At 41.8% G+C, this 57,671-nt stretch carries 41 protein-coding genes (1 of these 41 running past the window's edge); 15 read left to right on the top strand and 26 right to left on the bottom strand.

Going from position 1 to position 57,671, the window contains the following annotated elements; genetic code table 11:
- Together MMU05_RS14425 and MMU05_RS14420 are read left to right on the top strand one after the other, a co-directional pair.
- A protein-coding gene (locus tag MMU05_RS14425) for an LLM class flavin-dependent oxidoreductase (RefSeq protein WP_241142476.1) crosses the window boundary here: on the top strand, positions 1–846 show its 3' portion. The gene continues 180 nt to the left of window position 1, outside the view; 846 of the gene's 1,026 nt are visible here — the last part of the coding sequence; the start codon falls outside the window, past its left edge; its stop codon occupies positions 844–846.
- Between the two features lie 170 nt (positions 847–1,016).
- Complete coding sequence (locus tag MMU05_RS14420; RefSeq protein ID WP_241142386.1) at positions 1,017–1,547, top strand: hypothetical protein; 531 nt, start codon at positions 1,017–1,019, stop codon at positions 1,545–1,547.
- A gap of 53 nt (positions 1,548–1,600) precedes the next feature.
- Here the strand turns inward: MMU05_RS14420 and MMU05_RS14415 are convergent, their stop codons facing one another.
- From MMU05_RS14415 to MMU05_RS14400, 4 genes are all read right to left on the bottom strand, one after another.
- Positions 1,601–2,278: a hypothetical protein gene (locus MMU05_RS14415; RefSeq protein ID WP_241142385.1), complete on the bottom strand. Its 678-nt coding sequence runs from the start codon at positions 2,276–2,278 to the stop codon at positions 1,601–1,603.
- A gap of 3 nt (positions 2,279–2,281) precedes the next feature.
- A complete protein-coding gene (locus MMU05_RS14410) occupies positions 2,282–2,947 on the bottom strand; it encodes an NAD(P)-dependent oxidoreductase (RefSeq protein WP_241142384.1) in 666 nt (221 codons plus the stop codon).
- A gap of 124 nt (positions 2,948–3,071) precedes the next feature.
- Positions 3,072–4,403 (bottom strand): TolC family protein, encoded by a 1,332-nt coding sequence (locus MMU05_RS14405; RefSeq protein WP_241142383.1) that lies wholly within the window; start codon positions 4,401–4,403, stop codon positions 3,072–3,074.
- A 1-nt stretch (position 4,404) separates the two neighbouring features.
- Positions 4,405–5,079 carry an ABC transporter ATP-binding protein gene (locus tag MMU05_RS14400; protein WP_241142382.1) on the bottom strand — a complete coding sequence of 225 codons (675 nt, stop codon included), beginning with the start codon at positions 5,077–5,079 and terminating at the stop codon, positions 4,405–4,407.
- Positions 5,080–6,178: 1,099 nt separating this feature from the next.
- Here MMU05_RS14400 and MMU05_RS14395 point away from each other — a divergent pair.
- On the top strand, positions 6,179–6,856 hold the full coding sequence (locus tag MMU05_RS14395) for a hypothetical protein (RefSeq protein WP_241142381.1): 678 nt from the start codon (positions 6,179–6,181) through the stop codon (positions 6,854–6,856).
- An 83-nt stretch (positions 6,857–6,939) separates the two neighbouring features.
- On the opposite strand, the gene MMU05_RS14390 is transcribed toward MMU05_RS14395, so the two are convergent.
- The 3 genes from MMU05_RS14390 to MMU05_RS14380 all read right to left on the bottom strand — a co-directional run bounded on the left by MMU05_RS14390 (position 6,940) and on the right by MMU05_RS14380 (position 10,286).
- Positions 6,940–7,416, bottom strand: coding sequence for a DUF6036 family nucleotidyltransferase (locus tag MMU05_RS14390; RefSeq protein WP_241142380.1), 477 nt, complete (start codon positions 7,414–7,416; stop codon positions 6,940–6,942).
- Positions 7,397–7,612 carry a hypothetical protein gene (locus MMU05_RS14385; RefSeq protein ID WP_241142379.1) on the bottom strand — a complete coding sequence of 72 codons (216 nt, stop codon included), beginning with the start codon at positions 7,610–7,612 and terminating at the stop codon, positions 7,397–7,399. Before MMU05_RS14385 ends, MMU05_RS14390 begins: the two co-directional genes overlap by 20 nt.
- A gap of 277 nt (positions 7,613–7,889) precedes the next feature.
- Complete coding sequence (locus tag MMU05_RS14380) at positions 7,890–10,286, bottom strand: FtsX-like permease family protein (protein ID WP_241142378.1); 2,397 nt, start codon at positions 10,284–10,286, stop codon at positions 7,890–7,892.
- 680 nt (positions 10,287–10,966) lie between these two features.
- Between MMU05_RS14380 and MMU05_RS14375 the strand changes: the two genes are divergently transcribed.
- Entirely contained in the window at positions 10,967–11,680 is a 714-nt protein-coding gene (locus MMU05_RS14375; protein WP_241142377.1) for a class I SAM-dependent methyltransferase, read from the top strand.
- 567 nt (positions 11,681–12,247) lie between these two features.
- On the opposite strand, the gene MMU05_RS14370 is transcribed toward MMU05_RS14375, so the two are convergent.
- The 9 genes from MMU05_RS14370 to MMU05_RS14330 form a co-directional block, all read right to left on the bottom strand.
- Complete coding sequence (locus MMU05_RS14370; protein ID WP_241142376.1) at positions 12,248–14,605, bottom strand: ABC transporter permease; 2,358 nt, start codon at positions 14,603–14,605, stop codon at positions 12,248–12,250.
- Positions 14,606–14,872: 267 nt separating this feature from the next.
- Positions 14,873–17,284: an ABC transporter permease gene (locus tag MMU05_RS14365; RefSeq protein WP_241142375.1), complete on the bottom strand. Its 2,412-nt coding sequence runs from the start codon at positions 17,282–17,284 to the stop codon at positions 14,873–14,875.
- Positions 17,285–17,854: 570 nt separating this feature from the next.
- Positions 17,855–20,263 (bottom strand): ABC transporter permease, encoded by a 2,409-nt coding sequence (locus MMU05_RS14360; protein WP_241142374.1) that lies wholly within the window; start codon positions 20,261–20,263, stop codon positions 17,855–17,857.
- Between the two features lie 411 nt (positions 20,264–20,674).
- Complete coding sequence (locus MMU05_RS14355; RefSeq protein WP_241142373.1) at positions 20,675–23,131, bottom strand: ABC transporter permease; 2,457 nt, start codon at positions 23,129–23,131, stop codon at positions 20,675–20,677.
- 124 nt (positions 23,132–23,255) lie between these two features.
- Positions 23,256–23,450, bottom strand: a complete 195-nt coding sequence (locus MMU05_RS14350) for a hypothetical protein (protein WP_241142372.1) — start codon at positions 23,448–23,450, stop codon at positions 23,256–23,258.
- A 286-nt stretch (positions 23,451–23,736) separates the two neighbouring features.
- Positions 23,737–24,486: a DUF2490 domain-containing protein gene (locus MMU05_RS14345; protein WP_241142371.1), complete on the bottom strand. Its 750-nt coding sequence runs from the start codon at positions 24,484–24,486 to the stop codon at positions 23,737–23,739.
- A gap of 60 nt (positions 24,487–24,546) precedes the next feature.
- A complete protein-coding gene (locus tag MMU05_RS14340) occupies positions 24,547–25,311 on the bottom strand; it encodes a hypothetical protein (RefSeq protein WP_241142370.1) in 765 nt (254 codons plus the stop codon).
- A 278-nt stretch (positions 25,312–25,589) separates the two neighbouring features.
- Positions 25,590–28,016: an ABC transporter permease gene (locus tag MMU05_RS14335; protein ID WP_241142369.1), complete on the bottom strand. Its 2,427-nt coding sequence runs from the start codon at positions 28,014–28,016 to the stop codon at positions 25,590–25,592.
- Positions 28,017–28,397: 381 nt separating this feature from the next.
- Positions 28,398–29,090: a head GIN domain-containing protein gene (locus tag MMU05_RS14330; RefSeq protein WP_241142368.1), complete on the bottom strand. Its 693-nt coding sequence runs from the start codon at positions 29,088–29,090 to the stop codon at positions 28,398–28,400.
- 732 nt (positions 29,091–29,822) lie between these two features.
- Between MMU05_RS14330 and smc the strand changes: the two genes are divergently transcribed.
- The 4 genes from smc to MMU05_RS14310 all read left to right on the top strand — a co-directional run bounded on the left by smc (position 29,823) and on the right by MMU05_RS14310 (position 37,233).
- Entirely contained in the window at positions 29,823–33,362 is a 3,540-nt protein-coding gene (smc, locus tag MMU05_RS14325) for a chromosome segregation protein SMC (protein ID WP_241142367.1), read from the top strand.
- A 227-nt stretch (positions 33,363–33,589) separates the two neighbouring features.
- Entirely contained in the window at positions 33,590–33,817 is a 228-nt protein-coding gene (locus tag MMU05_RS14320) for a hypothetical protein (RefSeq protein WP_241142366.1), read from the top strand.
- A 277-nt stretch (positions 33,818–34,094) separates the two neighbouring features.
- Positions 34,095–35,510, top strand: a complete 1,416-nt coding sequence (locus MMU05_RS14315) for a TlpA family protein disulfide reductase (RefSeq protein WP_241142365.1) — start codon at positions 34,095–34,097, stop codon at positions 35,508–35,510.
- Positions 35,511–35,823: 313 nt separating this feature from the next.
- Positions 35,824–37,233: a TlpA family protein disulfide reductase gene (locus MMU05_RS14310; protein WP_241142364.1), complete on the top strand. Its 1,410-nt coding sequence runs from the start codon at positions 35,824–35,826 to the stop codon at positions 37,231–37,233.
- 363 nt (positions 37,234–37,596) lie between these two features.
- Here the strand turns inward: MMU05_RS14310 and MMU05_RS14305 are convergent, their stop codons facing one another.
- The 4 genes from MMU05_RS14305 to MMU05_RS14290 form a co-directional block, all read right to left on the bottom strand.
- Positions 37,597–39,147, bottom strand: coding sequence for a DUF1501 domain-containing protein (locus MMU05_RS14305; protein WP_241142363.1), 1,551 nt, complete (start codon positions 39,145–39,147; stop codon positions 37,597–37,599).
- Between the two features lie 5 nt (positions 39,148–39,152).
- On the bottom strand, positions 39,153–40,880 hold the full coding sequence (locus MMU05_RS14300) for a DUF1800 domain-containing protein (protein ID WP_241142362.1): 1,728 nt from the start codon (positions 40,878–40,880) through the stop codon (positions 39,153–39,155).
- 356 nt (positions 40,881–41,236) lie between these two features.
- Complete coding sequence (gene ygiD, locus MMU05_RS14295; protein ID WP_241142361.1) at positions 41,237–42,070, bottom strand: 4,5-DOPA-extradiol-dioxygenase; 834 nt, start codon at positions 42,068–42,070, stop codon at positions 41,237–41,239.
- Positions 42,071–42,214: 144 nt separating this feature from the next.
- On the bottom strand, positions 42,215–43,495 hold the full coding sequence (locus MMU05_RS14290; protein WP_241142360.1) for an alkaline phosphatase family protein: 1,281 nt from the start codon (positions 43,493–43,495) through the stop codon (positions 42,215–42,217).
- A 67-nt stretch (positions 43,496–43,562) separates the two neighbouring features.
- On the opposite strand from MMU05_RS14290, the gene MMU05_RS14285 reads away from it, so the two are divergent.
- From MMU05_RS14285 to MMU05_RS14265, 5 genes are all read left to right on the top strand, one after another.
- Positions 43,563–44,024, top strand: a complete 462-nt coding sequence (locus tag MMU05_RS14285) for a YdeI/OmpD-associated family protein (RefSeq protein WP_241142359.1) — start codon at positions 43,563–43,565, stop codon at positions 44,022–44,024.
- 4 nt (positions 44,025–44,028) lie between these two features.
- Positions 44,029–44,652 (top strand): hypothetical protein, encoded by a 624-nt coding sequence (locus tag MMU05_RS14280; protein WP_241142358.1) that lies wholly within the window; start codon positions 44,029–44,031, stop codon positions 44,650–44,652.
- A gap of 211 nt (positions 44,653–44,863) precedes the next feature.
- Positions 44,864–45,691: a fumarylacetoacetate hydrolase family protein gene (locus tag MMU05_RS14275; RefSeq protein ID WP_241142357.1), complete on the top strand. Its 828-nt coding sequence runs from the start codon at positions 44,864–44,866 to the stop codon at positions 45,689–45,691.
- A 109-nt stretch (positions 45,692–45,800) separates the two neighbouring features.
- Positions 45,801–46,865, top strand: a complete 1,065-nt coding sequence (locus MMU05_RS14270; RefSeq protein ID WP_241142356.1) for a sensor histidine kinase — start codon at positions 45,801–45,803, stop codon at positions 46,863–46,865.
- Positions 46,858–47,577 carry a LytR/AlgR family response regulator transcription factor gene (locus tag MMU05_RS14265; protein ID WP_241142355.1) on the top strand — a complete coding sequence of 240 codons (720 nt, stop codon included), beginning with the start codon at positions 46,858–46,860 and terminating at the stop codon, positions 47,575–47,577. Before MMU05_RS14270 ends, MMU05_RS14265 begins: the two co-directional genes overlap by 8 nt.
- Before the next feature lie 51 nt (positions 47,578–47,628).
- Here MMU05_RS14265 and MMU05_RS14260 read toward each other — a convergent pair whose 3' ends face one another.
- Positions 47,629–48,078, bottom strand: a complete 450-nt coding sequence (locus MMU05_RS14260; RefSeq protein ID WP_241142354.1) for a D-Ala-D-Ala carboxypeptidase family metallohydrolase — start codon at positions 48,076–48,078, stop codon at positions 47,629–47,631.
- Between the two features lie 393 nt (positions 48,079–48,471).
- Here MMU05_RS14260 and MMU05_RS14255 point away from each other — a divergent pair, with 393 nt between their 5' ends.
- Positions 48,472–50,112 carry an acetolactate synthase large subunit gene (locus MMU05_RS14255; protein WP_241142353.1) on the top strand — a complete coding sequence of 547 codons (1,641 nt, stop codon included), beginning with the start codon at positions 48,472–48,474 and terminating at the stop codon, positions 50,110–50,112.
- On the top strand, positions 50,109–51,506 hold the full coding sequence (locus tag MMU05_RS14250; RefSeq protein ID WP_241142352.1) for an aldehyde dehydrogenase family protein: 1,398 nt from the start codon (positions 50,109–50,111) through the stop codon (positions 51,504–51,506). Before MMU05_RS14255 ends, MMU05_RS14250 begins: the two co-directional genes overlap by 4 nt.
- A gap of 65 nt (positions 51,507–51,571) precedes the next feature.
- Here the strand turns inward: MMU05_RS14250 and MMU05_RS14245 are convergent, their stop codons facing one another.
- From MMU05_RS14245 to MMU05_RS14225, 5 genes are all read right to left on the bottom strand, one after another.
- The gene (locus tag MMU05_RS14245; RefSeq protein WP_241142351.1) at positions 51,572–52,918 is read right to left on the bottom strand and encodes a hypothetical protein; all 1,347 of its coding nucleotides are present in this window, start codon (positions 52,916–52,918) and stop codon (positions 51,572–51,574) included.
- A gap of 6 nt (positions 52,919–52,924) precedes the next feature.
- Positions 52,925–53,818 carry a PorT family protein gene (locus MMU05_RS14240; protein WP_241142350.1) on the bottom strand — a complete coding sequence of 298 codons (894 nt, stop codon included), beginning with the start codon at positions 53,816–53,818 and terminating at the stop codon, positions 52,925–52,927.
- 6 nt (positions 53,819–53,824) lie between these two features.
- Complete coding sequence (locus MMU05_RS14235; RefSeq protein ID WP_241142349.1) at positions 53,825–54,292, bottom strand: hypothetical protein; 468 nt, start codon at positions 54,290–54,292, stop codon at positions 53,825–53,827.
- 388 nt (positions 54,293–54,680) lie between these two features.
- Complete coding sequence (locus MMU05_RS23230) at positions 54,681–56,078, bottom strand: hypothetical protein (protein WP_241142348.1); 1,398 nt, start codon at positions 56,076–56,078, stop codon at positions 54,681–54,683.
- A gap of 962 nt (positions 56,079–57,040) precedes the next feature.
- Positions 57,041–57,427, bottom strand: a complete 387-nt coding sequence (locus MMU05_RS14225) for a hypothetical protein (RefSeq protein ID WP_241142347.1) — start codon at positions 57,425–57,427, stop codon at positions 57,041–57,043.
- Positions 57,428–57,671 lie beyond the last annotated feature (244 nt).

Below are 57,671 nucleotides of genomic sequence, written 5' to 3'. Positions count from 1 at the left end.
GCCATGATTCTGGCTGCGGCGGCTTCGCAAACAAAAAACATCAAACTTACCAGTGCAGTCACGGTACTCAGTGCGGCAGATCCAGTCCGGGTATTTCAAAATTTTGCTACCCTTGACCTGATTTCAAAAGGCAGGGCGGAAATGGTCGTGGGAAGAGGATCATTCACAGAAGCATTTCCACTATTTGGCTTGAGTCTTCATGATTACGATGCTCTTTTTTCTGAAAAATTAGAACTCCTTCTCCAAATCCGAGACAATGAGTTCGTGACTTGGTCGGGAAAATTCCGGCCTGCTTTGCACCATCAAGCTATTTACCCAAGACCATTACAGGATCCTTTTCCTATTTGGTTGGGTGTGGGCGGCACACCGGAGTCTTTTGTCAGAGCAGGTACATTGGGTCTTCCGTTGATGGTGGCGGTGATTGGCGGAGAAACCCACAGGTTCAGTCCCTTGATAGATCTCTACCGGGAAGCCGGAAGAAGGGCAGGCCACAGCCCCGACAAGCTCAAAGTCGGTCTCCATTCTTTGGGATATGTTTCGGATACCACGGAAAAAGCAATCGCAGAATATTATCCCGGATATGCGGAAACTTTCACCAGAATCGGAAAAGAACGGGGTTGGCCGCCGGTGACTTTTAGCAGGTTTGAAGCCCAAAGGGGAGAAAGAGGCGCTTACCTCGTAGGAAACCCCGAAGAAGTGGCCGAAAAAATCCTTCGCCACAGTGAATCATTGGGTGGCTTGTCCAGGCTTTCTTTCCAAATGGACAATGCCAACCTTACCCATGCACAATTGATCAAAGCAATCGAGATTATCGGAACTAAGGTGAAACCTTTGGTGAATCAGTAAACTGACTTTTTAAAGGATGGAAGACATCATCAAGCAATTTTTTTGTAGATGCTATTCCTTCCCTGAACAGTGAATTCCGTAATTTAAAGTCATCTCCGTATAAAATACTCTATCATTTAAATGCAAGATTTACTTCTTCTGCACATAAGAAGGAACAAACTTGCATGACAATGAATAATGATACAAATAATGTAGGACCAAGAGCCATCCCCTCAGGATCGCTTTTTGGGACCTTTAAGGACCACCAAGATTCAAAAGAAACCATTTCATTGGTTTTGGAGCGTGGTTACGAACTTGATGAGATCGAAATCTATCCGCCGGACATGGGTAATCTAGTCCCGAAACCAACCAAAAACCACCATCCCTCAGGGAATGAGTTTATGAAAGAAACACTGAAAGGGCTTAAATTCGGAGCCATCGGCGGATTGCTGTTTTCTATTGTAGTTGTAGGTTTGGTGTTGCTGGTATCCGAAAAAAATGAAAACAGCAGTATACTTTTTTCATATTCCTCAGGAATCATAGTCGGGACAATTTGGGGAAGCATGTTGGGGTTTTTCATCGGACCCCATCTGCCAAAATCGATTTGGAGGGTTTTTTCCAACTCTGCTTCAGAAAACCAAGTGTCAGTCAATTTCGAAGCCCATAATATGGGGGATGCCTTATACTTTTCCGAAAAAGGGAGACTAAAAATAACGCAATAGGTCCACGGTTCATAGCCGCTACCAATGCACTTCAATCCAAGTTCCTCGGCCTTCTAAAGCACCCAGAACTCAATCCAAATACCCAATGCCACATGCCAGACCAAATACAGACCCATGCGACACAATACCGAATACAGCCAACCCATTTTCCTGAAAAAATAGATTTGGAGGAAATTGAAGGCAAAACCGAAGGCAAAGGCATACACCACAAACCACATCGGATCCGACGGTAATTGGGAAATCGGTTCCCAAATGGAAAGCAGGAAAATGATGAAGTAAGTGAGGTATTTCTTTAGATTTCCTTGGAGAAATTTTTCAAACACCAACAGCAAAACTGTCAGGGGAATGAGTTTGTAAAACAATTCCATGTAAAGCCCGCCGGCGAAATAAAGAAAAATGGAATAGGGAAAGGGTTGGGTATAGGGTGGCAAAGTTTGGTGCGGTTCATTGGTGAGAATGAATTCTATTGCCACTACGTCTAACACAGCAAATCCCATTCCCACCAAAAAAGGTAAAAACCATTTGTTCCTTGCTTCTCCATCTCCAAAAATCTCCGGAAGGCCTGCCTGAATTTGAAAATTTGCCAATACCCAACCGATTGCAAGCCAAAGGAAATCCATCCAACCGATCACACGGATAAACCTCTCCCCGTCTTCCATCTCAAGTCCATAGAATCGGGTCAGCAACAATACCGCTGCAAAAACAGCAAACAGGATATTTGTCTTTTTCATCGATCAGGAATATAGAACAGGAACCTTTTGAATAAAATTTTTATGTCCCAAAATATCAACCAAAAAACCGGCTGTGGCCTTGCGGGAGATGGTTAGGGAGGGTTTGCGGCTATGATCCAAAATCGCCTTGGCCACTTTTGGTTTTTGGCTGTTGGTCAGTCCGACCGGCCGGACAATAGTCCAATCCAAACCCGAATTACGCACCAAAGCCTCCTGTCTTTCATGCTCGAGGTAAGCGGCAGAAAGGTTGCTGTTGTCAATCAGCCATGCAAACCATCCCGGAATAAACGGCCTGCTGTCCCCCACTCCCCATGCGGAGGTAAAAACGAGTCTTTTGATGTTCCGATCATGACAAACTTTAATGAGGGTTTTCATCGTCATGGACAAAAAATCCTCAGGTGTCTGTAAAGGTGACCAAGGGAAATCCGATTTGCGTGAAATATTCAGGCAACTGATCACCGCCTGACAGTTTTCAATCGCAAAATTCAAATCCCTCGGTATTCTGGTATCTCCTTCAAATACCTGAAGTCCCGGATCCTCCAACTGAATTTTCTTACCGTCCCTGACCAAGGCATTCACATGATACCCTTTTTCCAAAGCCTGCTGCAACACTTCATGGCCTGTACGCCCAGTAGCACCTAATAATAAAATCCTCTTGATAGGTTCCATGAATTTAAAAACAGAAAAAAGCTCCAGTTAAACAGATACTTTTTTCTTATAAAAAGTTGCATGGATTTATGAATAAATTTGATGATCAACTTCCATAAAACTTTGACAAAGGATTCTGCTTTTTTTAATCCACCGCCAATACCCCCAACTGATAATTCAAAATCACCTCCTGGAAGAATAGCGTGTACAAAGCTTGGACATAATCCGATTGCCCGGCGACAAGCTGTTGGTTAGCAGTGGCAAGGTCGACAAAGTTGCTTACCCCAAGCCTGAAACGCTCAGAAATGGCTTTCTGCGCTTCTTCCGCCGCAGTAAGCTGTAACTTGGTGGCTTCTTCCCTTTTGATACTGGCTTTGTAATTTTCGTAAGCCAATTTGATTTCCTGAGAAATCCTTCTCTCCAAAGCCGTTTTTTCAAGCTGTTGGTTGTAGTACTCTACCTTGCTGCGTGTAACGGTGAGTTTATTATTGAAATTATTGAAAATCGGAATATTCAGCGACAAGCCGATGGTCTGCTGTGGATAGACCTGCCAAAGCTGTTCAGAAATACTCCTATCATCCAATGAAGTAAAGAAAGTACTGTAATTGAAAAAAGCATTGACTTGCGGATACATGAATGACCTAGAAACAGCGAGGAGTTTTTTATTGCCTGATTCAAGCAGCTGTTGCTGCTTGAAGTCTTTTCTGTTTTCCAAAGCAATGGTATATAGTTCCTCCACAGACATGTTCAGATACTCACTTTGTCCGGGGCTGAGGCTCACGGCCTCAAGTTGAGGGATGACATTTGGCCCGAGTTGGAGGGTCTCTGCCAAAGTCCAGGCATCGGTTTCCCATTGTATTTTGGCGTTCAGGGCCACGGTTTCCAACCTTGCCACTTCTGATTGCTGGTTATATTGGTCAGACAATGTCCTCAATCCAGCCTCGACAAAGCCTTCTATCTGCTCGAGCTGCTTCTTTTGGTTTTCAAGGTTTTCCAAGGCGATTCTATATAACTCCTGATCCAACAATACCTGCAGGTATTGCCTGCCGATGTTAAACATAACTTCCTGTGCAGACCTTTCGAGGCTGTTTTCACCAGCCTCCTCGAAGAATCTCGTTGCTTGGGTATTGTTGATTCTCCTGCCGCCATTGTAAATCGGCATGGAGGTATTGAGGTTAGAGGTAATGATGTTGTTGGACACATTGGTCACGATCAATTGGTCCTCGACTTGTTGGTATTGTTGGCCGGTTTGTCTGAATCCACTGTTGCCAATATTGAGGTTGGGAAGATGGGCGAGCTGTGCGGCCTGTTTTTCCCTTTTCAACACGTCCTGTTCGTTTGTACGCTGTTTGTAAGCGAGGTTTTGCTGCAAACCGATGTTGACCGCTTCCCGGAAATTGAGTTTCAGGGTATCCTGCGCTTTCAATTCAGAAATGAAAGCCATCAAAATCAAAGCGGTAATGAGTATCTTATTCATATTATATGGCAATGTCTTTGTCAATTTTTCCGTCCAACATTTCAATCAGGCGTGTTCCGTAATCTGCATTTTCGCGCGCATGAGTGGCTTGGATGATGGTAGTTCCTTCTTTGTTCAGTTCCTTGAAAACTTCCATGATCTCTTTTGCCTGTGCAGAATGGAGGTTTCCTGTCGGTTCATCGGCCAACAGTACCCTTGGTCTCCCTGCTATCGCCCTTGCTATTCCGACCAACTGCTGCTGTCCACCAGATAGTTGCTCGGGGAACAGGTCCTTCTTGGCTACCATATTGAACCTGTCCAAAAGATCAGCGATGATGCTCTTCCGCTCTCCGCCTGACACATTCCTGTAAAGCAAAGGGGTTTCGATATTTTCATAAACCGTCAGTTCGTCGATCAGGTGGTAGGCCTGAAATATGTATCCAAACTCAGACTTGTGCAAAGCAGACCTTTCCTTGGATTTCATGTTATTGATAGACTTCCCATCAAAGGAATATTTCCCTTCATAATCCTCATCCAACAATCCGATGATGTTGAGCAAAGTTGATTTGCCCACACCTGAGGGTCCCATGAGGGTGAGAAATTCCCCCTGCTCGATGGTCAGGTCAATTCCTTTCAATATAAAAACCCGCTGAAATCGCGATTCGATGAATTTGTCAATTTGGTTAAGCTGAATCATTGGTAAGACGTGAGATATGAGATTTGAGACTTGAGATTTGAGACTTAAGACATGATTCCCCAAAACTACCGGGGTGAGACTTAGATTTTGTGGTTTTTGACCGATGACCGATGAATTAAGCATCGCACATCTGACATCGGTCAATTTAACCATCCCAATCCTATGCCATAAAAAAAGCCCAATATTGTTCGAATAAGGGCGTTTTTTGAAAGAATTCGGTTTGAAGTATCGAACATTTTTGTTCGCTGACGGACGATAAGGAGTCTTCCACGTCAACCTACGATATTTGGGAGAGAATATTAAACCACAAAAGAGACAAAGAAAACAAAGGATTAAACGCTCTGCGCCCTTTGCGAAACCTCACCGTCCATTGCGGTAAAAGAAAAAATATCTTACACAAAGCTTCAAAGAAAAAGGCGTGTTTGACAAATCTTTTTGGTGATACAAACATTGGCGGAGAAGTCTTCTGCGTCAATCTGCGATATCTGCGGGAGAAAATTAAACCACAAAAGAAACAAAGAAAATAAAGGGTCTCACCCTTTGCGCCCTTTGCAAAATCTTACCGTCCATTGCGGTATAAAAATACTGTATCCAGCTTCCGGATAAGCAGGATAACCGAGAAGCAGGATAACTGACGACCTTGAAAGTTCTGCGTCCTTCTATGATATCTGCGGGAGATAATTAAACGATTTTTCTCTGTGCCCTCTGCGGGCTCAGTGGTAAAGTAAATAATCCTCATTGCGCCCTTTGCTAAACCTTACCGTCCATTGCGGTATAAAATAGTGTATCCAGCTTCCAGATAAGCAGGATAACTGACGGCCTTGAAAGTTCTGCGTCCTTCTATGATATCTGCGGGAGAAAATTTAACGATTTTTCTCTGTGCCCTCTGCGGGCTCAGTGGTAAATTAAATAATCCTCATTGCGCCCATGGCGAAACCTTTCCGTCCTTTGCGGTAAAAAAATAGTATATCCAGCTTCCGGAGAAGCAGGATAACCGAGAAGCAGGATAACTGAGTCCATTGCGGTTAAAAAAACGATTTATGAGATATTCCCTTACATCTCCGACAATACCACCTAACTTATACCAAAGTCAAAAAATATGAAATTTCAGATTAAAATTACTTCCTTCAAAACATTGGATCAGGTCAAGGATTATTGGTCCACAGCGGATTATATCCAACTTTTAGACCTTTTCGGTTTTCCCGATGCCGAGAGTGCAGAAGAAGATTCATTGCGGGAATTGTTAATGATGGCCATTATTGATTATGAACCCAATGAAGCTGCGGCTATTGTCTTGAGCTACAAACTGAGCGAAGACTTGTCCAAAGGTCAAATCGAACAGATATCCAACGACATGCTCTTAGACAAGATCGCAGAGGAATATCCCGAAATCAGCCTGCACGCTACACTTTTCCATGTCAACCAACTCCTAAACAAAGCCTTCAACGGGAAGTTCCCAAATATCAAAGCCAGTCAGTTTGAATGTACCCTGACCCCGCTTGATAAAACCGGGAAGGTGGAAATGACCAAAGAAGGCATGCTCAAGTTATTGGACAAGGGCCTTTCAGACAGCAACCTAATCAAAAGACTCTTTGGAGATAAAATGACAGGAAATGCTCCTTTCCCCGAAGCGGAGTCCATTCTGTGGGATATGCAGACAACAGACGGAACAAACTTCAAAATCCTGACTTCCGAATATTGGTTGAGTCAAGATGATCTGATAGCGGATGAATTTGAAGGGGAATATGAGGAAAGGGAGGAAGAAGAGGAGGATTAATTCCTCTTTTTAATTTGGGATAATCTTGTAAAGTTTAAACAGCGATTGATGTTGACTTGAAAAGAAAAATTTAAAAACCTGGTTTAAAATTTATCCAAATCTAAATTTTCCAAATCATCCAAATCTTTATATCTCCCGGTAGCTTTCTTTGTTTTAACAAGGTCTGAGAAACCCAAAAGCCTTACAATAATCCCTTGAATCTCAACATCCTTAACATTAGGGATTGCTTCGGAAAATTCTACCCCTTGGATTTTGGTCACTATATCAATGGCCATAGGAGGCCTTCCAAAAGTAAAAACATTGTAATTTCCAACCTTCAAAAACCTGTTCAGGTCAATGGCCTCTGTAGGAAATCCAAAGTATGAAAATGCCTTTATCAGTTTCCCATAGTTAGTTTCGGTCGGATTAACCCAAATATCCAAATCTCCTGTAGTTCTATTATAGCCATGTAAAATTACCGCGTATCCACCAATCAAAATATATTCAACTTGAAATTTGCTGAGGCTTTCAATAAAATCTTTGAAGTCATCATTAAATACATTAAGGCTTATTTCCTTCATTTTTAATCAATGTTTTTACTTCAAAATGACTCTTATCCATCTTGGGCCAATCATTGCCCACAAATCCATAAGCCGCCTGCATCAGTTTGAAAAACAGATCCTTCTTTTCATCCTCAGGCATATTTCCATAATGTTTCTGATGGTCTGCAGCTTCTTCAAAACTCTGAATAACGAAGGCTTTTTTATCCATTTTCATAGAGACCCAATTAAAATCATCTGCAATATAATCAATTAAAGACGAGCAAATATTCGGTGAGCTTTAAAAAAGGAGGAGTGAGAGGTGAAAGGCAAGTAGTAAGAGGTTGATTTTTTTGCGCCTTTGAGTCTTTGCGAGATTCATTTTTAAGATTTCTCTCTACGTTCAAAATGACAAGGGAGCTTTTTTTTCGTCTTCTTTCTTCCGTCCTTTCATTCAACATTCTAACTTCCCGACTTCCTTCCTTCCCGACTTCCAAGCTTCCTTCTCTCGGTTCTTATTCGTCCTTAAGCGTCTTCGCCGGATTTTGGAGATTGACTTTGAGGGTGCGGTAGCCGATGGTCAAAAAGGAAATCAGCGCCACCACCAAAATTGCGGCAACATAGACCAAAGGAGAAATCTGTGTTTTGTAGGCAAATCCCTCCAGCCACTGCTTGGAAAACCATAATCCAAAACCTACTGCCAAGACTGAGGATATTCCCAACAACGTGAAGAAGTCCGCAGAAAGCACTTTCAGGACATCTCCTGAAGTCGCGCCTAAGACTTTGCGGATGCTGATTTCCCTTGTTCTTCTCAAGGCCACATAGGAAACCAAACCAAACAATCCCATACAGGCAATAAAAATGGCTATCCCTGCAAAAAGGCTGAAGATGGTCCCGGTCTTTTCTTCTGAGCTGTACATGCGCGCATATTCCTGATCGACAAATTTGTAATTGAAAGGCCTGTCAGGAGCCAAGTTTTTCCATATTCCTTCCATTTTGGCCAAATGCTCAGCAGGATTTCCCTTCGGAAGTTTTGCCAAAATCACATTGGCTTCATTTGGATTGACCATGATGGCCAAAGGCCCCACCTGATGGTGAAGGGAATTGAAGTAGAAATCTCCGACCACGGACTTGACGAAGGCGGGAGAACCGAAATTCAGTTTTTTGCCCACTGCTTCCTCATTGGTCCAACCGAGGGATTTGACTGCAGATTCGTTGAGCATGACAGCATGTTCTATGTTTTCTTCATAGGCGACAGACCTTGTGATTTCATTTTGAGAAAAATCCTCCCCTATTACAATCTTCAGTCCCAAAGTTTTGACCAAATCCGGATCAGCATTATAGCCTGTAATCATCAGTTCTTTCCCGTTGTCAAACCCAGGAAAGATCTTGTATCCTGCCTTGATGTAGATCGGCATGTCGGCGGCCAAAGTCACGGATTGTGCCGCGCCGGATCTCAGGAGTTCGCTTTTGAGGGTTCCTACAGTTTCCCGCATATTGTAGTGATAGGTCAATGCTACTACTTGCTCCCTGTCATAACCAAGGTTGACTTCACGCATGTAGTCCAATTGCTGCTGCACGATCAGAGTCGCCACCAACAAACCTATAGATACAAAAAACTGGAATACGACAAGGCCTTTGCGAAGCCAAGTCCCTCCCCCGATTTTGATGTTTTTGCCAAGGGCACGCAGCGGTTCCATCCCAGACAGGATCAAGGCAGGATAAATCCCCGACAAAAATCCGATCAGCAACAGGAGTCCAAAAACCGCTACAATTCCGACAGGAGAAACCAAAAGATCCAATTGAAGGGGAACGCCGGAGAAGTTTTCAAATGGTTGGGCAAGAAAATACAAAACCAATAGACTAAACATCAGGCCGGAAAAGGTCAGAATAAAGGACTCAGATATAAACTGTCCAAAAAGCTGCATCCTTCCAGCGCCCATGACCTTTCTCAATCCCACTTCCTTGTTTCTCTCGGTGGCTTCTGCAGTTGCAAGGTTGACATAATTGATGATTCCGATGAAAATCAACAAAACGGCCACGAGGCCGAAAATATAGAGCTGCCGGATATCGGAAGTTGGTTTGACAGTTTGGAGTTGGTTGTCCCCAAGGTGGATGGAAGTGACAGGTTGGAACAAAAAGGAGGTCTTGAAGCCATAATTGTTCATGTCCTCACCCATGTATTTTTCGACCATCTGATCCAGTTTACCGGTCAAGGCCGGTAAGTCGGCATCAGGAGTCAGTTTCGCATACGAATAATAATTAGACGGTGACCATTCGGGATTTTTCCCATGTCGGTGTGTGGCAAAAGAGGCAATAAAGTCAAAATCCAAATGGCTGTTGGAAGGGAAATCCTGCATGACTCCTGTGACAAGGTATTCCTTCCCATCAATTTTCAGTGTTTTGCCATTGGCCTCAGGGGCATTTCTAAAATACCTTTTTGCCGTGCTTTCGGTCAGAACAATCTGATTGGGTTCGGTCAAAACAAGGACGGGATTGCCTGTGATCATCTCAAAATCAAAGACTTTAAAGAAATTCTGATCCGCAAAAGCAAATTTGGTTTCCGCTTGATTTCCCTCTCCTGCATCCACCATAACTGACGAAAAAATGCTCAGGTCAAATACCAAAGTCCCGACTTCGACTTCAGGCACTTCTTGCATCAACGTGGGAACGAGCAGCGACGGCGTCGTCCCTACCAATTGGCTTTCACCGCCGGAGACAAATTCCTGGTTGAACTTGTAGATCCTTTCCGAGTCGGTGTACATCTTGTCATAGCTCAACTCGTGGTAGATATAAAGCGATATTGCCAAAAAGCTGACAATGGCAATCGTCAGGCCAAGGATATTGATTCCTGTATACAGCTTCCGCTTGGACAGGTTTCTGAAGGAGACTTTAAAGTAGTTTTTCCACATATTATTTAGATGTGAGATTTGAGACGTGAGACACAAGAAGCGAGAACCGAGAAGCGTAAAACAAGAACCGAGAGCCGAGAAGCAAGACTTTGCCTTATCATTTAGAAAAAACGCAGGATGTAAGCCATAACATTCAATCCTTGATTTGCCTCGTAAATCGTATTCCATACTTCCCTACTTCCATCCTTCCTAACCTCCTAACTTCAGTCCCACTTCCATGCCAATCCAAAAACAGCCAAAACACACAATAATCGCTGATTGGAGGTGAAAATCCATAAAATCACGGACATTATTGTTCGCCTACGGGCAAAAAAAAGCAAGGCCGGGACAAAATCCTGACCTTGCTCTATATAACTAAACTAAAATACCTCGATGGAAAGAACGTTTCGGTTTGTGAGGCGGAAAACCTTGGCCCAAAACATCCATTCTAATTGTCCTTGAAAATAGTTGGTTTAGGATTCAGGAAAATTAAAACCGTTTGTGTGGTTGCCTGAATCCACTAAGCCCAAAAACATGCCAAAGGTCAAATCTTCGTTATTTCTTCAATTGGATAGGTTTCAATCTAAACCCTTCTTTGAATACGAACAGTATTTGTCCAGTATCGGTCAAAACAATTACAGGTAAAGGGCGTTTTTTGGGTATATTGTTAAGATTTCTTTTTACTGAATTTCCTTTTCGCCATGAAAAAATTTCTGCTGCCTGTCATTCTCCTTTTCTTCGTATCAACTCTATTTGGGCAAACCCAAACAAAAACCGATGCCATCTACACTTACAAAACCCCTGACCGTGACGGCACAGGCAAAGTCTATATGGGGAGGGAAATATCACAGGTCATGAACTTTATGGGTATGAGTTGGCTGGAACGCTCCACCCGTCCACAGGAAGAAAATACAGAGTTGGCAATCAAAAACCTTCCCATTGACAAAAAAAGTGTAGTGGCGGATATCGGAGCAGGATCGGGATATTATACTTTCAGAATCGCCAAGAAAGTGCCTGAGGGCAAAGTGTATGCCATCGAAATCCAGGATCCGGCGATCAAATACTTGGAGGATCGCAGCAAAGAACTCGGTTTTGACAATGTGGTGACGATCAAAGGAACAGAGAAATCACCCATGCTTCCAGAAAATTCCATTAACCTTGCCATCATGGTAGACGTGTACCATGAGTTGGAGTATCCGCATGAAGTACTGCAGAACATCAAAAAATCCCTCAAACCGGACGGCAAACTCCTCCTAATCGAATACCGTGGAGAGGACCCAAAAGTCGCCATCAAAAGACTTCACAAAATGACTGTCGAGCAGGTTACCAAAGAGTTGTCAGCCAATGGTTTCACCCTAGTCCAAAACGGTCAGTTTATGAAAATACAGCACTTTTTGGTTTTTGAGAAGGAATGAGAATTCGTCATTCTGAGTGCAGCGAAGAATCTCAGTTATTGTGGTTGTAATTGTTCTAGTGGTTGTAATGGTTGTTTGCTGCGCCTTGTCAATGTTGTCTGGTTTGGGGAATTCAATAGTTCAAGGCTTCGGGGTTGGACTTTCACTGTATCTTGGGTCTTTTTTGGTTGCCTGCTGCGGGGTGTCACTGTTTTCGGGTTTGGGAATCCGTCATTCTGAGTCCCCAACATTTTAAAATGTTCAGAAAAGGAATGACGGTTGGTCTTGCGTCACCTTGAATCCGAGGTACGAGGATGAAAGATCTCAGAAAAAAGAGACCCTTCGCTTCACTCAGGGTGACGACCAAGAGATTCACGTCATTGGTAACCGTAGCCTGCGAAGGTGAAAAATCTCATTTAACTGAGATACTTCACTGGGAGTATGCCGGTAACACGGGTCTTACAATTCTTAATTTCCCAAGTCTTGGTACTTGGTACTTTGTTCAATTAAAATTCCCTTTACTTTTGGACTCATTTCAGGATATGTCACATACTTCCGACTTCTGACTTCTTACTTCCCACCTTTCCCTCACTCACTCTTCAGCACCTTTGCCGGATTGATCATGGCGGTTTTGATGGCCTGCGAACTGACTGTCAAAAATGCGATCCCCAAAGCCGCAAGCGCTGTCCAAAGGAAGATCTTCCAATCGATGGAGATTCTATAATCAAAGGTTTCTAACCAAGAATCCATAAAATACCATGTGACTGGTATTCCAAGCAACACAGCGATCAGGACCAACTTTGTAAATTCGGAGGAAATCAACCTCACCAAACCGGGTATGGATGCCCCTAAAACTTTCCTGACTGAGATTTCCTTTCTTCTTTGCTCTGCTATGAAAGTGGCCAATCCAAAAAGCCCCATGCAGGAAATGAGAACAGCCAAGACCGTAAATAATCCTGTCAATTGAGCAGTACGTTTCTGGGATTCAAACTTTCGGGCATGGACCTGATCTACAAAATTATAATCAAAAGGAGCTCCCGGATTGAACTTGGCAAAAACGGCTTCAACATTTGCCATTATTTCGGAATAGTCCTCTCCGGGATTTAGACGGACATGGATAAAACTCAGATTTCTTTTTGGACCAAAGACCAAAATAGGCAATACCTCATCAAAAGGCGATTCCATTATAAAATCCTTCACCACGCCGACAACAGTAAAACTCAGGTCATCGTCTTGGATCACCTGTCCCAAAGGATCTTCAAAACCCATTCTAATAGCTGCGGTTTCATTGATCAAAACTGCATTGCTGTCACTTGGGAAAGTATATACATCGATATCCCTTCCTGCAATCAATTCAAATCCGGCAGTTTCAACCAAGTTCGCATCTGCTCCCATTCGGTACATGGCGGGTCTGTAACTATCATCTTTGCCCTGCCATTTCATCATATTGGTATCACTGTGCAGCTCGGTAATGGGAGAAAAAGTATAACTGACAGAATTGACCTCTTTTAGAGCCAACAGTTCATTGCGGAAAGCCACCATGTTTTCCTGCATTGTTCCGGAGACCTGATGGTAAATGAGGTTTTCCTTGTCCAACCCAAGATCCCTGTTTTGGACATGGTCCATCTGATCTCGGATAATCCATACGCTCGAAATCAATATGGCTACCACTGCAAATTGGAAAACCACCAAAGCCTCACGTGGATTGACCCAATATTTCTTGGCATTCAATTTCAGTTTGAATACTGAAGTAGGTTTGAAGGAACTCATCAAAAAAGCAGGATAACTTCCGGCCAATATCCCGATGACCATGACATAGACAAAAGAAATTACCCAAAACAAAGGATTGGAAAAGGGACTTTGAAGTTCCTTTCCGATAAAATTACTGAAGTAAGGCAAGGCGATCGCAACAATCGTCAATGCAAATCCATAAGCAAACAAGGCAATCATGACTGATTCAACTAAAAACTGCCAAACCAACATTCCCCTTCCGGCACCTGAAATTTTTTTAACACCGACTTCTTTTGCCCTGTTTTCACTTTGGGCAGTGCTGAGGTTGATAAAATTAATACAGGCCAATAGCAAAATGACAAGCGCTACTCCCCCAAACAAACGGATCAGCTCGATCCTGCCGCCGACAGAAACACCGTTTTCAAATTTCGAATACAGATGCAGGTCAGACATGGGGAACAAAAAATCGCTTACGCTTTTGTCTTCCGTATTCATGGCGGTAAATCCTGCAAATTTTTCATTGAATTCATTTACATCTGTACTTTCATGAAGCATTGCAAAAGTCCTGTAAGAATTATTGCCCCAAAAAGAATCCGCCCAACCCATTGATTCCAGTTTTTTGAAGGGCAAAAAAACAGTGTAATTGAAGTTGGTGTTTTGTGGTAGATCCTGAACCACCGCCATGACTTGGAAATCAAGTTGCTTTTCTAAAACAACTGTTTTTCCCATTGGATCTTCTTTTCCAAAAAGCTTTTCTGCAACAGTTTTGGTTAGAATAATTCCATCCGGAACAGACAAAGCAGACTCGGTATCACCGGAAATGACTTCAAAAGTAAACAACTTAAAGAAACCGGGATCCACAAAAGTCGTCTTTTCATAGAAGCTGTTTGATCCCAAGGTCAAAAGATGCGGGTCCCATTCTGTAAGCCTTGTGGTTTCCTCCACTTCGGGGAATTTATCCTTCATCGCAGGACCATAAGGTGCGGGCGTATAGTCCCAACTCATCACTTCACCGTCCATAGTGGTATTGCGCCAAACCGCATAAACCCTGTCCGAATGGGCATAAAACCTGTCAATAGAAAGCTCAAACTGGATCCAGATCAGGATCAAGACCGAGGCAGCAATCCCGATTCCCAGCCCTCCGATATTGATAATAGAAAATCCTTTACTTCTAAGGATATTTCTCCAGGCGATTTTTAGATAGTTTTTCCACATGGCGGGTTTTGTTTAAAGTTTGGAGGCTTGTTTTGTTGTAAGGGTTATAATTGTTCTAGTTGTTATAATGGTTGTCTGCTTCGCGTTTTCAGGATGTGGAATCCGTCATTCTGAACCGCAACCTGCGGAGGTGAAGAATCTCTCTAAATTGAGACTCTTCGCTTCACTCAGAGTGACGGATACTAAGTCATTATTAATTCATCATTCTTAACTCTGAATTCCCCAAGTCTCGTCTCTCGCTTCTTGTCTCTTGCCTCTCGCCTCTATTTATTCGCTCTTAAGGCTATCCACAGGATTCATCATCGCAGCTTTGAAGGCCTGCGAACTGACAGTAGCCAATGCAATTACTAAGGCAACCATTCCGGCTAAACCAAACACCCACCAATCCAAATCTATCCGGTATGCAAAGTCCTGAATCCAGCTGTCTACCACAAACCATGAAATCGGGATCGCAATCAGAATAGCCACCAATATCAATTTCATAAAATCCTTGGAGAGCATAGCCACCACTCCGCCAACGGATGCACCAAGCACTTTACGGATTCCGATTTCTTTCACCCGCTGTTCGGTGGTGAAGGACACCAACCCAAACAAACCCAAGCAGGATATCAGGATGGACAGCAAAGTCAGCATGCCGACAATGGTATTCAAAGTCTGATCGGCACGGTACATTTCATTAAAGTGGTCGTCCAAAAACTTATATTGAAATTCCTCTTCCGGTATCATTGTGTTCCACACCGACTCGATATGTGCGATTGCTGCAGGAGCTGCATCGCCTTTGATTTTGACAGAGATCTCGGAATAGCCCCAATCTTTTTTGTTGAATATGGCCAAGGACTCAATCTTATGGTGAAGGGAATTGAAGTTGAAATCCTTGGAAATACCCACAATCTGTCCAACAGAATCCATCCAAGCCAAGCCGATGGGTTGCCCGATCAAAGACTCAATCGGTCGGGCATTGCCTTCACTTTTGAGCAATTCTTTGGCAAGTGATTCATTGATGATAAATGCATTGCCATTGTCGGTACTTACGTTTTGGTCAAAATCCCTGCCTGCGATCAAGTCGATTTGATACACATCAAGATAATCCGGATCAACCACCACGTGGGAAGTAGAAAGAATTCTCTCCGGTCCATCTCCCCGGAATACAATTCCTGTCTGATGGAGATTATTACCAAGCCGTTGACCCGATCCGGTTACCTTTTCTATGGCCGGATTTGAAAGAAGTTCTTGCTTCATGGATTCATACCTCGAAAAGAAACGCTGATTCAAGGGAATGGTCAGCACCTGATCATGGGAAAAACCGAGGTCCTTTTGCTGCATAAACCTGATCTGTTGTGTCGCAAAAAGTGTGGTGACAATCAGGAATACGGCGCCCGCAAACTGGACAACGACTAGTGCATTTCTGAATTCTGATTTATTATTTCCGACTTCAGGTGAACCTTTCAATACTTTTGCCGGACGGAAATTAGAAAGATATAAGGCCGGATAAGTTCCTGAAAGTACTCCCACTACAACAGCACCCAAAATCAGATTGAGCAAAAGGATAGGATTGGAAAACAAAGGAAAATCCAATTGTCTTTGGCTGAATTCATTGAGATATGGCAAAGCAAGCAAAACCAACCCAACCGCAAAAAACAATGCAATCAAACTGATGAAGATGGATTCACCGATAAATTGGATAAACAACTGGGATTTTAAAGCTCCTGAAGCTTTCCTCACCCCGATTTCCATGGACCTTCCAATGGACTTTGCAGAGGAGAGGTTTACAAAATTGATCCCAGCAATAAACAGCACTATCAATCCGATGTAAAAAAACACCTGCGTATATGCTCCATCAAATTTTCTGTAATTAAAATAATCATGCGTAATCTCTGATGAATTTGCATGGATTTCTTGAATTGGTTGCAGAAAAAGCTCAAACTCTTTCGCCCTTTCCTCCCCTAAATGGGACACAAGATATTCCGGAAATTTGGATTCGAGATGGGAAATGTCAGCTCCCACCGCCAATTTGAGATAGGTCGTATACCAATTGGCTTCCCAATCACCCATCGCCTGAGGACTAAAGTAGGTGCTAAAAGAAGTCAATCCTTCAAATTGCAAATGTGAATTGGCTGGGATATCTTCCATCACCCCGGTAATCCTATAATAACTACTGTCCTGAGCCGAACTGAATACTGTCTTACCCATCGCCGGTTCATCACCGAAAATCAGCTTGGCAGATGAAGCGGTCAGCACCATGCTATTTGGTTCCTTCAGGGCAGAATTTGGATCGCCTTCCAACATCCGAAAATCAAATAGGTCAAAAAATGTAGAATCTGCCCATAAGATACTTTTAAGAGAAGTTTCTTTTTCTCCGTTTCTAAGGACCATTTCCCCTCCTTGGGTAACCCGGGTAAAGTTCTCTACCTCGGGCATTTCTTCCATCAATGTCGGACCCATGGGGTACATGGTCAGTGCTACCTTTTGGGGAGAAACCATCCCCTCCCACTTTTGAACTTCATTGAGACGGAAAGTATTTTTGGATTGGAATCCATCAAAATCCCGCTCATAACTGACAAAAAGCATGATCAGAATACATACAGCCATCCCAATAGAAAGACCGGAAATATTGAGGAAAGAGAAAAGTTTGTTTTTCCTCAGGTTACGCCAAGCTATTTTAAGGTAGTATGTCCACATGGAATTTGAAGATTGGAAAATTGAAAGATTGGAAAATTTTAAAATTTAAAGGTTGGAAAGCTGTAAGGTTGTAGTTGTTATAGTTGTTGTAATGGTTGTAATGGTTGTCTGCTTCGCGTTGTCAGGTTGCGGAATCCGTCATTCTGAACCGCAGCCTGCGGATCCCGACAGCTGTACGGGAGAAGAATCTCTTTAAATTGAGACTCTTCGCTTCGCTACCAATGACGTGAATCTCTTGGTCGTCACCCTGAGTGAAGCGAAGGGTCTCTTTTTTCTGAGATCTTTCATCCTCGTACCTCGGATTCAAGATGACGCAAGACCAACCGTCATTCCTTTTCTGAACATTTTCTAAATGTTGGGGACTCAGAGTGACGAATACCAAGTCATTTTTAATTCATCATCCTTAATTCTGAATTCCCCAAGTCTTACATCTTGAACCTTTTATGCAGTTGTCTGCGTCGTCGGGGCTCTTGGTACTTGGTACTTAATACTTTGTACCTTCAAGACATCCTCTTCCTTTCGAGAATTCAGTCTTGAATCTTATGTCTTGCATCTTGTGTCTTCATAAACTCATTCATCCTTCAAAATCTTCGCAGGATTGGTCTGGGCAGCAGCATAGGAATGTAACCCTACGATCAGCAGGCAGAGAAACATTACCCCAAGGCCTGAAAGCCCATAAATGAAATAGGGCATTTCCACTTTGTAGCTGAAGGAATTCAGCCACTCGTTTAGGAAATAATAAGCAGGGTACACGGCCAAGACAAAGGACACCAAAATCAGGATAACATATTCCCGTGATATCAGTCCCAAAATCTGCATAATGGACGCGCCCAACACTTTTCTGATGCTGATTTCTTTTGTTCGCTGCGCAATCGTATAGGATGAAAGCCCAAACAATCCCATCGCAGAAATGATCACTGCAAGGATACAGGCCATACCCAATACATTTCTGATTTTCAGATCCTCCTCGTAAAACGAGGCTATGGCATCATCCAAAAATTTGAATTCGGATTCATCATAGGGATAAATTTCCTTGAAAATCCCCTCCATTTCAGTTTTGGAGAGAGCGAGATTATATCCTTTTTCGAGTTTGATATTCAACACATGAAAACCTTCAGGAACATAAGAGAATACCAAAGGCCGGATTTCTTCCCTCAAAGTCCGCGAATTAAAATCATTGACCACTCCAGTGATTTTCCTCTGGGTGGCACCGAACCTCACCAATTTTCCCACGACTTCATCAGGACTTGCCGCTCCGATTTCTTTGGTAAAAGCCTCATTGACCATGATTTCGTCAGCTTGGTTTGATCCGGTTTTTCCAGCAAGAATCCTGAGGCCATTGACAGCGACAAAGGAGGAATCGACATTTTTGACCTGTACATAATAGCGGGCCTCAGAGGTATCTTTTGGCACATAAATATCTGAGGTCCAAAGCCCTTCAGAGGATACCAAATCCCCACTCAAACTTGCATTTTTGACAAAGCTGAACTGAGAGATCCGCTCTCTTATCCTTTCGGCTTTGTCTATACCGGCCATAAAAGGCAGTTGGGTATAGACCACTGCCTCACGTTCAAAGCCTAATGGTTGGCTTGAAAGGTATTTCATCTGAAATGAAATCACCGAAACCAAAATGATGAAACCAATGGAACTCGCAAACTGAAGGACGGCAAGGTTTTTTCTTAGAAAAACCCCGATGGAAAACTTTCCGCTTTGCCCCTTCTCGCCTTTGAGGGCACGCTGAGGATCATAATTGGCCAAAATAAGTGAAGGATAAATACCCGCCAAAAGTGTCAACAAAATGGAAATCACTGCCAAAAACCCAAGGTTTTCCAGACTGAGATAATCCACTTCGAGACCTGAAGGAAGGTAATTTCTGAAAACCATCGCCAATCCCTCCGTCAGCACAATGCCCAAAAGGCAGGAAAAGAAAACAATCAGGTATGTTTCTGACAAAAACTGAAAGACCAATTGGGACCTGTCACCCCCAAGGGTTTTTCTGATTCCCACTTCCTTGGCCCGGCCGATTGCTTGGGCTGTTTCGAGGTTGATAAAATTCAGGCATGCCAATGTCAAAATGATCAACCCAATAAATATCAGGCCTTTCAGGAAAATCTTGGAGACGGATTGCGGGCCAGGGTCAGATTGGTCAAAATGGATTTCTGACAAGGGCTGTATGGTAAATCTTGAATTTCCCCCTTCTTTGTTGAGGTACTTTTTGGAGATATTGTCCAAACCCAGGTTGAGGTCTGCTTCGGACTTTAAAAATTCTTTTTTGATAAAAAGCTGGGAACTGGAATTGACATTTCCCCAAGAGTCAAGTCCGAACCAATTTTCTTTTTCCATGCTTTTGATTGTAGAAAAGGAAATGAAATCGGTAAAAACGAGGTCGGTATTTTCTTCAAAATCAGCCACCACACCAGTCACCTGTGCCGAGATGGTATCCGCATCGGAGTAAATGATTCCCTTTCCCAAAACATCCAAAGGCTGTTGTCCAGGAAAATACTTTTCAAGTGAAGCAAGACTGATTACCGCAGAATTGGGATTTTCCAGTGAGTTTTCAGGGCTTCCTGCCAGCCATTTTCTGGGGAAAATTTTAAAAAATCCGGCATCTGCAAAAGTCACTGTATTGGTTCTACCGATTACTTTATTGGATTCGGGAAGTATCACCAAGGTCTCCCAAAGGGTGTAAAGTCTACCTTTATGGACGATACCTGTCAACTCCGATTCGACCACTTCACCCAAAGGTCCGGGCACGCCTGAGTTCGGGAATTCACCATCTCCAAAATCGGTAATCATCCCCATCCGGAATATTTGTTCCGAATCCGGATGGAATTTGTCAAAGCTATGGGCATACCAAAAAATATTGAAAATCAGGAAACAGATGGATATCCCGATTGACAACCCCAAAATGTGAATACCTGATCTGAGTTTGTTTCTTTTCAGGTTTCTCCAGCCGATGAGTAAGTAGTTGCGAAACATAAGGGAAGGGGATTTAGTGGTTGTATTTGTAATGATGGTTGTATTGGTTGTAATTGTTATAATGGTTGTAATTGTTATAATGGTTGTAATTGTTATAATGGTTGTAATGGTTGTAATGGTTCTCAGCTTCGCGTTGTCATTGTTATCATTGTTGTTAGAACCGTCATTCTGAACCGGAGCATGCGGAGGTGAAGAATCTCTTTCTACCGGTTTTCATGGTTGTCATGGTTACTATTTATCCTGTAATTTGGTTGTCTTCCTGGCTTGGTACTTGGTACATAATACTTGGTACTTGGTACTAATTGTTGTAATTGTTCTAGTGGTTGTAATTGTTACCGCGTTGTCGAAATCATTATTAATTCATCATTCATAATTCTGAATTTCCTCACTTCTTGTCTCTCGGCTCGCGAGTTACTCCCCTCTCAAAGAGTCCACCGGATTCGTCATTGCTGCACGAATTGACTGCACTCCCATCACTGCCCAGGCAACAAATAGAACCCCCAAGGCAGAAAACACAAATATCTCCCAACCCAGGTCTATCCTGAATTGGTAATCTTCCAACCACTTACTCATGCCGTACCAAGCCAAAGGCGCAGCAAATACAAAAGCGATCAAAACCAATTTGGTAAACTCTTTGGAAAGTAAGAAAACAATACCTCCGACGGTGGCTCCAAGTGCTTTTCTGATGCCGATTTCCTTTCTCCTATGCTCTGCTGTGTATGCAGTCAATGCAAACAAACCGAGACAGGCAATAAAAATTGCAAACATGGTGAAAGCAGCGAAAACCTTTCCTACCCTGGATTCTGCCTTATACATTTCACCAAATCTGTCGTCCAAAAAGGAATAATTGAAAGGCTGACCGGGAGCTAATTCCTTCCATTTGGACTCCACCAATTGTATGACATCTTCCGTATTCTCTGCGTTGAACCTGAATGATAAATATCCCTGAGGTCTTTTACTTGGAAAAATCATCACTGCACCGATATTTTCTTTGAGGGATTCAAAGTGGAAGTTTTCGACAATCCCCACAATGGTCTTGTATTCCAAATCCATATTGGATAATCCATCTGTAGGATTTCCGGAAAAAGTGGCTATCCGATGTCCAATCGGATTTCCTTCCAGATTGAAGTTCTTCAAGGCAGTTTGATTTAGTATCACTGCATTGGAGTCAGAAGGAAATTCCATGGAAAAATCCCTCCCTTCTATGATTTTCATTCCCAAAGTTTTGATGTAGTCAAAATCAACAGACCAGTTTTGGATACTCACCAAGTTTTCCTGCTGTTTGGGATCCTTTCCTTCACCCCACCAAGGATTGTCTGATCTCCAAGTACCGGAAACAGGCAGAAAACCGCTGAATGTCCCCACATCTACCTGATTGTTTTGTAAGATTTCGTCTTTGAAGGACTGCGCCTGATCTCCAAGGGCATAGATGTCCTCCACCATAATCACCTGATCTTTGTTGAAGCCGAGTTCTTTCTTCTGTATATAATTGAGTTGGCTGAATACAGAGACTGTAGCAATGATTAGAATAATGGAAATTGCAAACTGAAATACCACCAAACTGCTTCTAACTGACCCGTTTCCTTTTCTGCCTGACAGATTGCCTTTCAAAACCTTGATCGGCTCAAAGGCAGCAAGGAAAAATGAGGGATAAATGCCTGCCAAAAGCCCCACAAAAAGCGCTCCTCCCAGCAAACTCAAATAAAAGAGAAAATTAGCATAGGGAATCTGCAAAGAGCGGTTTGAAAGCTCATTGAAAAACGGGAGCAAAAGGCTTGTAATAGCTATTGCAACAATAAATGAGAACAAACTCATCAAAAAGGTTTCAGTCAAAAACTGCCACATCAAATCTTTCTTTCCCGAACCAAGCGCTTTTCTCACCCCTACTTCTTTGGCACGGCTGGAAGATCTTGCCGTGGATAGGTTCATGAAATTGATACAGGCTATCAACAGAATAAATACCGCTATGGCAGCAAACATATAGATGTAGGTGATGTTGAAATTGGGTTCAAACTCACCTTGGAGGTTACTGTGAAGGTGGATATCAAGCAAAGGCTGTAGCGAATAATCGATTTTGTTTCCTGTTGCTTCAAAGTCCTCCAAACTAAAATTATCCCCCATCACCTGACTCAGTGCCGGAGCTACATGTGTGTGAATCAATTGCTTGAGTTTGTCATTAACAGCTGAAGGATCAGCACCTTCATGGAGTAATAAATAAGTCGGGAAATTATTACTCAACCAAAAAGTTGACTGCGCTTCCTCCAATCCTACTGCAGCCAAAATCAGGTCAAAGTGAAAATGGCTGGTGACCGGCATGTCTTCATAGACAGCAGTGATTTTATAATCCTCCTTGTTATCCAAAATCAGGCTTTTGCCCACAGCACTTTCATTGGGAAAAAACTTGTCCGCTGTTTTTTTACTGATGGCCATCGTATTGGGTTCGTCCAAAGCACCTTCAGCACTGCCTTCCAATAAGGGTACAGTAAAAACTTTGAAAAAGTCCTTTCCGGCATAGACAACATCATTTTCCTTGATGTTATCTTCTTCTCTTTTGACCAAAAAAGATCCTTGACTCCTAAAATGAACAGCTGCCTCTACCTCTGGGACCTCAAGAGGCAAAGCTTCCGCCATGGGTGCAGGGCATTGGATCATATTGAAATTGTCTCCGCCGAATATGATCTCGGACTTTACCCTATAAATTCTCTCAGCATTAGCATGGTGCTTGTCATAACTCAGTTCATTGAACAAAAACAGGGAAATGATGATACAGATCGCTATACCCAGGGAAAGGCCGAGTACATTGATAAGAGAAATGGTTTTTGTTTTCCAAAAACTCCTAATTGCGGTTTTGAAGATGTTTTTGAACATGGGAGAATAGTGGTTGTAGTGGTTATAAGCGTTATATTGGTTGTAGTTGTTATAATTGTTATCGAGTTGTCATTGTTGTCAGGTTGTCAAGTTATCGGTATCCGTCATTCTGAGTCTTTAACATTTAGAAAATGTTCAGAAAAGGAATGACGGTTGGTCTTGCGTCATCTTGAATCCGAGGTACGAGGATGAAAGATCTCAGAAAAAAGAGACCCTTCGCTTCACTCAGGGTGACGACCAAGAGATTCACGTCATTGGTAGTGTAGCCAAGAATCTCTTTACAATTGAGACTCTTCACTACGTTCAGAGTGACGTTCATACCAAATTCATCATTTCACATTATCCCACTTCCATGCCACAAGAAAACCGCATTATTGATGAAAAAAGGCGCCTTTTCAATCATTACTGGATTTCTGTCCGAACAATTTTGTCCGCCAGTGGGCAATGCAAGAAGCCGGTCTAGATTTGGAATTGGTTTTAGCAAAAAAAAAGAATCCATCAGAAGCTGATTTCTGATGGATCCCTGCGCCTGATATTTGAGTTGGGTAAATCATTCATCCTATAGCCAATTGTTTTAGGATAAGGTGAAATCTGAAAGCGATCTTCTAATTGATTTTTGATTTATTTTTTGAGCCCTCTGTTTCGAAGAAAATATGGAGGATCAAATTTACCGCATACAACTTCGCAACTGTGGACTTGGAATCATATTGGTAAGTAAAATTCCCTTCCACAGCAAATCGGTGGGACAAGGATACGGAAGTTCCTCCGATCAACCTGAACCTATTGAATGTATCAAATCGGTTATCATAATAGGTCTCTGCATTAAAGTATGGAACGACTGAAACAGATTTGATATCAAATTCCCTCTCGAACATAAATCTGTAGCGAAACCTTCCCGACAACTCATTATCATCTCCTATCCACCGCGCTTCAGACCTTAACCTGTGGGATAAAAGATAATTGCCCTTTATTGGGGTTCTCAGATGAAATTCCGAAAAAACCATGTTTTCGCTGTAAGTTTCTCCTTTATCCCCCAGACTTCTGGCAGTAAGGTAACCTCCCCTTATCAACATGGATTTCATGGCCAACATCCTGTTTTCGTCCAACATCCTTTGAATAATAGGACGTTTGGTATTACCAAATGCAAAGTCTGCCTGATAAACAATATTGCCTTCCCTGTACGCAGTTTCAATGTTTTTTGAAACTGGAATAAAAATTGAAAACCTCCAGTTTTTTGCAAGCCTCAGCCAAATGTCGATCTCAGGCCAAAACTCTTTTGTAGTTTCCTGATTTTGGGCATGGGCAGTCAATTGCATTAGCAGTATAAAGAGCAGTATCAAACTATTCTTTTTCATCGGGTAAGACGGTGAAATTTGAACCTTTAATATCCGAAAAAAAGCCGACTAATTATCAGGTTAAAAATTAAACCCTAACCTTAACACAGGACCGGAGGTGGTGACATTGTAAAGAAACCTGTCAGTGCCTGTTCCACTTTCATAATCTATACCTAAAATACGGTAACCAACTGAAGCCTGGAAAAGCCTTGAAAACCGGTATCCACCATACGCCTGCAACTGATATGTCATATCAGACCCAATCCCAAAGCCTCCAAAGTCCGCCTTAAACTCCCCTATCCATTTGTCAGAATCCGGAAGGGTCGCTCTGACCAATAGGACCGGATCAAACCATGATTTCTTAATACTAGCCTGGGAGGTGATGGGGTCATCATTTGGACCAAGTTCAGTACGTGTGACCGTCATGTCCCCACCCATACTGACCACCCTGCCACCTAGACCGGCTTCCAGCCAAGGCAGGAATCTGTAATATCCTTCCAAAGCAAAAATGGTTTCATTAAAAGTGACCTCACCTCCCGTCACCAAATTCCCAGGCTGTATATCCTGCTGAAGTTTCATGTAAACAAAATCTGCGGCTATGGCCCATTGACCATTATTGGCCTCTGTGTACAGCATGAATGCTCCCTTCAAATTTCCAAATATATCTGCTGCACTCGCATCCAATTCCACATTGGGAAGATTGGCTATACCCACCGGACCTTTCATAAAAGGCGCCATGAGATAAGGTTCTACTTTAAAATTCCAAGTTTTACCGGTAGGTTCTTGGGAATAGGCTGAAATTGAGGAAATCAGCAGGGCAGTTAGGAAAATGGTAAACTTTTTCATGGCTAAATAAAATCTAGGTCTATTCAATTCATTGACAGGACTAAATTTAGTAAAACCTCACCTCTCAAATGATGATAAAAATCAGTCAACTATATGTCTTTAGGCTGTGAAAAGGATTATGGAAAAAATTGTTTGCCTTTAAATGAAAAGAAGCTACCTGTTAATTTCCTGTCATTCCATTATTCGCTATTGATCAATCATATATAAATCTGAAATAAAAAAATCCACCGGTTGATATTCCGGTGGATTGATATAGTTTAAGTTCAAAAGTTTTTTTTCTATTCATTCTTGATCGATTTGACCGGATTGGCCAAGGCTGCCTTGATGGCTTGGCCCGAAACCGTTACCGCTGCAATCAAACCAGCCACCAATCCCGCCACGAGGAATATCTGCCAAGAAATGCCTATCCTGAAAGCGAAGTCCTCCAACCATTGCGACATGCCATACCAAGAAATCGGTACTGCAATCAGAAATCCGAAGAGTACCAGTTTCATGAAATCTTTTCCAAGCAAAGTCACAATGTTGAATGTCTCTGCCCCCATCACTTTCCGGATTCCGATTTCCCTGGTCCTTTGTTCGGTCTCAAAAGTCGTCAAACCCAACAATCCCAAAATGGAAATCAGCACGGCAAGCCCGGCAAAAAAGGTGAATATGGTCTTCACAATATTTTCGGCCTCATATTGCCTGTTGAATCCCTCATCAACAAACTGCGGATCAAATGGATAATCAGGCCTCAATTGCTGCCATTCTTCACGCAGATAAGCCATGGTTTCTTCTTTTTTGTCTGCATCGATTTTGATACTTACCAGATTGCTCCTGTCTACAGAAATCATAAAGACAATGGGCACAATGGGCTGATGCAGCGATTCGAAGTGAAAATCTTTCATCACACCGGTTACATAGCCGTTTCTCCCGCCATAATTAAACTGCTTGCCAACCGCTTCTTCGGCGCTCGCCCAACCAATGGCCCTGACGGCGGCTTCATTGAGCACAAATCCTTCTGTCGAATCCGTCGCCTGCAAAAAATCAAAGTTTCGACCCGCAACGATCGGTATGCCATATGTTTGGACAAAATTGTGGGCTACGTGGATGTCTGCAATCCTGATATTGACTTGGCTCAACTCTCCATTGACCTCGGCTGAAGCTCCCTGAGAATCGAGCAAGCGACCTGACGGAACCCTGCTTGAAATGCTTATTTCTTGGATGCCGGGATGATTTTCAAGCCTGTCTTTGACAATAAGATAATTTTGGGTGATCGACTGACTGGCCGGAAGGACGACAAGATCCTCTTTTTTGAAACCCAAGTCCTTGGACTGCATAAAATCCAGTTGGTTGATCACCACCAAAACCGCAACGATCAACATTACTGAAATCGCAAATTGTCCTGTCACCAAGACTGACCGGAACTGCTTATGTCCAGAACCTGCCTTGAATACACCTTTTAGAACCCTCGAAGGGTAAAAACCCGATAGAAATAAGGCCGGATAACTCCCTGAAATCAAACCCACCAATATTGCCAAACCCAATAATCCTATCAGATATTCGGGATGCTGGATGAGGTTAAGACTCAACTTTTTATCCGTAAAATCAGCAAAAACAGGAAGGAAAATATAAACCAAGACAACCGCAAAGAACAAGGCAATGAGCGCCATGATGAATGACTCTCCCATAAACTGCTTCACCAATCCCGACCTGTCAGCACCCATGACTTTCCTTAATCCTACTTCCATCGACCTCAAAGAGGACCGCGCTGTAGAAAGGTTCATGAAATTGATACAGGCTATCAACAGGATAAAAAGTGCCACAGCAAGGTAGGTATACACATAATCAATGTTGCCGTTAGGCTCGATCTCCGAATCCAGGTTGGAATGAAGGTGGATGTCGGTGATAGGCCAAAGCTGTAGTCTTGTTCCTTTGGAAGCTGCCACTCCCGCTTGGTTTTCACCCATATGCCGGTCGATCAATCCCGGCAATTTTGCTTCAAATTCCTCAATATCGACTCCTTCTGAAAGCAAAAGGTAAGTGGAGAAGTTATTGGAACCGAAGTTTTGCATCATCTGCTCTTCACCTCCATAGAAATCATTCACCGGCCTCATGCTAGCAAGAAAGTCCACCTGAAAGTGTGAATTGTCCGGAGTATCCGCCATCAGACCTCTGACCTGAAAGGGAGATTTTTGACCTACCAATTCCAGTTCCAAAAACTTGCCGATTGGATTTTCATTGCCAAAATACTTCTTGGCCATGGATTCGGTGAGAAAGATCGCATCACTGAATTCCCCAAGGTCTTTTGCATTTCCTTCCAACAATTGCCAAGAGAAAACATCAAATACTTCGGGGTCAGCAAAGAAAAATCGCTCCTCGACAAATGCTTCCTGTTTGTATTTGATCAGAGGATTGAAATTAAAAAAGCGGACGACATTTTCTACATCATCTCCAAAATCAGATTTGATCAATGGCCCAAAAGGGGGTGCGGCATGTCCAAGATGCAGGCTGACTTCCCCATCTTGATTGTACCAAGCCCGAGACACCCTGACAATACGGTCGGCCTTATCATGGTATCGGTCATAACTCAGCTCATGCTGCACAAAAAGAAGTATCAAAATACTGACTGCCATTCCAATTGCCAATCCAAAAATATTGATCAACACATAAAGCGGATGCTTCTTGGTGTTTCTAAGGACGATTTTGAAGTAGTTGCTGACCATGGTTGGGGGATGGTTGTTGGTTATTTGGTTATTGGTTAATTGTTATGTGCGGGGCTCGGTACTCGGTACTCGATACTTGGTTCTAGTTGTTGTAATTGTTCTAATTGTTGTCAAGTCGATGGAATCCGTCATTCTGAGGGTAGCGAAGAATCTAAGTTCTAATTGTCTTCGCGGCTGTCGAATAATTGGATACTTAAATTCTGTAAAAAAAATGTTGGTAAAGAAGTCCTTTACCAACATGGTGGTTTATGGGTTTGGGAGTAGAGTATTTTTGAGAGATTCTATCTTTTTTTCCATATCCTTAGTGTCATGGAATTTAACTTATTACTACAAAACTAATTTTTCAAATAAACTGCAAACTGAACAATATCAACTGCCCCCTTACCTCCTAATCACTTTGGAAGAACCTGTGGAAGAAATATTGGTACTTCCGGGATTTCCTGAATAATAGACATTGCCCGAACCTGTAGATTTGACATTCAAACTCTCAACTTCTCCAATTTGGGATTGGCCGGAACCGGTTTTATTGATGGTTGCATTTTCTGCGTACATTTCCTCTCCTCTAAAATCCCCTGAACCTGTCTGAGACAAAGAAAACGTGCCCACAGTCCCCGCCGCGACTGCAATAAATCCTGAGCCTGTCATGCCAACAGAAAGGTTATCGGCATTGACGTTCTTCAGGGTAATGTTCCCTGATCCCGTATTTCCTAGAGAAAGGGAACCGGTAGTGATGTCTGACTGCACTTTGATACTTCCCGAACCAGTGCTTTTGATGCCTTCTAGTTCTCTTACCGTCACATAAACAGTCAAACCGAGACTGCGGTAATTGCCTTTTTCCAAGGAAATTTTCAAGGTATTGTTATCGACCTCTGTGATGACTTTGTCGAGGGAAACATTGGTGGATTCCAACCTCACTTCGTCCCTGTTTCCGGTCTGGATGATCACATCCCAACTGCCTCCGGATTGTATTTTTGAAAAGTTACCCGGAGTACGTGTTTCGGTTGATTGCGCCAAAACTGATACGGCAACAAAGAAAAAGCAAAAAGCGAGTAAAATAGATTTGGTAGTTTTCATGATAGTTAAATAATAATTGGTTTCGAGAATAATTTCACAGATTGTGCCAATTGAAAAAGAAGCCATATCATCCAATTTTGGCCATTTTTCGATAATTTATTTGTCCGTCCACCCTTCATTTTGTTCGCTCACGGGCAAAAAGTGGGGAGATTGAATCTCGCAAAGACGCTGAGACGCAAATGAAAATGAAATGAGGGTGAAAAATAAATTTGGGTCAAAGGCGGAAAATACATGTCATTGTCATTTCGAGCGTAGAGAGAAATCTTGGTGGAAGTAGGAAAGAGTAATGCCATCAGACACTCGGACCATGAATCCATGTCCGTTTTTAAATTTCCTCCTGCTTTATCTGGAGGGCATCAAAAATCCAATTCCAATTATGGCTTTAGCCTTATCAATCAAAAAAATGTATAATACCTTTTCCGTTTTTGAATTTCCTCCCGCTTTTGCCAGAGGGTATCAAAAATCCGATTCCAATTGTGGCTTTAGCCGAATTTTGACTTCGGTGAATTCAATCTTTAAATCCCACAAACCAAATTGGTTCATCGTACTTTTTTTTGGTCCACAAAAATCGTTTCGGCTCTTCTTGTCTCTCGGATCTCGGCTCTCGCATCTCGGTTCTCGCTTCTCGCCTCCCACTTCCCACTTCTTACTTCCCACTTCATACTTGATTCGCCTTGGTTAATTTCCGAATTCAAGTAATTTTGTCTGTAATCATTTTCAAAGAGGTAAAGGATGCTGCTGAGTAAGCTGGAGATCAAAGGTTTTAAGAGTTTTGGTGACAGGATGGTCATCCATTTTGACAAGGGAATCACCGGAGTAGTCGGTCCAAACGGTTGTGGAAAGTCCAATGTAGTGGATGCCATCCGATGGGTTCTCGGCGAACAAAAATCCCGGATGCTCCGCTCCGACAAGATGGAAAATGTGATCTTCAACGGTACCAAGAACCGCAAACCTAGCAATCTTGCCGAGGTTTCTCTGACTTTTGAAAACACCAAAAACCTCCTTCCCACAGAATACACGCACGTTACCATCACCCGGCGCTATTACCGGTCAGGGGAAAGTGAATACCTGCTCAATGGCATCGCCTGTCGGCTGAAAGACATTACCAACCTCTTTATGGATACCGGCATCAATTCCAACAGTTATGCCATCATCGAGCTGAAAATGATCGATGAAATCCTGAATGACAAGAACAATTCACGGCGCGAACTTTTCGAGGAAGCTGCAGGAATATCCAAATTCAAATCAAGAAAAAAGGAAACCCTCCGAAAACTCGAAGACACCGATGCTGACCTTGCAAGGGTGGAAGACATTCTTTTTGAAATAGAAAAAAACCTCAAAAGCCTCGAAAAACAGGCAAAGCAGACTGCACGGTATTTTGAAATCAAACAGGAATACAAAGAAGCGAGCATCAACCTCGCAAAAAAATCCGTCCAAAAACATGCGGATTCGCTGATTTCTTTGAATCAAAAAGTACAGCAGGAACAAGACCGCAAGCTTCAAGTCAATACCAAAGTCGCAGAAAAAGAATCCTTATTGGAATTCAGCAAGGCTGACCTGATCCTGAAGGAAAAGCTGCTTTCCTCCCGCCAAAAGACACTCAACGAGCATGTCAACAAAATCCGGCAGTTTGAAAGTGACAAGAAAATCAAAAACGAGAGGCTGAGATTTCTAGAGGACCGGGCACAAAAACTCCGTGAACAGATCGATGCAGACCGCAAGTCCAACGACCGTGCAGGTTTCAGCATTAGATCCCTTGAGCAGGAAAGTGAATCTGCGCAAAAGATGCTTGCTGAAAAAGAAATGATCGTCGAGGAACTGCGTGCGGCCTACGAATCCAAAAAAAGAGAACAGACTCAAATCCAGGAAAGCCAAAAAGAGCTGACAAGGAATTTTTCTTCCAAAAAAGACCGCGTTTACCAGCTTTCCAAAGACCAGGAAATCAAGCAAATCCAGCTTTCCACACTCAAGCAGGAACTCGAAAAGACTGCTTCTGACGATACCAATCAGGTTTCCAACTTGGCAGAGTTTGAAGACAAGATGGTTTTGCTCAAGGATATCCTCGACCTCAAATCCGCCGAGTTGTCCAAGATCAAATCCAAAGAGGAAGACCAAATCCAAAAAATAGAAGAAACCAACCGCATTATTGACATGATCCGGGAGGAAGTCACGCAGACTTCAAGGAAGTTGGATTCAAGACAAAATGAATTTAACCTGACAAAATCCTTGGTCGAAAACCTGGAGGGATATCCCGAGGCGATCAAGTTTCTAAAGAAAAATTCAAGTTGGGCGAAGGACACTCCGCTCCTATCAGACATCCTGACCACCGAAGAAAAGTACAGGGTCACGATTGAAAACTACCTCGAAAACTACATGAATTATTATGTGGTCGAGACTGAAGTACAGGCGATCGCAGCAGTCAACCTTTTGAGCGATTCGGCAAAGGGAAAAGCCAATTTCTTTGTCCTGGAGCATTTCAGCGACTTTCATCCTGCGCAAACCAAGCTATTTGCCAATGCCATTCCTGCAACAGAGATCATCGAATACGATGACAAATACGCCAAGCTGATCGGATTTATCCTTGATGATGTCTATATCGTCAAAGGTGAATACCAGGATTTTCCTCAAGACCAATCTTCGATCTTCATCACCGAAAGCGGCAAATTCACCAAGCGGAAATTCAGCGTTTCCGGTGGATCTGTGGGACTTTTTGAAGGAAAAAGAATAGGCCGGGCCAAAAATCTCGAGAAACTAGAAAAGGAAATCAAGGAACTCAACAAGAAAGTTTCCGCGACCCGCGCCAATCTTGACGACAAGCTCACAGACTTGCTCAAACTCAAAGAAGTCAGCTTCAAATCAGCCATTGAAAAGCTGCAACAGGAAATCAATGAGACCAATCAGGAGTTTGTCTCTGTCCGCACCAAAAAGGAACAGTTGGCCGAACTTCTTTCTTCCAACGCCAACAAGCGCGAAGATATCCTCGACCGGATCGAGTCTCTCCAATTCAGCTTGGAAACCATCATGCCCGATCTGGAAAATGAAAAAGCAGCTTTTGAAGCTTTGGAAGTGGAATTGGAACGGATCAACCTTCAGCTCCAAACCGAAAGTGAAAGCCTCAGCCAAAAGTCTGCGGCTTTTAACCAAGAGAATATCCTGTATCACCAACAGCTCAACCGCGTCAACAGCCTTGCCCAAGAGATTGAATTCAAGCAATCAGCCTTCGAAAGCAGCAAAGAAAGAATAGAAAAATCCCAAACCGAACATGCTTCCATTGACGCAGAGATCCGCTCTTTGCTGGATAACAATGAGATCAAAGACGACGAGCTAATCGAACTTTATGCCGAGAAGGAGGGCATAGAAAAAGGCGTCAACGAAGCTGAAAAGGACTATTATGCCTGCCGTGGGGAGATTGATGATACCGACAAGCAGATCCGTGAACTCCAAAAATCCAAAGAATCGCTCGACACTTTGATCCATGAGATTCAACAGTCCATGAATGAAGTCAAGCTCAAACTTGCCAGTCTCAAGGAAAGACTGAGTGTGGAATTTGAAATAGATTTGGATGGATTGATGGCCGATAATCCTGCTTTGGATGAAGCGTATGCCGAGATGGCCGAGTCCGATATCCGCGAAATCGTCGGCAAAGCTAAAGAACGTTTGGAGAAAATCGGACCCATCAACCCAATGGCAATGGAAGCCTATGATGAAATCAAAGAGCGCCACACCTTTATCACAGAACAAAAAGACGACCTGATCAAAGCCAAAAACTCCCTGTTGGAAACGATCATGGAAATCGATCAGGTAGCCAAGGATACTTTCTTAGATGCCTTTGGCAAGATTAAAGAAAACTTTATCAAAGTCTTCCGCTCGCTCTTTACCGAGGAGGACCAATGCGACCTGACCTTGGTGGACCCAAGCAATCCCTTGGAAAGTCCAATCGAAATCATCGCCAAACCAAAAGGCAAGCGGCCTTTGACCATCAACCAACTTTCCGGCGGGGAAAAAACCCTGACCGCCACTTCCCTGCTTTTTGCGATTTACCTTCTGAAGCCTGCACCATTCTGTATCTTCGACGAAGTGGACGCCCCTCTTGACGATGCCAACATTGACAAGTTCAACAACATCATTCATACATTTTCGAAAGAGTCCCAGTTTATCATCGTGACGCACAACAAGCGCACTATGGCAAGTACCGACATCATCTATGGCATTACCATGATCGAAGCCGGTGTTTCAAGAGTTGTTCCGGTGGATCTGAGGGAATTGGCTTAGGGGTTTGTATTTTTCATTAAGTTAGGTTTTCGACAAATGTGGGTCACCATTGAATTGAATTCCATTTTTTTCCTTCAAGTAAGGCAGGAAAAAATGATGATAAATTAAAAGCAGAACCTGTAAAAAATACAAATCACATTCCTTTTTGTGTTAGGCTTGCTGTTTGTTAAGGAACGACCTTTGTAACACGAACCGCAAATTTTATTCAATATATCAGCCTACATGTTATGAAAACCGAAGCCCAACTTAATGCTGAAATCCTGGCAGCAACCCTAAAAATCAAAGAATACGCACCTGAACTTGAGAAATTTATCGGTGAAATGCCAGTGACAATTCCTGATGCTGAAAGTGCCTTGGACAATAACAAAACCCTGTCGGATTACCTCGATTCCCTAAACCAGGTACTCAAAAAGTATGAGGAAGAAAAGCTCGCCCAGTTCAAATTAAGCATCTGACCCCGAATTTTCTACAATGCATTTACCTTAAAATAAATGATCATTCTTTTATCCAAGAAAGTAATTTTCCCTGTATTTTTTACCCTTTGGGATGGAATGGGCAAGTAATTCAACTTTTTCACTTTAGGTTAAATTTTCATAAAACATCAGTTTGAAAGATCAACTGCATGGATTCTGTTTTTTAATCTAAGGATCATAATATACTTTTAGGTCAATATCTGTTTGGAAGAATATCAAATCCACACATTATTCCAATCTCCTTGATACCACATTTACAATGAAAAATCTATTTCTATCTGTTTTGGCAGCAAACCTCCTGTTTTTTTCATGCGGCAAAAATCCTGAAGTCATCGACAACAGCATCATCATTGCCGGCAAGCTTGGAAATTCCGAATCTCCCATCATCAGTGTCAGTCATGACTATGAAGAAATTACCCAAGATTCTGTAAAATCGGATGGAAGCTTTGTGTTGGACTTTGACTATGAGGAAACGGGGATTTACTCTCTATCGAACGGTGATTTGAGATTTAGCCTCTACCTCAATCCCGGTGACAGCATTTTCGTCACAGGCGACAGCAAGGAATTTGAACAGACTTTCACTGCCTCGGGTGATATGGCCCAAGAAAATGAGTACTTGAATAAAAGGGACTATTTCTTGTATGAAAGCCGGTTATACGATTATTATGTATTGATGGCACTGAAAAAAGATGCCTATTTTTCCAAAAAAGACAGTATTATCTTTATAGCGAAAACGTTTTATGAGGAATTGAAAAGTACCGAAGGCATCGACACCGCCTTCCTATCGAGGGAGGAATCTTATTTTATTTATCAGGGAATATTTATGGACCAGCTTTACCCCATGTACCATGCCTTGGCCAATAAAATTCCGCAGGATTCTGTTGATTTTCCAATAGAAGAAATACGCAAAAAAATAGAAAACCTACCAATGGATAATCCGGAGCTTCTTCGGGTAGAGTTTTACGTTTATCTGACTCAAAGGCGGATTGGATCTTTAGCAAATGATATAATGAAGGCAGATTCATCCATCACCGCCTTTGAAATGGCAGAATGGATTGCCATAGATTCACTGATCAAAGTACCGGAAATGGGAGATTTTTTCAAATATGGGTCCATTAAGCGCAGTATGGAATATCGCGGTCCTTTGCACGTAGAGGAAGTTTACAACAAATTTATATTGGAAAATTCCACTCCTAAATATGTCAAAAGGTTAGAAAAAGTAAAGGCCAAATGGGAGCCGATCTCACCGGGAAAAACTGTTCCTGATTTTACCTTTACTGATATCAAAGGGGATTCTGTCAAGCTGAGTGATTTGAAAGGAAAATTGGTTTACATCGACATTTGGGCGACTTGGTGCGGTCCCTGCATCGCCGAGCATCCTAATTGGGATAAGGTGAAAGAGGAATACAAAGACAAGCCTGTTGTCTTTTTGACAGTGTCGATTGATGATACCCGTGAACCTTGGGAGAAAATGGTAAAGAACAAAAAGATGGATGGTCTGCAGTGGTTTGCCGCAAATGCTTGGCAGTCTGAATTGACCCAATTTTTCATGGTCAATAGTATTCCAAGATTTATACTTTTGGACAAAGAAGGGAAAATCATTGATCCATCCACAGAAAGACCCTCAGGAAACATCAGGGAAATTCTGGACAAACATTTGGCAGGAGTAGTTTAATCTGTAAATGTAGTCCTGTCTGAAGGGTTTAAGATCAGTAAAGCCGATAACGATCATTTGAAAAAGAATAAAGTATAAAATTAAAATAAACGAGATAGGTTCATTGATAAGAAGGTTTTTTCGGAATCCTTTTCAGGATAAAAATCTTTAATGTTAAATATTAATAAAATATTGAAGTTTTCTACTTGACAACTGCTGTTTTATTTTTTTGTCTTGAAATCATAATGTACTTTTAAGTTTATTCAATTGATTTGAATTTAAGGTCAATTTATTTCTAAAGTCTAACCTTCATCTAAACCTAAACCACAAACAAATGAAAACCCTAAGTCTATCCGTATTGGCAGCGAGCATGCTATTGTTTGCATGCAGCCAAAAACCTGAAGTCATCGACAACAGTATCAAAATCTATGGTAAACTGGACAATTCGGAATTTCCGGTCATTGTCGTGAGTTTGGATGAAGATTTAGCAAAAGATTCAGTGGAATCTGATGGTTCTTTTCAATTAAAATTTGATTATCCTGAATCAGGTATGTTTATGCTTACCAATGGAGATTTGAGATTTAGTCTTTACCTGGATCCCGGGGACAGTATACATGTCAGTGGCGATGTCAAGGAGTTTGCGAAGACTTTTATAGCATCAGGCGATAAAGCCAAAGAAAATGCCTATTTGCGTAAAAAATTCAAAGCCATCAACGAAAGTGGATTGGAAAATTTTATGGAAATCATGGCCTTGAAAAAGGATGCCTATTTTTCAAAAAAAGACAGTCTCATTTCAATTGTCAAGACAAATTATGATTCTCTGATCATGGGAGAAGGCATTGACTCGGTCTTTTTGGAAATGGAGAAATCTTACTTTACATATCAAAGCATGTTTATGGATCAATTGTATCCAATGTATCATGCCTTTATCCATGAAATCCCGCAGGATTCTGTGGACTTCCCAGTAGAAGAGACCAAAAGTAAATTGAAAGAATTGCCTTTGGACCGAAAAGAACTCCTTGGTGTGGCTCCGTATAAAAACCTGCTTGACCAAAGGATCGGAGCATTGGCAGGTGAATTGATGAAAGCGGATACCACCTTAGCTTATGAAAAAGTGAGTTGGATTGCCATTGATTCCTTGATCAAAGATCCTGCAATCAAAGACCAATTGAAATTTGAAACTTTGAAATCTACCCTTGAATATCGTGGACCGGTACATGTGGAAGAAATGTACAGCAAGTTTTTAGCTGAAAACACCACGCCAAAATTTGCCGAAAAGGTAGAAAAACTCAAAGCCAAGTGGGAACCTATCAGTCCCGGCAAAACAGTTCCTGATTTTACATTTACTGATATCAAAGGTGATTCGGTGAAGCTGAGTGATTTGAAAGGAAAATTGGTTTATATCGACATTTGGGCGACATGGTGTGGTCCCTGCATCGCCGAGCATCCCAATTGGGATAAAGTGAAAGAGGAATACAAAGACAAGCCTGTCGCTTTCCTCACAGTGTCCATTGATGATACGCGCGAGCCTTGGGAAAAAATGGTGAAGAACAAAAAAATGGAAGGTTTGCAGTGGTTTGCCGCAAATGCCTGGCAATCTGAATTGGCGAAGTTTTTTATGGTAAACGCCATCCCGAGATTTCTCCTTTTGGACAAGGAAGGAAAAATCATCGATCCATCAGCAGAAAGACCTTCGGGAAATATCAGGGAAATTCTGGACAAACATTTGGATAAAGCGGTTTAAAACCTTCAACCAGTCAATGACGACACTGACCGAGGCGGTTACAATGTCTTGTCCTCACTGATATATTTTAAAGATTTTGCAGTCAGTGAAGACACTGACTTAGGCGTTTAGATGCAAAAAAGAAAGGAGTCAGCCTCCCAACTGACTCCTTCTAACCAAACTAACCAATAAAAAAATAACCATTGTTTTGAATGATACGAAGCCCAGGATATTCATCCTGCTTCGTGTCCTTTCGTGATCTTGTCAAAGAAGAAAAAAGGAGCCAGCCACATCGCCGGCTCTTTTCTGTCTAACTAACCAAAAAACCACTAAATATTTTTCAAAAATTGAATGAGGGAAATGCCTTCCAAATCCCTACCCTATTTATAACTTGATCAAATGTGTCGTTGACCTCCTATACCCATCCATTACCCTGAGGATATACCTTCCGGGAGGATAGATAGAAAAATCAACTACCTGATTGAATTGCCTGTTTTGGACCGTTCCTTCATAAACCTTCGAAACATCCCTGCCTTGGCTGTCAATGATGTCAATCCGGATATTTCCCGAAAAGACATCAAACTTAACCGTAGCAAAATCCCGAATTGGATTTGGATAAACCTTGAGATTGCTTGGTTCTTCTTGGCTGATGGACGTAATGAGTGCATTTTTTACAACAGGAACTTCATCAAAACTGCCCATCATCACGGACTTGTTGACTGAGGAATCTGAACCAAACCATTGCGTGAGCAAGGAACTATATACCTGCCGGAAATCATGCTGCATGGGGATATTGTCGCGATACTCTTCGGAACCTGTGATTAAAGGAGCCTTGCCCTTAAATCCTCCATAAGACATATTGCCAAAAATAAACAGCGGGGCCGAAGCACCGTGGTCTGTACCTCCACTGGAATTGGACACGATCCTTCTTCCAAATTCTGAGAAAGTCATACCCATCACCCTATCGGCACTTCCCAAAAACTCCAAGTCATTCATAAATGCCATCACAGCATCGTTTAGGTCTTTCAGCAAATTGGCGTGATTGCCTTTGGTACGGTCTCCTCCGTCTACCTGATTGTCATGGGTATCAAATCCACCCATCCTGACCAAGTACAGCGGCGTTTTCAACCCGCCTGCAATCAACCTTGAAACAATCCTAAGCTGATTGCCTAACCTGGTGTCGGGATAAACTTTCTGTTGTGTTACCTTCTGTGCAGCGCTCCTGACCACTTTCCCATATTTCTGCGATTGCTGGGCAATCAGCCTGATATATCTTAATTTTTCACCTGCAGGTGTGTCCGGGGTTTCATCCAATTCATTGTTCAGCAATTGATAAAACTGATTGGTATTATTGATGATCATGCTGAACCCGGCCTTTTCTCCCTGAAAAAGCATGGAAGAACCATACCCAATCTCCACTGCCAAAGGATCCGGGTTTTCTCCATTGGGATATGCCTCAGGATATTGGGGATGGGTGGCTTCCAAATACCTTCCTGTCCATCCTGAAGTGACCAACTCGTTGGCATCAGACCCGCTCATCCAAATGTCTGTCGACCGGAAATGTGAAAAATTCTGCTCCGGATAACCGACCGAATGCAATACCTGTAACCGTCCTTCTTCATACAGGGACTGGAAACCCGGAAGAGAGGGATGCAGTCCAAAATCAGCCCCTTTGACAGGAAGAATACTGCTGTCTGGAAGCACCACATGTGGCCTGACTTTATTGAGCTGACTGAGATGTGCCAAAGGAATCACCGTATTCAATCCGTCATTTCCCCCTTCGAGGTAGATCAGGACCAAAGCGCGGTTGGATTCATTGGCTAAATGCAAAAATTTTTCAAGCGTCTGTCCAAAGCTATTGTTGCTCATCGCTCCCAAAAAACTGGGGATGGCAAGACTGTGAGCGGCGTGTTTTATAAATGACCTTCTTTTCATAAAAATTACATCAGTTGCGCTTCTCCCATCTGCAGTAATAGCTGGAAAGCAGGTTTGAGTCTGTTTGTCACGATTGTGGCACTTTCTTGGTCATTGGGTGAAGCCATATAAGTAAGCCAGGCACCTGACCAATAATAGTCCTGATCCTGTCCATTGAGCAAAATCTTTTTGGCAAGGTCAATCTGGGTTTGGGACAATTCCAATCCAAGGTTGATCAAGGCAAATTCTTTGATCAACAAATTGGGATCTTCAGGAACAGTGAATCCTTTGACATACGCCAAAAGGTCTGCTTCAACATTGACCGAGCTGGAAATCCAATACCCCCAAAATATCATGGAATCTGAACCTATCGCTCTCTTAAGGATAGTATGGGTGTTGATCCATATTTTGTCATATTGGGGAGCCTGGTAATATGGAGTCCATCCGGCTACGTTGGGTGGATCGCCTGCTTCCATTCCCATTCCGCTCATGTCCCAAAGGATGGCGGAATAAAAATCTTTTTCAGCCATCGCGCTTTCGGCTACCGGCATGTCAAAATTTCTCCAAAGACCCAATATAAAATCAAATGGGCTTTTGATCAGAGCTCCTATGATTTCGGGATGGTAAAAATGGGCCGAGGAAAACAGCACTCTCAAAGCCGGCAAAATATCGTAATTGTTTTGCCTGATAATGGCTGCCAAAGGAGTGATGACATTGGCTTCAGCCAATTCTGTGATTTCACTTGCTACGAAGAAGGTATAAAGCTTGCGGGCAAGATGCTTGGCGGATTCATTGGTTGCAAAAATCATGTCCAACATTTCATCCAATTCTCCGGCACCTTCCTCCCCTGCTTTACCGGTAATTACTTTATTTCCATAAAAGGAAGAAAACTGCTTGTTGCCGAGATGGTGCATTTCCGGGTTGAAATAGGATTCAGGTTCTCCGTCAGAATGGATACTTTCCCAATTAACCGTCCAACCCGTCAGCACCCTTGCTGCGGATTGCACATCCTGTTCTTTATATCCCGCATCTTTCCCTTTTCCTATACAAAAGAGTTCCTGTAATTCCCGTGCAAAGTTTTCATCGGGAGTTTCCTTGTTGTTGAACGCCCCACTCAAAAAAACCAGCATGGCAGGATCTATCGTCAGGTCACGGATCATGGTTTTGAAATTGCCCAAAGCATTGCTGTGCAGCATGTTGATGTAGCGATAGCAAGACTTGGCCACAAAAACCTGCCACATTTTGATAGGAAGAAAATTCCACCAAAACAGTACCATCTTTTCCTGAATCCCACTGCTTGGGCCTAAGATCCTCCCTATCATCCAGGCTTTAAGCGCCACAATCCTGTCCCCTTCAAATTCCTGGTTAAACTTGGCCTGAACAAAGGTTTCACCCAAAGGAACATCAGGGTCAATCTTGTTTTCACTTACTTTATTGTAGTTATTGACAGGTTCAGTAAAAGGTGTAAAGGATGCCAATGACCCAGAAATGATGATGTCTAGAGATTTTCCTCTCAATCCCCTCAATTCTTCCAATGTAGCGCCAAATCGGGTTCTCTTGAGAAAATGTACCAAATGGGCATCTGTCAATTCTCCGGAATATGGCTCCAAGCCTGCCTCAATATACTTGAGTCTTGCATTGGAATAAACTTCAGGATCCGATGAAAAGTCCAAGCCTGAAGTCAAATCAGGAGGGGCTACCTTTTGGTATTGTGGCTGCAGGTGTCTGTACTGACCAGGTCTGATTGGAAACATGTGCGCTTTTTTAACTTAAAAAGGTTGGTACAATTTGCTTGAACAACAAAAGACTGAAACCAACAAAAGCGAGATATTTTGATTGGGTCCGGCTATTGTTTGTCCGCAATCAGAAGATGTGACTCTCTAAAAACGAAAAATCAATTCCTTTTTATTGCATTGGGTGACAAGCAATTATACAGAAAAGTATAAATTATAAAAGTTAAGTGCAATATCGGTTTGAAAATAAATTTTTGGTTTATGATATTCTGACATTGGCAGAAAAGTATTTGTATTTCAGACCAAAAAAATAATTTTGGATTGTTTCAGTTCAGACCAAAAACTTATGACCGATAGGTTTTTTTTAATCCGATCTTCTATCCAAACTTGACCGAAGTCATCGTCAAAGAACCTCCTACTGCTTTGTCATTGAAAAATGAGACATCTTCCTTTTCTCCCTGTATACCCAAAAGGTACAAAAGTGGGAAATAATGGTCCGGTGTGGGAATAGCAAGCCTACCGGCATGGCCAAGATTTTTATAATCTATCAAATCGCGATGATCCTTTGATTCGATTTTGGTTTTAAACAAAGTATTCATTTCCAGAGCCCAATCAAAACCAAACTCAGATTCATTCAATTTGTCCCAAGCGACCATCCGGAGATTGTGAACCATATTCCCACTGCCGATAATCAGGACTCCCCTTTTTCTCAATGCTCCCAACTCCTTTCCCAAACGGTAATGAAAATCCGGGCTTTCATAATAATCGATACTGAGCTGCAACACCGGAATATTGGCCTCGGGATACATGTGCCTCACAACCATCCAAGTGCCATGGTCCAAACCCCATTCGTGGTCCAATCCAACCGGAACTGATGTAATCAGTTCTGAGGTTTCCTTTGCCATTTTGGGACTGCCGAGGGCAGGATATTGCACTTCAAACAATTCTTGAGGAAATCCCCCAAAGTCATGGATGGTTTTGGGATGGGCCATCGCGGTGATCCAAGTTCCGCGGGTCAACCAATGTGCCGAAACCACCAAAACGGCTGAAGGTTTTGGGATTTCCTTTCCCAAAATAGACCACTGCCTGGAAAATTCATTGTCCTCGATGCCATTCATCGGGGACCCGTGACCGATAAAAAGTGCAGGCATCAAATGGGTTGATTTTTGGTCTTGTGACCAATTGTAAAGGTCTTTAAGCGAGCCGGTCATTGATATTTGTTTAAATTGATATTCATCGATATTGGATATTGGTTGATATTGTTACAGGCATCACCGTTTTGTTTGATTACTTCTTCCGTCTTCTTTATTCCGTCCCAATAAAGAAGAAGAATTGGCCTATCATGATCAAAACCCTTATTGATCTGCGTTTTTCACCCAATAATTCAGAAAGCCTGTCGGGGTTTCCAATACGACTTTGGCATTTTGGAAGGCGTGGTTTGAAATGTCAAATTCGGCGGATTCATCTTCTAAGTTTACTTCCCCGAGCAGGATATACGCATCCTTGTTCCCATACCTGAATTGGTTTCCAAAGGTGATCCAAGCTTTCCCAACCTGTTTTTCCCCAAAATTCTTCCAATTGATTCTCAGTTTCCCATCCCCAATTTTCCCTGAAAGATCAGTAGCAGAAACCTCGCCCAATAAGGAAACCCCGTCCAACTCCATGGCATGGTCTATTGGAATTTTAATTCCGAGGTAGTTTGCCACAGTGGGAAAAACATCTACTATGGCAGGATTGTGATCGAAACGCTTATTGAATTTAGAGTTGCTTGCGATCCAAATTTCCCTTTCTGCATCGGACTGTCCGCCGTGATGGAATCCTCCCGCTGCCCTGCCATGGTCTGTCGTCACTATCAGCAAATATTCTTCTTCGTTATTTTTCTCTCTTTCTTTGATCGCTTTCCATATTTCCCCCAATTGCCTGTCGGCTTCTTGGACAGCGGCATCCATTTCGGGACTGTTTCCATAGCGATGCCCCATGTCATCGGTGTATTGCAAGTAAACCCAAGTCAAATCAGGAGCTTTTGTGCTGATTTCTTCCGCGGCTTTTGATGCTACCAATTTATCTATCTCATGGATATACTGGCTCAAGGTGTCGTGGGGAAACCTGACCGTGTCCAGTTCCAATCCGTCAAAATGGTAATCCAACTTTAAATTGCTCGTTTCAGGCAATCCTTCGCCAAGTAGCTTGGTCCGGTTATCCAGCCAAGTGGAATAAATTGCTATGGTCTTTTGGGGATAGGTTTCCTTAAAATGCCTAAAAATACTCCAATAATGGTAATTTGGGAATTGGATGTTGTTGTCTTTGACATTGTGTTTGTTGACCCAGGTTCCTGTCAACATGCTGTTGTATCCGACAGCAGATATTGTCGGTGTCTCCGAATATCCGCCCTTTTCTCCACCAAGCCATGCACGCGCATATCCACCGTAAGAAGTAATGCTGTCAAGATTCGGCGTAGACACTTTCTCAATTACTGAAGCAGGAATTCCATCCAAAATCACCAAAACAACCTTCCTTGATTTGAGATCGGTCTTTTCGTTACAAGAAATTGTGGCCACCATCAAAAAAATCACCATGCAAAGAGAAAGGATTCTTCTTGCATATCCTGCGGGAAAATAGCTACAGTTTAGGGCCATGAGGTTTCAAAATTGATTGTTAAATTCCTTAAATTTAAAGGGATTTTGATCAGCCTTCCAACCACCGATGGATAAAAAACCATTTATAGAGAATGATTATCTCCTTCAAAAATTTGAAGGCAAAGGTGGATGGACTTATGCCTTGATACCGGAAGTCTCCAAAGAAAAACGGTTTCCCTTTGGTCTAAAGAAAGTCAGCGGCAGCATAGATAATTTCCATCTTGAGAATTGCACGCTTATGCCCTTTGGCAATGGGCAGTTGTTTTTGCCTGTCAAAGCTGAAATTCGAAAATCCATCAAAAAGGAAGCAGGAGATTGGGTGAGGATTACACTTTTTGGGGAAGAAAGTCCGGAGGTGATTCCCGGCGATATCCTGGAATGTCTCAAAGAAGCCCCAAATGCCTACAAAAGATTCAAGGAACTTCCGGATTTGGAACAAAAAGAGGAGATAAATGCTATCTTGGAAGCAAAGAGGCAGGACAACAAAGTCGAAAAAATCGTCCGGTTGATAGACAAGCTCAACTATTGAAACCATGCAAAAGAATTTCATAGCCTTTTTCCTTTTCCTTGTATTATTTGGTGCCATACCCGTTTCCTGTGATATAATTTGTCTTGATACCTGTGGTTGTGGCGACAATCCTCCGCCCCGAGACTTTTCCATAAAGGATTTTAAGGCGAACAATTTTTTGGTTGGACAAACTTTCAATCCTGATTTTTATTATCCAAAGGAAGATTTATACAAATTGATTGAAGTGTCTGATTATGAATTTCTTTCACAAGCAGAGAATCCCATTAGGGGAACCGGATTTGTCCAAGTAACCAATGCCTGCAGTCCAGCCCCAAACAAATCCTCCGAAAGCATTACAGATATAAAAATCACTGCCAAAAAACAATTTGGAATTTCCTCCGAGAAAACCGTAGAAATCGGATCCGATATTTCATCCTATTTTTTGGTGACTGAATATCCCTCCATTTCAGGAAAATCAATTTCAGAGTATTTGAAAGAGAAGCCTCTCATTTATCTTGAAGAAGGGCTTTTTCTCCAATGGAATTCTCCTTTGGTCGAAAATCAGGAATTGGTTTTTGATATTAAAATCAAACTGAGTAACGGGAAAGTTTTCGTTTTTGAGGATGAAAAAATGAAGCTTTTGAAGTGATGATCTGAAAATTGTCTAATCATAACATCCAATACGTGTTCAAATCTGAAAGGTGAAATTCCCATTTTTTCATAAAGGCTTTTTCCAAAATCACCGTCCCCCATAATTATTGGTCTGCTTAGAAGGATTATCTGTGATTTCATCAATTTAAACCAAATGAAACAATACAAAATAATTAACTTTCAGATCAAACCTACTTTAACCATAACCCATGAAAATCTACAAAACCGCCCAAGGCATCGTCATTGAATCAGAATCAGGATTTTTTAGATCCAAAGAAAATAACTGGAACACTTTGGTGAACAGTGAAAACCTTTTTCAAAAACTTCAGGAAGAAGTTTCTAACTCCGAAAAAATCGATTGGTCTCCGAAGGAAATTGCTGCACCGATCGGAACACAGGAAATCTGGGCTGCGGGCGTCACATACTTCCGAAGCAGAGAGGCAAGAATGGAAGAATCCAAGGAAAGCGGCGCTGCGGTGTTCTACTCCAAAGTCTATGAAGCCGAAAGACCCGAACTGTTTTTCAAATCCACTTACTACCGGGTCGCCCAACCCAATGGCAAAGTCCACATCCGCAAAGATTCCAAATGGAATGTTCCCGAGCCCGAATTGACGCTTTTTATCAATTCCACAGGTCATATCGCAGGCTATACGATCGGTAACGATATGAGTTCACGCGATATCGAAGGAGAAAATCCTCTCTACCTTCCTCAGGCAAAAAGCTACGATTATGCAGCCGCTATCGGTCCATGCCTCTTTGTTCCGGAGAAGCCCATCCATCCCGACACCAAAATTCACATGAAAATCGAGCGGTATGGGAAAACCGTGTTCGAAGGGGAAATCTCCATCAACCAGATGAAAAGAAGTCATACCGAGTTGGCCGGATATCTATTTAGAGAAATGGCATTTCCGGATGGAGTCTATCTGATGACAGGAACTTGCCTTGTCCCTGATGACTCATTTACCTTACATGACGGAGACAAAATCAGCATCGAAATCGATGAAATCGGAACTTTGGTCAATATCGTAGGCAGGTAGGCATTCATCCATTGAATCCTGCAATCCTGTATTGTGAGAATTCTTTTCTTGAGGTTTTTCCTGTTATTTGTATTATCGATCAAAGAACAATCGTCGGTAAATCGGTTTCATGAAAAAAATCAGACTGAACAAAAAACAACAATATTGGCTGCTGCAGATAGTCGGGTGGCTTTCGATTGTTTTTGTAGAAACCATCAATTACACTTTCTTCATAGTCCGGCAGTTTGTATGGGAATATGTTTTCCAGTTTTGTCTCTTGGCAGTTTCGGGATTGGTCGCTTCTCATTTGTACAAAACTTTATTTATCAAACCAACCACTTTTGAAAAAAGCCTTTCCAAAATCTGGGGAAAGGCTCTTTTGGATACTTTTTTCATCACCTTGATAATGGTGTGTACATTTTTCATTCCCTACATCTTTTATAGTCCGGAATTTTTCTCGACTACAGATTTTCTAATTCAGTTTTTTGGTCAGATGATGAATATTGCACGGTATGTGGTGGTATGGATCATTATTTATTACCTGTACCATATTCTGGACAGGAACAGGATTATCTCCCAACAGAAACTGATCGTAGAAAACCTGGCAAAAACCTCTGAACTGGAACTTCTCAAATCCCAACTCAATCCTCATTTTCTGTTCAATGCGCTCAACAGCATCAAGGCGCTTGTACTCATAGATGCCGAAAAAGCCAGGGAAGCCATCATCAAACTGAGCGAACTGCTACGCTTTACACTCAACTATGAAAAGACTCCTTTGATCAGGTTATCGGATGAAATCGATGAAGTCGTCAAGTATTTGGAACTTGAAAAAATAAGGTTTGGGGACCGATTGGATGTACATATTGACCTGCAGGAAGAAACCTTGGATGCCAAAGTCCCACCAGCGATGATCCTCACTTTTGCTGAAAACGCCATCAAACACGGAATCACCCAGCTTCCGGATGGAGGAATCATCGAAATCAAATCCACTGCCAATTCCCATTCCCTGAAAGTAGAAGTTTGCAATACAGGAGAATTGAATGAAAATGAAACCAAGGGAATCGGCCTTAAAAATTCAAGCAGGAGGCTACAAACCCTTTTTGGTGAAAAAGCCGAGCTGCTACTCAAAGCCAAATCACCCAACAAAGTATCTGTTTCTATTATCTACCCTTTGAAATACAGCAACCATGAATAAGAAATGTTTTTTGGTCGATGATGAAATCCTTGCCATCAGGGAACTGGAAACCATGTTAAAAGCTTTTCCCGAATTGGAAATCATCGGCAGCAGTGACCGCGCCACCAAGGCCGTAGAGCAGATCAATTCCCTTAAACCGGATTTGATTTTCCTGGATATTAACATGCCGGGAATGAATGGTTTTGAATTGCTTGAAAAACTGGATGAAGCTCCGGATGTGATTTTTGTGACGGCCTATGATGAATATGCCATTCAGGCTTTTGAAGTCAATGCATTGGATTATATCCTAAAACCCGTAAATCCTGAAAGGTTAAAAGACGCCATTAACAAAGTCCAAAAGAAGACAATCAAAGAAAAGTCCTTAGAATCTGAAAAACTTGGCCTGGACAAAAAAATCTTTATCAAGGATGGTGAAAAGTGTTATTTCGTTCCTGTCAAAGACATCTTTTTGATAGAAAGTGAGGGAAACTATGTTCGGGTATTTTTCGACAACAAAAAACCACTGCTGCACAAATCGCTGACTTACATGGAAAGCAGGCTTGCCGAAGAGGTTTTTTTCCGTGCCAACAGGCAATATATCCTCAACCTGAATTTCATCAAAAACATCGAGCCTTATTTCAACAGTACGCTTTTGATCGAAATGCAAAACGGCCAAAAAATAGACCTCAGCCAAAGGCAAAGTGTCAAATTCAGAGAAATAACAGGTGTGTAAATTGGATTTACACACCTGCTGATTTTCCATTAAAGAAAGATCCTGAAATCTTTAATCAGGAATAAATTTTGTCGCTCCATTTACTTTGACAGCACGTAGACATTGGCGTCGATTGGCTGAAAGATTGGGATTGTAGGAAACGTGCACCCACCGATCAAATTCCTGAATCAGCTGATCAAAGACAAGACCGCTGTTTTTGATCCTTTGGTAAAGCTGCTCTGTGGTGAGGTGTCCAACATTAATGTCTGCTGCCATTCCAAAAAGGTGTTGGCTGGTTTTGGCACCTCCAATAGCCTGATTGACTCTCAGACATCTGTAACCGCTGCTTGTAAGAATTGCCCTTTGCAGTCCATCTCTCAAAGGTTGCAGGACGTTTACACACAAAGCCCGTAAATTGTCAATGACGGCCTGGTCAGGTGTAAATTGCTCATCAAAGCCTAGTCTGACCGCAGATTGGCTTGCCAACATTTCATCAAGGTAAAAGTTTTTGGTTAGGTTCATAATGGAATTTGGTTAAACTGGTGAATCATAAAAGTTTATATCATTAACCTAAATATAAAAAATAAAAATTCGGTATGGTGATAAGAATACAAATTTTTTAAAAGTGTGAAAAAGGAAATCAATTACTTTAATTAAAATCACATAAAGCTTTGCTTTTCAGAAAAATAGAAGGATTTATCTTTACTTGGATTGAAAAATATTTGACCTAACAATTTGGACCAAAAAATCTGCTTTTTCATTCTCCAAGGCAGCGTAAATACAAGGATATTTGAGCTCAATTTTACACAAAATACATTTTCTCCAAAAGGTGGAATAAGATTTGGATGAAATTAATTAGGCGTTTTATGGGTTAATCTTTTAGCGCGTTCATTTTTACCTAACCATAACTATTTTATGAAAGCATCTGACCTTTTTGTCAAAGCATTGGAAAATGAGGGAGTTGAATACATTTTTGCGCTTCCTGGTGAGGAGAACCTTGACTTACTTCAATCCCTAAAAAAATCCCCTATTAAATTTATCCTAACAAGGCATGAACAGGGCGCAGGATTCATGGCTGCCACATATGGAAGGTTGACAGGGAAACCTGGGGTTTGCCTGTCGACTTTAGGGCCTGGTGCTACCAACTTAATGACACCTGCTGCCTATGCCCAATTGGGCGGAATGCCAATGCTGATGATCACCGGTCAAAAACCTATCAAAACGAGTAAGCAGGCCCGTTTTCAGATTATTGATGTGGTGGATATGATGCAGTCTGTCACCAAATACACCAAGCAGATCGTCAATTCCAACCACATTGCCTCGAGTGTCAGGGAAGCTTTTAGATTGGCTATCCAAGAAAAACCCGGAGCGGTGCACCTTGAGTTGCCGGAAGACATTGCCCAAGAGGATTGTGATCCAAGGGTATTCGAGGTGGTGGGGCATATCATTCCCAATGCTGATCAAAAAGCCATTGATCTTGCAGTTGAAATGATCCATGATTCCAAAAAACCATTGGTATTGATAGGTGCTGGTGCCAATAGAAAAGTGACCTGTGAGGCGTTGAGGAAATTTGTCGATGACACGGGCATATATTTTTTCACTACCCAAATGGGAAAAGGCGTCATTGACGAGCGGCATCCACAATACTTGGGCACGGCGGCTTTATCGAGCAATGACTTCGTCCACGCAGCTATTGAAGATGCAGATCTCATCATCAATATCGGCCATGATGTGATTGAGAAGCCTCCCTTCTTTATGAAAGCTATCGGCAAAAAGGTCATCCATGTCAACTTCTCCCCTGCTGAAGTGGATCCGGTATATTTTCCCCAGTTAAACGTAGTTGGAGACATATCAGGATCCGTATTCAGACTTGCAGAAAAAATCAGGAAGCAGGAAGATTGGGATTTCAGCTATTTTGCAAAGGTCAAAAAAGAAGTAGACGGACACCTTTCGACCTACTTTCATGATCAGAGGTTTCCCATGCTGCCGCAGAGATTGGTAAATCTCCTCAGGGAAAATCTAAAATCAGAGGATATCGTCACGTTGGATAATGGTATCTACAAAATTTGGTTTGCAAGAAATTACACCTGTCACCAACCCAATACGCTGATTCTGGACAATGCATTGGCCTCTATGGGCGCCGGCCTTCCCTCTGCCATGATGGCCAAAATGCTAAATCCTGGCAAAAATGTCATCGCTGTCTGTGGGGATGGCGGATTTTTGATGAATTCCCAGGAAATCGAAACGGCAGTTCGCCTTGGACTCCACCTTACCGTCATCATCCTTAATGACCAAGGATATGGGATGATCAAATGGAAACAAGAGGATATGGGTTTTGATAATTTTGGCTTGGATTACAAAAATCCCGATTTTGTAAAATATGCAGAAAGCTATGGCGCATCGGGGCATCGCCCGACAACCGACGCTGATTTCCGGCAGATTTTAACCCATAGCCTCGGCACTCCAGCTGTACACATTATTGACTTACCGATAGATTATTCATTGAACCACGCCATCCTAAATGTGATGTTAAAAGAAAAGACAGATAAACTATGAGCCATAAAACCTTAAAAGTATATTCTCCATTCGACCAAAGTCTCCTTGAAGAAATCAAAATGGATGGTAAAAAAGAAGTAGAAGACGCACTTGAAAAAGCCTATTCACTTTTTCAGGATAGAAAAAAATGGATTCCTTCCCATCAAAAAACAGCTATCTTAGAAAAGGTCGGAGATTTGATGAAGTCCAAAATAGAGGAATTGACTATTACGGCTACCAAAGAGGGTGGCAAACCTTACCAGGATTCCAAAGTGGAAATCCTCCGCGCCATCAACGGTGTAAAAATAGCGTCCGAAGAAATCGGCAGATTGACCGGACATCAGATCCCGATGGGATTGACCCAAGCCTCTGTCAACAGATTGGCCTTCACCATGCGTGAACCGATCGGGGTGGTAGTTTCCATTTCAGCCTTCAACCATCCTTTAAATCTCATTGTCCATCAGACCGTAACCGCATTTGCGGCAGGCTGTCCGGTTATTATCAAACCTGCTTCCACAACGCCGATGACGTGTTTGGCTTTAGTCAAAATCCTTGAAGAAGCAGGTGTTCCTGAAGGATGGATCCAGCCTTTGATCCTTGATAATGAAAATTCGGAAGCTTTGGTTACAGATTCAAGGGTAAATTATTTGTCATTTATAGGTTCAGCCAAAATCGGTTGGTTCCTGAAGTCAAAACTTTCTCCAGGGACCCGCTGTGCCTTGGAACATGGTGGCGCTGCCCCTGTGATCGTCGAGCCTGATGCTGATTTCATAGAAATGGTACCTGCTTTGGTCAAAGGAGGTTTTTACCATGCCGGACAAGTCTGCGTATCTGTTCAGAGGATTTTTGCCCATGAATCCATCGCCCGAAAGTTGGCGGAGGAAATGGCCAAGTCAGCCTTAAAGTTAATCGTTGGCGATCCTTTGGACCCAAAGACAGAAGTTGGTCCGCTGATTTTGCCTAAAGAAGTGGACAGAATCGAGGAATGGGTTAATGAAGCCATAAAACAAGGTGGCGAAATCCTTTGCGGGGGCAAGAGAATATCGGAAACATGTTTTGAGCCAACGGTCGTTTGGAACCCTTCACAGGAAGCTAAAGTGTCCAAAGAAGAAATATTTGGACCAGTTGTCTGCATATACCCGTATTCGGACAGAGATGAGGCCATAAACCTTGCAAATTCCCTTCCTTATCATTTTCAAGCCGCTGTGTTTACCAAAGACTTGGACATTGCCTTCGATACCGTCCAAAAACTTAATGCCAACGCTGTGATGGTCAATGACCACACGGCATTCAGGGTGGATTGGATGCCATTTGGCGGAAGAGATGCTTCCGGTGAAGGTATGGGAGGTATCCCCTATTCCATGAAAGAAATGACCAGAGAAAAATTGATGGTGGTGAAAAGTAAGTATTTGTAAGACAAAATTTTTGAGTCAATAGGCTCCCTTGCGATTGACGAATCGTGAAAATGAATGCGTTTGCCTTATTGCAAACGCATTTCTATTTCATCCAAGATGTCATAATACTTCTTCAAGATCCTATTCCAGTCTTTGAAATTTGAATCCTCCAGTTTATCAGGTTCACCGTTTCCATATTGAGAAACCATTTTTAAGGAATAATTATTTTCCGAAGTATCTCCATTGTGGGTAATTATCACTCTTGACCTTATGGTGAGAGTCTCATCATTGAAGGTGTCCAGCTTCCAAGCTGTAATTAAATAACCTGCATTAAAATCTACAGTCTCTAAGACATCAAATTCTTTGGTAACAATTGAGATAAGTATTTTCCATGCATCTGCTGAAGATATTGATGCCCTCGTTTCCAAGGGTAACCTTGTGTTGATTTTTTCAGAAAGCACAGATAAGCCGTATGCTTCATCTTCCAAGAGAACAACATCTTCCACCACAGGTAAAGCCTCAGCGTTTGGTTGGTTGCAGTAGTTTTTGGAAAAGGTGATAAAACCATCCTTGGTAATTGTAATCCTCTGACATTTACCCTTGAGGATTAAGATTTCAAGGCTTCCAAAACCTTCCATTTTTCCATTCAAGGCTATGGAAGCATCTTCCGGGCTCGCACTTATCTTGACAACCCGGTCATCCATCACCACTTTTTGGTTGATTGGAGGCGCATTGTCCGCTCCTGCAATGTTGCAGAATTCCTTGGTAATACCTGCAAAACCCTCTTTACTGATATGTACTTCTACGCATTTGCCAAAAGGAACTTCAATTTTTGAAATTTTGGGTAAAGGCTCACCGTCACCTATGGCGACCATTGCCCCTTCGGGCAGGTTTTCAAGATTGACAATCCTGTCTTTCAGGAGCACTGCCTGTTTGATGGGTGGGGATTGGTTATCGGGTTTGTTATGGAATTCAAACTTCTGGGTAACGTATCCGCTCTTATTGACAAAGACAGTGACGGATTCATCTTTAGGGATAATTATTTTTGCTGTTTTGGTGCCGACATGCGCATCGCCACTGAATATCATGGCGTCCTCATGGTCAGATTCGATCATGACCTCTCTATTTTCCAGGAGTACAAGATGCTCCTTTTCATATTTGTCAGTTTTAGGAAACTCCACATAAACCGGTTCATACCCGTCTTTGGTCACCAAAAGCTTATTTTTGGAATCCTTTTCAAGTTTGAAATCCACTGAACCGATTCCCAAACGGGTGAATACAGCATCTGATGCATCGTCAACTTTTGATATAATGGCGTCGTCGTAGTTGCAGACTATTTTGATTTTATTCTGAGCATGCAAATGGATTGGCAGTGAAAGAATAAAAAGACTGCTTAAAAAAAATCGATTTATAGTAGTTAAGTAAGTTCTCATATCAAGTTAGAATTTAAAATATACACCTAGGATCAATTGCTGAAAGTTAAACTCTCCGGCTCCGGTTACGACCTGGTTAAAGTCGAATTCCTTGCCCACCAATTCCCTTTCGTATCGCAGGTCCATTCCCACTTTTCCAATATTCACCGCGAATCCCATTTGGTAACCCACATTGAAATTATTGGTAACATCTGAAATCGAAATATTATTGAGGTCATCATCAAGCCTATAATGAAAGGAAGGTCCCGCAAAGACACTGACGAATTGCCTGAATATCCCAAAACCCAATAACACAGGAACATCTATCCTTCGGGTTACAAAAACTTCATTGTCCAGCTCTGTTTTCAGTTGGCTGTACACCAACTCCGGTCGCAGGTAAAACGGTCCAAACTTTATCTTCCCAAAAAAGCCGGCATGGAATCCCAGGTTTTTCATAGGATCTCCGAAAACGACCTGGGCATCATTAAAGTAGTCTCCATTGGAATTATAATTCAATCCACCTTTGACACCAAAACCACCACCCGATGCCCTTCTTTTCTCCTTGGCTTTGTCTGGTTCCTCCTCTGAATCTTCTATACTTTTGTCAACAGGAATCGGATCCACCACTAATTTTTGGGCTAAAATCGCGGCTGTATCCACAGCCACTGGAATTGGTTTTGTGGCAGATTCGAAATACATAACGGATCCGTTTTCAAACATAACCTTTGCCACTTCGGCTTTTTTGATGGTAAAGACCGGACTTTCAGCAAAATCATAGATTTTATATTTCAATATCAGGGAATCAATTTCCACGATTGAAACTTTGATTTCTTCCAGATTCCTTTTGTAGATGATGTCTTGAGAATTGGCCGTCACAGAAGCGAAAAACATGACCAAAACTATGCAAAGAGAGGTTTTCATAAGTTTTTAGGGTTGAATATGTGTCCATGTTGCGGTATTCCCGGATCCGAGAACACCCTTTTTAGTATCGATTATCTTATTGTTTTTTACGACATGCAATGTGTATTCTGCAGGCTCATTGTTTCCGTTACAACTTTGGAAGTAATTGACCCAAAAAGTGTATGTTCCACTTGGTGCTGAACCGTCTTCCCAAAAAATGTTCTCATTGGGTCCGTTTTCACAATCCCCACAAAAACAGTCTATATCCAATATCCCATTGTCAGCAGAGGGGTTCTCCCAATAAATCAAACTCCCGCCCGGAGTCTTGACTATCAGGTCAAGGTCCACATTTTCATGGTTGGTAAACTGAAGGTTGAAGCGTGGATTGCCGGGACTACCCTCAAGGTCTAAGATACTTGGCTCTTCCGGAGGAACGCCACAGGCAAAAACGACTGCGAGTAACAAGAAATAGCATTTTTTAAGAATGAATTTCATAGGGAAGAATAGCTTTAAAGTTGATTGAATAGACGAGTCCATAATGTTTTGAAATCCATAAGAATCAAAATTTGTAGAAGAAAGCTACTATGGAAAAAGCATGAAAGCGACCCAAACTTAGTTATCGGCTATGGACAGCTAGAAAGTGGAGGTAAAAAAAGGGAATTCGGTTATTCTAGTGGAATGATTTAATAAAAGTGATTTGGATTTCCTCCCTTCGAAACGGAAGACTGAAGTCGGAAAACCGTTGTACGTGCTTTTAAGTACTCAGAGAAGAATTAGAAACTACAAAAACAAAAATAGCACTAAGTCGAAACCCGATGCTATCTAAGTTAATCCTTAAAACCTGTAACATCCATTCAGGACTAGCCCACTTCAAAAAATTGAATTAATTAAAAACTATGGATGCTTTTCTTTCTAACACTTTCCCAAGTATATCAGAGACTTCAAGTGTGATAACGTCTTGAACTCCTGTGTCTGCTCCAGGCACCTGAAGTTTAAATTCGCCTCCAGACTGACTGGTCGAAATATTGAAAGAAATGGAATCCTCATACCCGTCTGATCCTAAAACACTCATTTTAACTAATGATCCGACTTCTAAACATTTAAATGAACTGATTGCAAAATAATCTTCACCGGCTTTGGGATATATTGGATTAATTGTCAGGCTCTTTAAGTCAACCTTTGAGCCTAGATCTACATACAAATCCGGAAATGGAGGGAAAGAGGTTACGGTAATCCTTTGACTTTCTTTATATGGAATTGCTGAAAATACTTTGGCATAAATCACAATATCCTCCTGAATTTTCCTGTTCAAAAACTCCGAGTTGGCAAGATTGGATAACTTTATAGCATCATTTATTGTACAGATAGCCTTATAAGTCAAGGCTAACCCGGCACAGGCAGTAAGAGCTTGAAGCGCGAATGGGGTACCTATTCCAGAAGCAACGAATGCCATACTCAACTGTGCACAAATAACTTCGGCAGCAGCAAATTCAGCATAGTCAGGGATTTGTTGATCAACAATACATAACTTATCAATTAATTCAGTGGCAGAATTAAAATATTCCGAAGGCTTGTAAGCACCTACACCTAAAGGAATATTAGTAACATAATGGCCGTTTCCGATTTGCTTTGTCGGGAATCTGTCTATTATTTCTCCGCTTTTATTCCTGACAATTACCAGCATATTGTCAAGGTTTGAAGGAGCATTGCACGAATTAACATAAACGTTTAAATTACCTAAACTATTTTCACTTATCACCCTGTCTTTTGAGGAGTTTTCTCCCTTTAATTCAAGTTTAATTGGTTTCCCTTTTCTGATAGATCCAACTGTTTTCCTCAAATTATTTTCATTCCCTGAATTTCCCTCAGTATGATTTCCCAGGTTTATTTGGGTATTAATTTGTTCCAATCCGTCACTGGATAAAACACTGAGAGACCCTTCTACCTCAGAAATCCAGTCAAAACTAAAAACCACTCCTTCTTGAGTGAATATTTGAACAGGATTACCAGCTTCATTAATCAGTAATTGAGTGGTATCTCCTTTGGATTTTATAGTGATTTGATCTATAGAAACGGGCTTACCTTGGGAATCTTTGTCCCCCCATACATCAAATATGTTGCCTTCGGGATCAATGTAAGATAAAATCATCCGGTCATCTGGACTTGTCATAAATGTAAACCCGGATTCAGCCTCCTGTTTGTCATTTGCATCTTCTTGGGGATAACATCCATTTACCAAAACAATAAGAAGAAAAAGAAAAGTGGTTTTTAGTGATTTCATATCTTTTTTATTTTTTCGGGTTTACCGGTTATTAAAATCTTTCATCAGATAAACCTGTATAATTCCCCTAATCAAAATCCTTTCATTCTAAGGAATTGATGGTTATCATTTTATCCTTTGAAAATGTAGGATAAAAATCAAAAGGTCTTGACTCCTAACCAATCAACAAATTGTTTTCGGATGGCTTTTGGGCGTAATTGGTTATTATTGCTTAGAATTCGGTGAAATCAAAAAACACTTTTTCACTTTTTAACATAGAAGACATTCCGAGCAAAACAGCATATTCAGCAGAAGAAATACAGGACAATGATCTCAGCTCCTACTTCTCAATCCAGAGAACCTAAATGAAAAATAAAACCCGAAAAAATAAATCAGGTTGGTCGTCACATTGACAATATTGTGTAAATACCAAAGGTCTAATCCCAAGGCTGTGTTCACAAAACTCATAAAAAAGAAGGTGCAGAAATTGTAAAAAAATATCCCAAACAAAACCCAAAATCCAAGGCTATTCATAATCTTGGAACCTTTTTCTACAACTTCCAAAATGCAGTAACAAGAAGTAAAAGCCAAGAAGATCTGTGTTGAGGTTTTATAAATTGGGAAGAAGTCGTTATTGAACACAGATATGAGCCATAAAGGAAGTACAATAATCCAGGCATTTTTGAGAAGGAACTTCAATTTGGTATTTGAACTGAATTGTCCTAAAAACCATATCAAGAATAATGGTTCAAAAAGGTTGTAAGCATATCTTACCACATGGTTTGCTTCCCCGCTGGCGGTCAAGTAAAAAATCCAGCCCGCGAAGTCTACCAAAAATCCTACAATCAAAAAGCCGATAAAGTACCTAAAAATGGAGTCGATCTCCTGAAAATAAATCCCTCCAATACCTATCGGAATTAAAACCGAGAAGGTGGATACTAACTGTAAATAAAAAAACCAGTCATAATCCATTTTGCTTGAATTCAGATTCCCTTTTCTATTGGATTTAGCTTTTGTAATTTATAATATTTCCACAGCCCCACTGTATAAAAACCATAGGTGGTGATGTTGAAAATGTTATGTAGGAACCAAAGTTTTTCAGAAAGGTCAGTATTAAGGAAAGTCGCAATAAAGAAGGTGCTAAAACAATAAAAAAAGATGCCGAGAAAGATCCAAAACATGGGTTTATCAGAGACAGAATCTTCTTTCTCCACCATTTGAAGTAGTACAAATCCGGCCATAAAGGCAATTGAAATCTCATAAAAAGGGTCAAATAACTGACCTACAGACATATTGACTGGTTCAAAATTGAACCTTACAAAAGTCAATATCACCCAAAGCAAAATTGTCAGGATATAAAAAATTTTCACAAAAGATCTAAATTTTGCATCCAAGTATATTCCTATTAACCAATAAAAAAAAGAAGCTTCTACCAAAGAATATAAACTGTAAATGAATTCCAGGTTGGAATACTTTTTTGATATTAATAAATTAAACATCAAAAAATCTGTTAAAAAGCCAATAACTAAAAACAAAATATGTATATCCGCAATGATACCAGTGGCCAAATAAATATAAAGTGACAGCTAGTGACAATCGTTATTTGTTAAAGAT

Origin of the sequence: Cognataquiflexum rubidum (genome assembly GCF_022538115.1) — a bacterium.
GTDB lineage: Bacteria > Bacteroidota > Bacteroidia > Cytophagales > Cyclobacteriaceae > Cognataquiflexum > Cognataquiflexum rubidum.
This window is presented reverse-complemented; position numbering and strand designations above follow the sequence as displayed.

What these genes read in the sequence shown, in the direction of transcription:
- MMU05_RS14420 (WP_241142386.1), top strand. Translation starts at nt 1,017, where the DNA reads ATGAATAATGATACAAATAATGTAGGACCAAGAGCCATCCCCTCAGGA.
- MMU05_RS14415 (WP_241142385.1), bottom strand. Translation starts at nt 2,278, where the DNA reads ATGAAAAAGACAAATATCCTGTTTGCTGTTTTTGCAGCGGTATTGTTG.
- MMU05_RS14410 (WP_241142384.1), bottom strand. Translation starts at nt 2,947, where the DNA reads ATGGAACCTATCAAGAGGATTTTATTATTAGGTGCTACTGGGCGTACA.
- MMU05_RS14405 (WP_241142383.1), bottom strand. Translation starts at nt 4,403, where the DNA reads ATGAATAAGATACTCATTACCGCTTTGATTTTGATGGCTTTCATTTCT.
- MMU05_RS14400 (WP_241142382.1), bottom strand. Translation starts at nt 5,079, where the DNA reads ATGATTCAGCTTAACCAAATTGACAAATTCATCGAATCGCGATTTCAG.
- MMU05_RS14395 (WP_241142381.1), top strand. Translation starts at nt 6,179, where the DNA reads ATGAAATTTCAGATTAAAATTACTTCCTTCAAAACATTGGATCAGGTC.
- MMU05_RS14390 (WP_241142380.1), bottom strand. Translation starts at nt 7,416, where the DNA reads ATGAAGGAAATAAGCCTTAATGTATTTAATGATGACTTCAAAGATTTT.
- MMU05_RS14385 (WP_241142379.1), bottom strand. Translation starts at nt 7,612, where the DNA reads ATGAAAATGGATAAAAAAGCCTTCGTTATTCAGAGTTTTGAAGAAGCT.
- MMU05_RS14380 (WP_241142378.1), bottom strand. Translation starts at nt 10,286, where the DNA reads ATGTGGAAAAACTACTTTAAAGTCTCCTTCAGAAACCTGTCCAAGCGG.
- MMU05_RS14375 (WP_241142377.1), top strand. Translation starts at nt 10,967, where the DNA reads ATGAAAAAATTTCTGCTGCCTGTCATTCTCCTTTTCTTCGTATCAACT.
- MMU05_RS14370 (WP_241142376.1), bottom strand. Translation starts at nt 14,605, where the DNA reads ATGTGGAAAAACTATCTAAAAATCGCCTGGAGAAATATCCTTAGAAGT.
- MMU05_RS14365 (WP_241142375.1), bottom strand. Translation starts at nt 17,284, where the DNA reads ATGTGGACATACTACCTTAAAATAGCTTGGCGTAACCTGAGGAAAAAC.
- MMU05_RS14360 (WP_241142374.1), bottom strand. Translation starts at nt 20,263, where the DNA reads ATGTTTCGCAACTACTTACTCATCGGCTGGAGAAACCTGAAAAGAAAC.
- MMU05_RS14355 (WP_241142373.1), bottom strand. Translation starts at nt 23,131, where the DNA reads ATGTTCAAAAACATCTTCAAAACCGCAATTAGGAGTTTTTGGAAAACA.
- MMU05_RS14350 (WP_241142372.1), bottom strand. Translation starts at nt 23,450, where the DNA reads ATGAACGTCACTCTGAACGTAGTGAAGAGTCTCAATTGTAAAGAGATT.
- MMU05_RS14345 (WP_241142371.1), bottom strand. Translation starts at nt 24,486, where the DNA reads ATGAAAAAGAATAGTTTGATACTGCTCTTTATACTGCTAATGCAATTG.
- MMU05_RS14340 (WP_241142370.1), bottom strand. Translation starts at nt 25,311, where the DNA reads ATGAAAAAGTTTACCATTTTCCTAACTGCCCTGCTGATTTCCTCAATT.
- MMU05_RS14335 (WP_241142369.1), bottom strand. Translation starts at nt 28,016, where the DNA reads ATGGTCAGCAACTACTTCAAAATCGTCCTTAGAAACACCAAGAAGCAT.
- MMU05_RS14330 (WP_241142368.1), bottom strand. Translation starts at nt 29,090, where the DNA reads ATGAAAACTACCAAATCTATTTTACTCGCTTTTTGCTTTTTCTTTGTT.
- smc (WP_241142367.1), top strand. Translation starts at nt 29,823, where the DNA reads ATGCTGCTGAGTAAGCTGGAGATCAAAGGTTTTAAGAGTTTTGGTGAC.
- MMU05_RS14320 (WP_241142366.1), top strand. Translation starts at nt 33,590, where the DNA reads ATGAAAACCGAAGCCCAACTTAATGCTGAAATCCTGGCAGCAACCCTA.
- MMU05_RS14315 (WP_241142365.1), top strand. Translation starts at nt 34,095, where the DNA reads ATGAAAAATCTATTTCTATCTGTTTTGGCAGCAAACCTCCTGTTTTTT.
- MMU05_RS14310 (WP_241142364.1), top strand. Translation starts at nt 35,824, where the DNA reads ATGAAAACCCTAAGTCTATCCGTATTGGCAGCGAGCATGCTATTGTTT.
- MMU05_RS14305 (WP_241142363.1), bottom strand. Translation starts at nt 39,147, where the DNA reads ATGAAAAGAAGGTCATTTATAAAACACGCCGCTCACAGTCTTGCCATC.
- MMU05_RS14300 (WP_241142362.1), bottom strand. Translation starts at nt 40,880, where the DNA reads ATGTTTCCAATCAGACCTGGTCAGTACAGACACCTGCAGCCACAATAC.
- ygiD (WP_241142361.1), bottom strand. Translation starts at nt 42,070, where the DNA reads ATGACCGGCTCGCTTAAAGACCTTTACAATTGGTCACAAGACCAAAAA.
- MMU05_RS14290 (WP_241142360.1), bottom strand. Translation starts at nt 43,495, where the DNA reads ATGGCCCTAAACTGTAGCTATTTTCCCGCAGGATATGCAAGAAGAATC.
- MMU05_RS14285 (WP_241142359.1), top strand. Translation starts at nt 43,563, where the DNA reads ATGGATAAAAAACCATTTATAGAGAATGATTATCTCCTTCAAAAATTT.
- MMU05_RS14280 (WP_241142358.1), top strand. Translation starts at nt 44,029, where the DNA reads ATGCAAAAGAATTTCATAGCCTTTTTCCTTTTCCTTGTATTATTTGGT.
- MMU05_RS14275 (WP_241142357.1), top strand. Translation starts at nt 44,864, where the DNA reads ATGAAAATCTACAAAACCGCCCAAGGCATCGTCATTGAATCAGAATCA.
- MMU05_RS14270 (WP_241142356.1), top strand. Translation starts at nt 45,801, where the DNA reads ATGAAAAAAATCAGACTGAACAAAAAACAACAATATTGGCTGCTGCAG.
- MMU05_RS14265 (WP_241142355.1), top strand. Translation starts at nt 46,858, where the DNA reads ATGAATAAGAAATGTTTTTTGGTCGATGATGAAATCCTTGCCATCAGG.
- MMU05_RS14260 (WP_241142354.1), bottom strand. Translation starts at nt 48,078, where the DNA reads ATGAACCTAACCAAAAACTTTTACCTTGATGAAATGTTGGCAAGCCAA.
- MMU05_RS14255 (WP_241142353.1), top strand. Translation starts at nt 48,472, where the DNA reads ATGAAAGCATCTGACCTTTTTGTCAAAGCATTGGAAAATGAGGGAGTT.
- MMU05_RS14250 (WP_241142352.1), top strand. Translation starts at nt 50,109, where the DNA reads ATGAGCCATAAAACCTTAAAAGTATATTCTCCATTCGACCAAAGTCTC.
- MMU05_RS14245 (WP_241142351.1), bottom strand. Translation starts at nt 52,918, where the DNA reads ATGAGAACTTACTTAACTACTATAAATCGATTTTTTTTAAGCAGTCTT.
- MMU05_RS14240 (WP_241142350.1), bottom strand. Translation starts at nt 53,818, where the DNA reads ATGAAAACCTCTCTTTGCATAGTTTTGGTCATGTTTTTCGCTTCTGTG.
- MMU05_RS14235 (WP_241142349.1), bottom strand. Translation starts at nt 54,292, where the DNA reads ATGAAATTCATTCTTAAAAAATGCTATTTCTTGTTACTCGCAGTCGTT.
- MMU05_RS23230 (WP_241142348.1), bottom strand. Translation starts at nt 56,078, where the DNA reads ATGAAATCACTAAAAACCACTTTTCTTTTTCTTCTTATTGTTTTGGTA.